The sequence below is a fragment of the Marmoricola sp. RAF53 genome (assembly GCF_052114005.1).
GTDB lineage: Bacteria > Actinomycetota > Actinomycetes > Propionibacteriales > Nocardioidaceae > Marmoricola.
In genome coordinates this window covers 1-54,879 of sequence record NZ_JBFRDX010000020.1, presented here as the reverse complement: position 1 = coordinate 54,879, position 54,879 = coordinate 1, and the positions used below count along the sequence as shown (strand labels likewise).

Annotated in this window: 62 protein-coding genes (1 of these 62 only partly in view); 28 read left to right on the top strand and 34 right to left on the bottom strand. The window is 71.0% G+C overall.

All coding sequences use genetic code 11. The annotated features are described in order from the left end of the window. Positions 1-833, top strand: the 3' end of a protein-coding gene (locus AB4Y76_RS16450) for an oxidoreductase (RefSeq protein ID WP_441927188.1). Its footprint begins 1,105 nt before the window's first position; the window shows 833 of its 1,938 coding nt (coding positions 1,106-1,938); its start codon lies beyond the left edge, outside the window; its stop codon occupies positions 831-833. Here the strand turns inward: AB4Y76_RS16450 and AB4Y76_RS16445 are convergent. The 3 genes from AB4Y76_RS16445 to modA are packed head-to-tail and all read right to left on the bottom strand — an operon-like array spanning position 830 to position 3,481. Then, a complete protein-coding gene (locus AB4Y76_RS16445; protein ID WP_441927186.1) occupies positions 830-1,900 on the bottom strand; it encodes a sulfate/molybdate ABC transporter ATP-binding protein in 1,071 nt (356 codons plus the stop codon). The two genes, AB4Y76_RS16450 and AB4Y76_RS16445, sit on opposite strands and share 4 nt — an antisense overlap. Continuing rightward, positions 1,897-2,685, bottom strand: a complete 789-nt coding sequence (locus tag AB4Y76_RS16440; RefSeq protein ID WP_441927185.1) for an ABC transporter permease — start codon at positions 2,683-2,685, stop codon at positions 1,897-1,899. The genes AB4Y76_RS16445 and AB4Y76_RS16440 overlap by 4 nt, the downstream gene beginning before the upstream one ends. Before the next feature lie 13 nt (positions 2,686-2,698). Beyond that, positions 2,699-3,481: a molybdate ABC transporter substrate-binding protein gene (gene modA, locus AB4Y76_RS16435; RefSeq protein ID WP_441927183.1), complete on the bottom strand. Its 783-nt coding sequence runs from the start codon at positions 3,479-3,481 to the stop codon at positions 2,699-2,701. A gap of 170 nt (positions 3,482-3,651) precedes the next feature. On the opposite strand from modA, the gene AB4Y76_RS16430 reads away from it, so the two are divergent. Both AB4Y76_RS16430 and AB4Y76_RS16425 read left to right on the top strand, forming a co-directional pair. Then, complete coding sequence (locus AB4Y76_RS16430; RefSeq protein WP_441927181.1) at positions 3,652-4,320, top strand: PaaI family thioesterase; 669 nt, start codon at positions 3,652-3,654, stop codon at positions 4,318-4,320. A 157-nt stretch (positions 4,321-4,477) separates the two neighbouring features. Beyond that, entirely contained in the window at positions 4,478-5,029 is a 552-nt protein-coding gene (locus AB4Y76_RS16425; RefSeq protein ID WP_441927179.1) for a hypothetical protein, read from the top strand. 24 nt (positions 5,030-5,053) lie between these two features. Here the strand turns inward: AB4Y76_RS16425 and AB4Y76_RS16420 are convergent, their stop codons facing one another. Continuing rightward, positions 5,054-5,650: a TetR/AcrR family transcriptional regulator gene (locus AB4Y76_RS16420; protein WP_441927177.1), complete on the bottom strand. Its 597-nt coding sequence runs from the start codon at positions 5,648-5,650 to the stop codon at positions 5,054-5,056. A gap of 105 nt (positions 5,651-5,755) precedes the next feature. Between AB4Y76_RS16420 and AB4Y76_RS16415 the strand changes: the two genes are divergently transcribed. Next, the gene (locus AB4Y76_RS16415; RefSeq protein WP_441927175.1) at positions 5,756-6,931 is read left to right on the top strand and encodes an oxidoreductase; all 1,176 of its coding nucleotides are present in this window, start codon (positions 5,756-5,758) and stop codon (positions 6,929-6,931) included. Here AB4Y76_RS16415 and AB4Y76_RS16410 read toward each other — a convergent pair whose 3' ends face one another. After that, positions 6,932-7,504 carry a hypothetical protein gene (locus AB4Y76_RS16410; protein WP_441927173.1) on the bottom strand — a complete coding sequence of 191 codons (573 nt, stop codon included), beginning with the start codon at positions 7,502-7,504 and terminating at the stop codon, positions 6,932-6,934. 60 nt (positions 7,505-7,564) lie between these two features. On the opposite strand from AB4Y76_RS16410, the gene AB4Y76_RS16405 reads away from it, so the two are divergent. Continuing rightward, positions 7,565-8,431, top strand: a complete 867-nt coding sequence (locus AB4Y76_RS16405; protein ID WP_441927171.1) for a thioesterase family protein — start codon at positions 7,565-7,567, stop codon at positions 8,429-8,431. A gap of 1,316 nt (positions 8,432-9,747) precedes the next feature. Here the strand turns inward: AB4Y76_RS16405 and AB4Y76_RS16400 are convergent. From AB4Y76_RS16400 to AB4Y76_RS16390, 3 genes are all read right to left on the bottom strand, one after another. Beyond that, positions 9,748-10,773, bottom strand: a complete 1,026-nt coding sequence (locus tag AB4Y76_RS16400; protein WP_441927169.1) for a hypothetical protein — start codon at positions 10,771-10,773, stop codon at positions 9,748-9,750. 7 nt (positions 10,774-10,780) lie between these two features. Then, positions 10,781-11,482, bottom strand: a complete 702-nt coding sequence (locus AB4Y76_RS16395) for a hypothetical protein (RefSeq protein WP_441927167.1) — start codon at positions 11,480-11,482, stop codon at positions 10,781-10,783. 149 nt (positions 11,483-11,631) lie between these two features. Continuing rightward, positions 11,632-12,687, bottom strand: a complete 1,056-nt coding sequence (locus tag AB4Y76_RS16390) for a hypothetical protein (RefSeq protein WP_441927165.1) — start codon at positions 12,685-12,687, stop codon at positions 11,632-11,634. 23 nt (positions 12,688-12,710) lie between these two features. Here AB4Y76_RS16390 and AB4Y76_RS16385 point away from each other — a divergent pair, with 23 nt between their 5' ends. After that, positions 12,711-13,097, top strand: coding sequence for a (deoxy)nucleoside triphosphate pyrophosphohydrolase (locus AB4Y76_RS16385; RefSeq protein ID WP_441927163.1), 387 nt, complete (start codon positions 12,711-12,713; stop codon positions 13,095-13,097). A gap of 25 nt (positions 13,098-13,122) precedes the next feature. After that, complete coding sequence (gene mshB / locus AB4Y76_RS16380; protein ID WP_441927161.1) at positions 13,123-14,043, top strand: N-acetyl-1-D-myo-inositol-2-amino-2-deoxy-alpha-D-glucopyranoside deacetylase; 921 nt, start codon at positions 13,123-13,125, stop codon at positions 14,041-14,043. Between the two features lie 46 nt (positions 14,044-14,089). Here the strand turns inward: mshB and AB4Y76_RS16375 are convergent, their stop codons facing one another. After that, the gene (locus tag AB4Y76_RS16375) at positions 14,090-14,758 is read right to left on the bottom strand and encodes a GNAT family N-acetyltransferase (RefSeq protein ID WP_441927160.1); all 669 of its coding nucleotides are present in this window, start codon (positions 14,756-14,758) and stop codon (positions 14,090-14,092) included. Between the two features lie 128 nt (positions 14,759-14,886). Here AB4Y76_RS16375 and fdxA point away from each other — a divergent pair, with 128 nt between their 5' ends. Further along, positions 14,887-15,213 carry a ferredoxin gene (gene fdxA, locus AB4Y76_RS16370; protein WP_441927158.1) on the top strand — a complete coding sequence of 109 codons (327 nt, stop codon included), beginning with the start codon at positions 14,887-14,889 and terminating at the stop codon, positions 15,211-15,213. Then, complete coding sequence (gene dapC, locus AB4Y76_RS16365) at positions 15,210-16,352, top strand: succinyldiaminopimelate transaminase (protein WP_441927225.1); 1,143 nt, start codon at positions 15,210-15,212, stop codon at positions 16,350-16,352. The genes fdxA and dapC overlap by 4 nt, the downstream gene beginning before the upstream one ends. A 14-nt stretch (positions 16,353-16,366) precedes the next feature. Here the strand turns inward: dapC and AB4Y76_RS16360 are convergent, their stop codons facing one another. Continuing rightward, entirely contained in the window at positions 16,367-17,227 is an 861-nt protein-coding gene (locus tag AB4Y76_RS16360) for a hypothetical protein (RefSeq protein WP_441927156.1), read from the bottom strand. A 3-nt stretch (positions 17,228-17,230) separates the two neighbouring features. Then, positions 17,231-18,184: a 2,3,4,5-tetrahydropyridine-2,6-dicarboxylate N-succinyltransferase gene (gene dapD / locus AB4Y76_RS16355; protein WP_441927154.1), complete on the bottom strand. Its 954-nt coding sequence runs from the start codon at positions 18,182-18,184 to the stop codon at positions 17,231-17,233. A 129-nt stretch (positions 18,185-18,313) separates the two neighbouring features. Between dapD and AB4Y76_RS16350 the strand changes: the two genes are divergently transcribed. The 7 genes from AB4Y76_RS16350 to AB4Y76_RS16320 are packed head-to-tail and all read left to right on the top strand — an operon-like array spanning position 18,314 to position 22,739. Continuing rightward, positions 18,314-18,601: a hypothetical protein gene (locus tag AB4Y76_RS16350; protein WP_441927152.1), complete on the top strand. Its 288-nt coding sequence runs from the start codon at positions 18,314-18,316 to the stop codon at positions 18,599-18,601. 60 nt (positions 18,602-18,661) lie between these two features. After that, complete coding sequence (locus AB4Y76_RS16345; RefSeq protein ID WP_441927150.1) at positions 18,662-19,381, top strand: VOC family protein; 720 nt, start codon at positions 18,662-18,664, stop codon at positions 19,379-19,381. 59 nt (positions 19,382-19,440) lie between these two features. Then, on the top strand, positions 19,441-20,532 hold the full coding sequence (gene dapE / locus AB4Y76_RS16340) for a succinyl-diaminopimelate desuccinylase (RefSeq protein WP_441927148.1): 1,092 nt from the start codon (positions 19,441-19,443) through the stop codon (positions 20,530-20,532). A 14-nt stretch (positions 20,533-20,546) separates the two neighbouring features. Next, positions 20,547-21,257 carry a TIGR00730 family Rossman fold protein gene (locus tag AB4Y76_RS16335; protein WP_441927223.1) on the top strand — a complete coding sequence of 237 codons (711 nt, stop codon included), beginning with the start codon at positions 20,547-20,549 and terminating at the stop codon, positions 21,255-21,257. Then, positions 21,254-21,565, top strand: a complete 312-nt coding sequence (locus AB4Y76_RS16330) for a DivIVA domain-containing protein (RefSeq protein ID WP_441927147.1) — start codon at positions 21,254-21,256, stop codon at positions 21,563-21,565. Before AB4Y76_RS16335 ends, AB4Y76_RS16330 begins: the two co-directional genes overlap by 4 nt. Further along, positions 21,562-21,978, top strand: a complete 417-nt coding sequence (locus AB4Y76_RS16325) for a hypothetical protein (protein WP_441927145.1) — start codon at positions 21,562-21,564, stop codon at positions 21,976-21,978. The genes AB4Y76_RS16330 and AB4Y76_RS16325 overlap by 4 nt, the downstream gene beginning before the upstream one ends. Next, a complete protein-coding gene (locus AB4Y76_RS16320) occupies positions 21,978-22,739 on the top strand; it encodes a M14 family zinc carboxypeptidase (RefSeq protein WP_441927144.1) in 762 nt (253 codons plus the stop codon). The genes AB4Y76_RS16325 and AB4Y76_RS16320 overlap by 1 nt, the downstream gene beginning before the upstream one ends. A gap of 37 nt (positions 22,740-22,776) precedes the next feature. On the opposite strand, the gene AB4Y76_RS16315 is transcribed toward AB4Y76_RS16320, so the two are convergent. Together AB4Y76_RS16315 and AB4Y76_RS16310 are read right to left on the bottom strand one after the other, a co-directional pair. Next, positions 22,777-23,568 carry an enoyl-CoA hydratase-related protein gene (locus tag AB4Y76_RS16315; protein ID WP_441927142.1) on the bottom strand — a complete coding sequence of 264 codons (792 nt, stop codon included), beginning with the start codon at positions 23,566-23,568 and terminating at the stop codon, positions 22,777-22,779. Beyond that, positions 23,565-24,386 (bottom strand): PaaX family transcriptional regulator, encoded by an 822-nt coding sequence (locus AB4Y76_RS16310; protein WP_441927140.1) that lies wholly within the window; start codon positions 24,384-24,386, stop codon positions 23,565-23,567. The genes AB4Y76_RS16315 and AB4Y76_RS16310 overlap by 4 nt, the downstream gene beginning before the upstream one ends. 128 nt (positions 24,387-24,514) lie before the next feature. Here AB4Y76_RS16310 and AB4Y76_RS16305 point away from each other — a divergent pair, with 128 nt between their 5' ends. From AB4Y76_RS16305 to AB4Y76_RS16295, 3 genes are all read left to right on the top strand, one after another. Next, positions 24,515-24,682: a DUF3117 domain-containing protein gene (locus AB4Y76_RS16305; RefSeq protein ID WP_136594384.1), complete on the top strand. Its 168-nt coding sequence runs from the start codon at positions 24,515-24,517 to the stop codon at positions 24,680-24,682. Between the two features lie 80 nt (positions 24,683-24,762). Next, entirely contained in the window at positions 24,763-26,256 is a 1,494-nt protein-coding gene (locus AB4Y76_RS16300) for a leucyl aminopeptidase family protein (RefSeq protein WP_441927138.1), read from the top strand. After that, positions 26,253-26,558, top strand: coding sequence for a hypothetical protein (locus AB4Y76_RS16295; RefSeq protein WP_441927137.1), 306 nt, complete (start codon positions 26,253-26,255; stop codon positions 26,556-26,558). Before AB4Y76_RS16300 ends, AB4Y76_RS16295 begins: the two co-directional genes overlap by 4 nt. A 6-nt stretch (positions 26,559-26,564) precedes the next feature. Here AB4Y76_RS16295 and AB4Y76_RS16290 read toward each other — a convergent pair whose 3' ends face one another. After that, positions 26,565-26,942, bottom strand: coding sequence for a DUF4190 domain-containing protein (locus tag AB4Y76_RS16290; RefSeq protein WP_441927135.1), 378 nt, complete (start codon positions 26,940-26,942; stop codon positions 26,565-26,567). Positions 26,943-27,023: 81 nt separating this feature from the next. On the opposite strand from AB4Y76_RS16290, the gene AB4Y76_RS16285 reads away from it, so the two are divergent. Then, positions 27,024-27,473 (top strand): hypothetical protein, encoded by a 450-nt coding sequence (locus AB4Y76_RS16285; RefSeq protein ID WP_441927133.1) that lies wholly within the window; start codon positions 27,024-27,026, stop codon positions 27,471-27,473. A gap of 191 nt (positions 27,474-27,664) precedes the next feature. After that, complete coding sequence (locus tag AB4Y76_RS16280) at positions 27,665-28,084, top strand: hypothetical protein (RefSeq protein WP_441927132.1); 420 nt, start codon at positions 27,665-27,667, stop codon at positions 28,082-28,084. Positions 28,085-28,107: 23 nt separating this feature from the next. On the opposite strand, the gene AB4Y76_RS16275 is transcribed toward AB4Y76_RS16280, so the two are convergent. The 15 genes from AB4Y76_RS16275 to AB4Y76_RS16205 form a co-directional block, all read right to left on the bottom strand. After that, on the bottom strand, positions 28,108-29,424 hold the full coding sequence (locus AB4Y76_RS16275) for a DUF222 domain-containing protein (protein WP_441927130.1): 1,317 nt from the start codon (positions 29,422-29,424) through the stop codon (positions 28,108-28,110). A gap of 151 nt (positions 29,425-29,575) precedes the next feature. Continuing rightward, complete coding sequence (locus AB4Y76_RS16270) at positions 29,576-29,833, bottom strand: hypothetical protein (RefSeq protein ID WP_441927128.1); 258 nt, start codon at positions 29,831-29,833, stop codon at positions 29,576-29,578. Beyond that, the gene (gene flhA, locus AB4Y76_RS16265; protein ID WP_441927127.1) at positions 29,830-31,878 is read right to left on the bottom strand and encodes a flagellar biosynthesis protein FlhA; all 2,049 of its coding nucleotides are present in this window, start codon (positions 31,876-31,878) and stop codon (positions 29,830-29,832) included. Before flhA ends, AB4Y76_RS16270 begins: the two co-directional genes overlap by 4 nt. Before the next feature lie 99 nt (positions 31,879-31,977). Then, positions 31,978-33,162, bottom strand: a complete 1,185-nt coding sequence (locus AB4Y76_RS16260) for an EscU/YscU/HrcU family type III secretion system export apparatus switch protein (RefSeq protein WP_441927125.1) — start codon at positions 33,160-33,162, stop codon at positions 31,978-31,980. A 13-nt stretch (positions 33,163-33,175) separates the two neighbouring features. Beyond that, positions 33,176-33,943 carry a flagellar biosynthetic protein FliR gene (locus tag AB4Y76_RS16255; RefSeq protein ID WP_441927123.1) on the bottom strand — a complete coding sequence of 256 codons (768 nt, stop codon included), beginning with the start codon at positions 33,941-33,943 and terminating at the stop codon, positions 33,176-33,178. Between the two features lie 7 nt (positions 33,944-33,950). Further along, complete coding sequence (gene fliQ / locus AB4Y76_RS16250) at positions 33,951-34,232, bottom strand: flagellar biosynthesis protein FliQ (protein WP_441927121.1); 282 nt, start codon at positions 34,230-34,232, stop codon at positions 33,951-33,953. Between the two features lie 10 nt (positions 34,233-34,242). Next, positions 34,243-35,127, bottom strand: a complete 885-nt coding sequence (gene fliP / locus AB4Y76_RS16245) for a flagellar type III secretion system pore protein FliP (RefSeq protein WP_441927119.1) — start codon at positions 35,125-35,127, stop codon at positions 34,243-34,245. After that, the gene (locus AB4Y76_RS16240) at positions 35,124-35,927 is read right to left on the bottom strand and encodes a flagellar biosynthetic protein FliO (protein WP_441927117.1); all 804 of its coding nucleotides are present in this window, start codon (positions 35,925-35,927) and stop codon (positions 35,124-35,126) included. Before AB4Y76_RS16240 ends, fliP begins: the two co-directional genes overlap by 4 nt. A 4-nt stretch (positions 35,928-35,931) precedes the next feature. After that, positions 35,932-36,780 carry a flagellar motor switch protein FliN gene (fliN, locus tag AB4Y76_RS16235; protein WP_441927115.1) on the bottom strand — a complete coding sequence of 283 codons (849 nt, stop codon included), beginning with the start codon at positions 36,778-36,780 and terminating at the stop codon, positions 35,932-35,934. After that, the gene (locus AB4Y76_RS16230; protein ID WP_441927113.1) at positions 36,780-37,733 is read right to left on the bottom strand and encodes a flagellar motor switch protein FliM; all 954 of its coding nucleotides are present in this window, start codon (positions 37,731-37,733) and stop codon (positions 36,780-36,782) included. The genes fliN and AB4Y76_RS16230 overlap by 1 nt, the downstream gene beginning before the upstream one ends. A 160-nt stretch (positions 37,734-37,893) precedes the next feature. After that, the gene (locus AB4Y76_RS16225; RefSeq protein WP_441927111.1) at positions 37,894-38,334 is read right to left on the bottom strand and encodes a flagellar basal body-associated FliL family protein; all 441 of its coding nucleotides are present in this window, start codon (positions 38,332-38,334) and stop codon (positions 37,894-37,896) included. Next, a complete protein-coding gene (locus tag AB4Y76_RS16220; RefSeq protein ID WP_441927109.1) occupies positions 38,331-39,224 on the bottom strand; it encodes a flagellar motor protein MotB in 894 nt (297 codons plus the stop codon). Before AB4Y76_RS16220 ends, AB4Y76_RS16225 begins: the two co-directional genes overlap by 4 nt. Beyond that, positions 39,224-39,994, bottom strand: a complete 771-nt coding sequence (locus AB4Y76_RS16215) for a motility protein A (RefSeq protein ID WP_441927107.1) — start codon at positions 39,992-39,994, stop codon at positions 39,224-39,226. The genes AB4Y76_RS16220 and AB4Y76_RS16215 overlap by 1 nt, the downstream gene beginning before the upstream one ends. Then, positions 39,994-40,311 (bottom strand): flagellar FlbD family protein, encoded by a 318-nt coding sequence (locus AB4Y76_RS16210; protein WP_441927105.1) that lies wholly within the window; start codon positions 40,309-40,311, stop codon positions 39,994-39,996. The genes AB4Y76_RS16215 and AB4Y76_RS16210 overlap by 1 nt, the downstream gene beginning before the upstream one ends. Positions 40,312-40,430: 119 nt before the next feature. Then, complete coding sequence (locus tag AB4Y76_RS16205) at positions 40,431-42,389, bottom strand: amino acid transporter (protein ID WP_441927103.1); 1,959 nt, start codon at positions 42,387-42,389, stop codon at positions 40,431-40,433. 166 nt (positions 42,390-42,555) lie between these two features. Between AB4Y76_RS16205 and AB4Y76_RS16200 the strand changes: the two genes are divergently transcribed. The 7 genes from AB4Y76_RS16200 to AB4Y76_RS16170 all read left to right on the top strand — a co-directional run bounded on the left by AB4Y76_RS16200 (position 42,556) and on the right by AB4Y76_RS16170 (position 50,703). After that, on the top strand, positions 42,556-42,927 hold the full coding sequence (locus tag AB4Y76_RS16200) for a hypothetical protein (RefSeq protein ID WP_441927101.1): 372 nt from the start codon (positions 42,556-42,558) through the stop codon (positions 42,925-42,927). Between the two features lie 72 nt (positions 42,928-42,999). Next, a complete protein-coding gene (kdpF, locus tag AB4Y76_RS16195) occupies positions 43,000-43,089 on the top strand; it encodes a K(+)-transporting ATPase subunit F (RefSeq protein ID WP_441927099.1) in 90 nt (29 codons plus the stop codon). Position 43,090: 1 nt separating this feature from the next. Further along, on the top strand, positions 43,091-44,749 hold the full coding sequence (gene kdpA / locus AB4Y76_RS16190; protein WP_441927097.1) for a potassium-transporting ATPase subunit KdpA: 1,659 nt from the start codon (positions 43,091-43,093) through the stop codon (positions 44,747-44,749). Next, entirely contained in the window at positions 44,749-46,836 is a 2,088-nt protein-coding gene (kdpB, locus tag AB4Y76_RS16185) for a potassium-transporting ATPase subunit KdpB (RefSeq protein WP_441927095.1), read from the top strand. Before kdpA ends, kdpB begins: the two co-directional genes overlap by 1 nt. A gap of 12 nt (positions 46,837-46,848) precedes the next feature. Further along, on the top strand, positions 46,849-47,445 hold the full coding sequence (gene kdpC, locus AB4Y76_RS16180) for a potassium-transporting ATPase subunit KdpC (RefSeq protein WP_441927093.1): 597 nt from the start codon (positions 46,849-46,851) through the stop codon (positions 47,443-47,445). Positions 47,446-47,449: 4 nt separating this feature from the next. Then, positions 47,450-50,032 carry a DUF4118 domain-containing protein gene (locus AB4Y76_RS16175; RefSeq protein WP_441927091.1) on the top strand — a complete coding sequence of 861 codons (2,583 nt, stop codon included), beginning with the start codon at positions 47,450-47,452 and terminating at the stop codon, positions 50,030-50,032. Continuing rightward, a complete protein-coding gene (locus AB4Y76_RS16170; RefSeq protein ID WP_441927089.1) occupies positions 50,029-50,703 on the top strand; it encodes a response regulator in 675 nt (224 codons plus the stop codon). The genes AB4Y76_RS16175 and AB4Y76_RS16170 overlap by 4 nt, the downstream gene beginning before the upstream one ends. Before the next feature lie 400 nt (positions 50,704-51,103). On the opposite strand, the gene AB4Y76_RS16165 is transcribed toward AB4Y76_RS16170, so the two are convergent. From AB4Y76_RS16165 to AB4Y76_RS16145, 5 genes are all read right to left on the bottom strand, one after another. Further along, a complete protein-coding gene (locus AB4Y76_RS16165) occupies positions 51,104-51,484 on the bottom strand; it encodes a hypothetical protein (protein WP_441927088.1) in 381 nt (126 codons plus the stop codon). 350 nt (positions 51,485-51,834) lie between these two features. Further along, positions 51,835-52,647, bottom strand: a complete 813-nt coding sequence (locus AB4Y76_RS16160) for a hypothetical protein (RefSeq protein WP_441927086.1) — start codon at positions 52,645-52,647, stop codon at positions 51,835-51,837. 286 nt (positions 52,648-52,933) lie between these two features. Continuing rightward, positions 52,934-53,788: a flagellar hook-basal body complex protein gene (locus tag AB4Y76_RS16155; protein ID WP_441927084.1), complete on the bottom strand. Its 855-nt coding sequence runs from the start codon at positions 53,786-53,788 to the stop codon at positions 52,934-52,936. Positions 53,789-53,819: 31 nt separating this feature from the next. Continuing rightward, complete coding sequence (locus AB4Y76_RS16150; protein WP_441927082.1) at positions 53,820-54,275, bottom strand: flagellar hook assembly protein FlgD; 456 nt, start codon at positions 54,273-54,275, stop codon at positions 53,820-53,822. Between the two features lie 10 nt (positions 54,276-54,285). Then, positions 54,286-54,879 (bottom strand): flagellar hook-length control protein FliK (locus AB4Y76_RS16145; protein WP_441927080.1); only part of this gene is annotated, 594 nt, incomplete at its 5' end.

Below are 54,879 nucleotides of genomic sequence, written 5' to 3'. Positions count from 1 at the left end.
GCAAGGAGACCGAGCTCGCGATCACCCCGGCACCCGTCGCCCGGCACCTGGTGGTCATCGGCGGCGGACCCGGCGGCCTGGAGGCGGCGCGGGTCGCATCCGCGCGCGGTCACCGGGTCACTCTCCTGGAGCGGGAGTCCGAGCTCGGCGGCGCGCTGCGCTGGGCCTCGGTCGTCCATCCTGCGAACGCGCCCTTCCTGGACTGGCTGCGCTCCGAGGTCGCGGACGCCGGCATCGACGTACGGCTCGGCGCGACGGCCGGGGCCGACGACGTCGCCGCCCTCACGCCGGACGCCGTCGTCGTCGCGACCGGTGCCCGGACCGCGCTGCCCGTGATACCCGGCGCCGACCTGCCGCACGTGCGGCACGGCCTGGCGGCCGCGGTCGCGGACGGCTGGTTCCCCGAAGGGCGCCGGGTCGTCCTCCTCGGCGCGACGCTCGCGGTGGCGGAGCTGGCCGAGCACCTGGCCGAACGGGGCCGGTACGTCGCGCTCGTCGACCCGGGCCCCGAGCTGGCGCCCGAGTTCGGCTGGAAGCGGAAGTCCGAGCACATGCACCGCCTCGACCGGCTCGGCGTGACCGTCCACCTGCGGTGCGAGGTCGAGCGGATCACGGCCGCCGGGGTCGTCGTCGTACCGGAGGGCGGGAGTGCGCGCACCCTCGTCGCGGACGCCGTGCTCGTGGCCGGCGTACCGGAGCCCGACCTCGCCCTGTACGACGCCCTGGTGGCCCGGCTGCCGGACGTGCCGGTCACCGCGGTCGGGGACGCGACCGGCTACGGCCTGGTCCAGAAGGCCGTCGAGGACGGCGCCCGGGCCGGCGTTCGCGTCTAGGGCCTTTCCTGGGCCACCGGGTACGCCGTCACCTCGGTCGCCTTCACCGAGAACGTGACCGGCGTTCCCGGGAGCAGTCCGAGCTCCGCGACGGCCTGCGCGGTGACGTCGGCGCTGAGGTGGCCGCTGACGTGGTCGGAGCGGAGCCGGAAGACGTCGCCGAGCGGCTCGACCTCGGTGAGCACGACCGGGAACGAGTTCCGCGGGCTGCCCGCCGGGGCGTCCCGGTAGACCGCGACCGCCCGCGGGCTGAAGGAGGCGACCACGTGGTCGCCGTCGGCCGGGCCGTCGGGAGCCATCGCGAAGACCCGGGTGCCGTCGTCGAGGACGAGGTGGTCGGCGGACCAGGTGCCGCCGAGCAGGTTCAGGCCGGCCAGGTGCGCGGCGAACCGGCTCCGTGGCCGGGCGAGCACGTCGTGGGTGCGTCCGTCCTCGACCACGTGGCCGCGCTCGAGCACGACCACCCGGTCGGCCAGCAGCAGGGCGTCCAGCACGTCGTGGGTGACGACCACCGCGGTCTTGCCGGCGAGCACCCGCTGCAGCGTCTGCCGCAGCGCGGGCCGGGCGGCGACGTCGACCGCCGCCATCGGCTCGTCGAGCAGCAGCACCTCCGGCTCGACGGCGAGCGCCCGGGCCAGCGCGACCCGCTGGGCCTGCCCGCCGGAGATCTCCGTCGGCCGGCGTCCGGCCAGGTCCTCGGCGCCGACCGCGGCGAGCCAGCGTTCCGCGGCCGCCGCGGATTCGCGGCGCCCGGCACCGCCGCTGCGCGGGCCGAACGCGACGTTGCCCCGCACGCTCATCCGCGGGAACAGGAGCGGGTCCTGGGCGAGCAGCGCCACCCGGCGGTGGTGCGGCGCCAGGTCGACGCGAAGACTGGTGTCCAGCAGGGTGCGCTCGCCGATCCGCACGTGCCCGTGGTCCGGGTGCAGCAGACCCGCGGCGACCGCGAGCACGGTGGACTTGCCGGCCCCGTTCTCCCCGAGCAGCGCCACCGTCTCCCCGGTGTGCACCGTGAAGGCGACATCGAGGTCGCGTTCCGCGACGACGGCCGAGAAGTCCAGGGTCATGCGCGCACCCGCTCGGGTCGCGCCACCGCGATCACGACCGCGGCCACGACCACCAGGAGCAGGGCGAGCGCGACGGCGGCGTCGGGGTCGGTCTCGCGCTGCAGGTAGATCTCCAGCGGCAGTGTCCGGGTGACGCCCTGGAGGCTGCCGGCGAAGGTGATCGTCGCGCCGAACTCACCGAGCGCGCGGGCGAAGGAGAGGATCGCGCCGGCGAGGAGGCCGGGCATCACCATCGGAAGCGTGATCCGCCGGAACACCGTCGTGGGCCGCGCTCCCAGGGAGGCGGCGACGGCTTCGTACCTCTGGCCGGCCGTGCGCAGCGCACCTTCCAGGCTGACGACGAGGAAGGGGAGCGCGACGAAGGTCTGCGCGAGCACGACCGCGACCGTGGAGAAGGCGATCCGGATGTTCAGCACCTCGAGGGTGTGCCCGAGCAGGCCGTTGCGGCCGAAGGTGTAGAGCAGCGCGAGTCCGCCGACGACGGGCGGCAGCACCAGCGGGAGCAGGACGAGCGCCCGGACCAGACCCTGGCCGCGGAATTCGGTCCGGGCGAGCACCAGCGCCATCGGCACGCCGATCAGCAGGCAGAGCGCGGTGCAGGCCGACGAGGTCTTGAGGCTCAGCACGAGCGCGTCCTTCGACGACTCGGAGGTGATCAGCTCGCCGAAGTGGGACCAGTCCACCTTGGCGACGATCGCGGCCAGGGGGAGCAGCACGAACGCGACGCCCAGCGCTGCCGGGAGGAACACCCACCCCGGCACGCCGAGCGCGCGCGTCCGTGTCATCGGGCCTCCGTCCTCACGGCTTCGCGAAGCCGGCGGCCGCGAGCACGGCCTGGCCCTGGTCGCTCAGCACGAGCTCGACGAAACTCTCGGCGAGGTCGTCGTTCTTCGTCTCGTCGATCGTGGTGATCGGATAGACGTTCACCGCACTCGAGGACTCGGCGAAGGGGACGCCGCGGACCGCGTCGCCGGCGGCCTTCACGTCGGTGACGTAGACCAGGCCGGCGTCGGCCTCCCCGGACGTGACCTTGGCGAGCACGTCCTTGACCGACTGCTCCTCGCTGACCGGCTTGAGGGTGACGCCGGCGGACTTCGCGACGGTCTGGGCAGCGCTGCCGCACGGGACCTCGGGTGCGCAGACGACGAGGTCGACGCCGAGCTTCGCGAGGTCGGCGAACGTCGCGATCTTCGCCGGGTCGTCCGGCGGGGTGACGATCTCCAGCGTGTTGGAGGCGAAGTTCCGCGGTTCCTCTCCCGCCAGGCCGGCCGCGGTGAGCTTGTCCATGTTCTTGGTGTCCGCGGAGGCGAACACGTCGGCCGGGGCGCCCTGCTGGATCTGCGCGACCAGGTCGGAGGAACCACCGAAGCTGAACGCCACCGTCACGCCCGGGTGGTCCTTCTCGAACTGCTTGCCGAGCTCGGTGAACGTGCCGGTCAGCGAGGCGGCGGCGTAGACGGTGAGGGGCGTCTCCTTTGCCGAGGAGTCGCTGGTGTCGTCGGAGCCGCAGCCGGCGAGGGCGGTGGCGGCGATCAGCGCGATCGGGACGGCCAAGCTACGGGCGCGGCGGGAGAGGGTCACAGGCCTATTGCACCGCATCTGAGAACGAGTCGCGACTGTTTGTCCGTAGCTGAGACTAATTCCACCGTGCGAGCCTCCGCAATTGCGATCTTTGCACCGGTGGGCGACCTGACCCGGTATCCTCGCATCCGCGAGACGCATCGTCTCGCTACGACGGGGGAGGACCTGCAGTGAGCGATGTGACCGCGTTCCGGCTCGTGGACGTGACGGACGCGGAGGTCGAGGCGATCGAGGCCAGCTACGGCCCGCTGGCGCAGGCGGTCCGCGGCCTGGTGGACGCGACCATCCGCAGCAACGCCGGGCCGGAGGTCGTCGCGGACGCGCTCCGGACGGTCGAGGAGCTCACCGCGCGGCTGCGGGAGGACCAGATCGACGGGCCCTCCGGTGTGAACTACAACGCCACCGGCAAGGCCTGGAACTGGGGCAACGCCGCGGTCGGGCTGCGCAACGGCGCCGCTCCGCCGATGACCGTGATGCACGAGCCGGACGGGACCACCTGGGCCGAGCTCGACCTCGGGGCGGCGTACGAGGGGCCGCCGGGGTGCGCGCACGGCGGAGTCAGCGCGCTGCTGCTCGACCACCTCATGGGGGTCACCGCGAGCCAGATGACCCGGGTGACGCTCACCGGAACGCTGACCCTGCGCTACCGGAACCCGCTCCCGCTCGGCCCGATCCGTCTCGACGCCCGGGTCAGCGGTGAGGAAGGGCGCAAAGTGTTCGTCGAGGCCAGCATCGCCGGCGGCCTCGGCACCGCGATCGAGGCCGAGGGCATCTTCATCATCCCGAGGTGGTCGGGAGAGTTCGAGAGCGTCGTCGCCTCCGACGCCGGCCCGGCCTGACACGAGTTCGGTAGCCGGCCTCGTTCCTGGTCGTCGAGCTGTCGAGACGGCGTGAGTCACCAGACGGCCGTCACCGCGGTCACCCGCCACCTCGAGGCCCTCGCCGCACCCAAGCCCGCTGCCCACCAGGTCAGGTGTCCGTGGTCTGATCTTCCCCGTGAACAGGCGGATCTCGATCGGAACGGCTGCCGTCGCCCTGCTGGCTGCGCTCGGCTGGGCCGGCTGGTGGTGGACCCACCCCACGCTGCTGTCGGAAGAACCTCTGGGTCTCGGCAGCGGGTCGGCAGCTCCGAAGCCACTTGCTGAAGCCGTGCACACCGTCGGCGTCGCCGGGGATCCGTGGGACGAGAGCAAGAGCCGGGAGACGATCACGTTCCACGGCTTCGAGCCCCAGTTCACGAGGGACGGCGCGCGGTTGAAGGTGACCTTGTCGGTCTGTACTGCCCGCACGCCGAACACGGTCATCGGTGTGGTGCACGCCGACGCGGACGACCTGAGCGAGGACTGCACCAAGGTCACGCCGGTGACGGAGGGCACCACGATGGAGATCGGCACCCGGGAGTACCTGGTCGCGACCCTCGCCGCGACTCAGGTCGGCAAGTCGCACCTGAGTGCGATCACCGTGGACTACTCGCGATCCGCCAAGCACCTGTGGCGGCACGGCGAGGACCGCGTCGAAGGCGGTATCACCGTCACCGCGACCGGGTAGAGGTCGCCGGCCCAGCCTGATCCGTCAGCCGCTGGCCAGGCCGCGCAGCACCATCTGTGCCATCTGGTTCGCGCCGGCGCGGGTGAGCTTCTGGTGCGAGAGCACCTGGAACACCATGCCGCCGATGATCGCGTCCACGGCGTTGCGGCGCTGAGCCGGCGTCGCCTTGATCTCGGGCGCGGCGGCCAGGCGGGCGTTCGCGTAGTCCTGCAGCGGCCCGCTGAACTTCTCGTAGAGCCGGCGCGAGGTCTCGGGGTACTCGGTGGCGGCGGCGGTGAGCATCCGCAGGGTCGCGCCGCCGCGGGGGGAGCCGATCGAGGCGGCGAGGTCGCCAGCCCACTTCCCGAGGTCCTTCACGACGTCACCGGTGTCCTTGGGAGGGACCGGGTCCAGGTCGTCGCGGTCGAGCAGCGCGTCGGCGACGAGGGTCGCGCGGGTCGGCCACCAGCGGTAGATGGTCTGCTTGCCGACACCGGCACGCGCCGCGACGGCCTCGATGCTGAACTGGTCGAGCCCGCCTTCGTGGAGCAGCTCGTTGGTGGCCTCCAGGATCGCGACCCGGGCGCGCTCGCTGCGCCGGCGCGGGCGGTTCTCGGCTGCGGGCTGGGGTGTGGCGGTCACGATCAGAAGCGTAGGGCAGCCGGTGACGCGCGTGTGCGGCGGACACGTGCTGATACGGGCACGCTTAAGCGAGACGGACCGTCTCGTTCGGGGTATCCTCGTCCCATGGTGAACGACGCGTTCGCGCCCGCCGACCTCGGTCCGGTGCGCTTGAGGAACCGGATCGTGAAGGCGGCGACCTTCGAGGGGCGTACGCCGGAGGGCCTGGTCACCGACGAGCTCATCGACTACCACCTCGCCCCGGCGCGGGGTGGGGTCGGGCTGACCACGGTGGCGTACCTGGCCGTCGCGCCCGAAGGCCGGACGCACCGGGAGGTCATCGTCGTCGACGACCGCTCGGCCGCGGGTCTGGCGCGGATGGCCGAGAAGATCCACGAGACCGGCGCGAAGATCGGCGGCCAGCTCGGTCACGCCGGCCCGGTCGCCAACGGGCGGTCCAACGGCGTGCACGCGCTCGCCGCGTCCCGGATGCCGTCCCCGCTCAGCATGCAGATGATCCGCTCGGCCACCGAGGCCGACATCGCCCGGATCACGAAGGACTACGTCCGCACCGCGCGGATCATGGTGGACGCCGGTTTCGACGTCCTCGAGATCCACATGGCGCACGGCTACCTGCTCAGCTCGTTCCTGGCGCCCGGCCAGAACCGGCGCAAGGACTCGTGGAACGGGTCGCTGGAGAACCGCGCCCGGTTCGCCCGCCAGGTCGCCCGGGCGGTCCGCGAGGAGGTCGGTGACAGCGCCGCCGTGATCGCCAAGATCGGGATGACCGAGGGCTCGCCGGTCGGCTTCTCGATGCCGGAGAGCGTCGAGTTCGCGCAGCTGCTGGAGAGCGACGGCCACCTCGACGCGCTCGAGCTGAGCGCCGGCTCGTCCCTGCTGAACCCGATGTACCTGTTCCGCGGCGGCGTCCCGCTCCAGGAGTTCGCGGCGAACATGCCCGCCGCCGTCCGGCTCGGCATGAGGACCCCGGTCGGCAAGAAGTTCTTCAAGTCCTACCCGTTCGAGGAAGCGTTCCTGCGCGAGAAGGCGCTCGCCTTCCGCGAGGCCGTCTCGATGCCGCTGATCATGCTCGGCGGCATCAACGAGCGCGCCACCGTCGACCGGGCGATGGCCGAAGGCTTCGAGTTCGTCGCGATGGCGCGGGCGCTCCTGCGCGAGCCGGACCTGCCGAACCGGATGGCCGCCGACAGCGACGCACGCGGCATCTGCATCCACTGCAACCAGTGCATGCCGACGATCTACACGCGCACCCGGTGCACGGTGATCGAGCCGCAGGCCTGACTACTCGCCGGCGAGCGCCTTCTGGCCGGGCGGGTTGACCACGACGAAGACCACGCCGTTGTCGGGGTCGCGCGCCATCGAGCCCGAGACCTTGCCGTCGAACACGAGGTCCCAGTGCACCTGCTCGTCGCCGAGCGTGTAGGTGACGTCGGTGCGCACCTTGAACCCCATCTGCGGCAGCACGCGCTTGTAGAAAGCGATCACGTCGTCCGGCTCGGTCGTGCGGATGTCGAACTGCCAGGTCTCGTCGATCGCGCCCGGGTCCTTCACCTTCGCGCCCTCGGGCACGGGGAACCCCTGGATCGTCCGCGGGGCTTCCTTCGGGGCGGCCATCTCGCTCGCGCCGGGGACGGCCGACAGGGTGGCGGTCGGCTCGATCGTGGTCCCGGCCTGCGGCTGCTGGAGCGCGGTCTGGGTGGGGACCGGGGGGGTCGGCTGCGCGCTCGGCGAGGCGCTCGCGGTCGTGCCCGAGGAGGCGGGCTCGTCGTCCCCGCGGCAGCCCGCGACGCCCAGGACGAGGCCGAGTGTGAGCAGGGCGACAGCGGCGTGCACGCCTACGCGCCGAACGGCCACGAGGGGCCCCCTTAGGGTCGGGAACAAGCAACCGCGACCGTACCCGAGGGACCCAGCCAGATGACATTCGAGTTCGACCGGGACACCCGGCTCACCGCGCGCGGTCCCGGTTCCGGTGCCGGAACCGGGACCTACGACGCCGACCTGGCCCCCGGCTGGGTCGTCGGCGGCGGGGTCAACGGCGGCTACCTGCTGGCGATCATCGGCCGGGCCGTGCAGAACGAGCTCGCCGCCACCGGCCACCGGGACCCGTTCTCGGTGAGCGCGCACTACCTGAGCGCGTCCGTCCCCGGGCCGGCGTACGTCGAGACGCGGGTGGTGCGCACCGGCGGCCGGTTCTCCACCGTCGCCGCGACCCTCTACCAGGACGTCGACGGTGTCCCGGTCGCGCGGATCGCCTCGCACGCCACGTACGGCGACCTCGACCGCGCCCACGACGAACGCAGCGACCTGGAGGCGGCGGCGCTCGGCCTCGCCCTGCCGCCGCCGGACCTGCCGCCGCTCGAGGAGTGCGTGCTCTCCAGCGACGCCCCGGCGGAGATCAAGAAGATCGCCCCGCTGCTCGACCGGTTCGGCACCCGGCTCGACCCGGCGACCGCGATGTGGGCTGTCGGCAAGCCCAGCCGTCGCGGGGTCATCCAGGGCTGGTTCAAGCTCGCCGACGACCGGCCGCTGGACCCGATCGCCCTGCTGCTCGTCGTGGACGCGCTCCCGCCGGTGACCTTCGACCTCGGCATGCCCGGCTGGGCGCCCACCCTCGAGCTCACCGCGCACGTGCGCGCCCGCCCCGCCCCCGGCTGGGCGGCAGTCCGGCACCAGACCCGCACCGTCGCCGGCGGCCTCTTCGAGGAGGACTGCGAGGTCTGGGACTCGACCGGCCGGCTGGTCGCGCAGTCCCGGCAGCTGGCACTGCAGCCGCGGGGTTGAGTCAGAGACACGAGCGCACCGGCCTCAGGCACTCCCAGCTCACCAGCACTGCTCCAGCCCGTGGAGAGATCCGTGTGCAGTCGCGACAGTCCGAAGTTCAAGAGCCGACTCCGTTCGGAACCCGTGACGGCTCAGCGCCGGTGGTACGACCTGGTCGGATCTGGTTATTGCCAGGCAGAGTTTGCGCGCTTCGACCCTGCGCTTGATCGCCGGCACGGAGTCAATGAACTGACACGGCGAGTAGAGGTCGGCGAAGAAGCCGCCGGGGGTCGGGCCTCGACTCCCCGGCATCGCTTTGCACTGTTCGGACCAGATCGCGAGCACGGCCGGGGAGACCTGAGTAGCACCAATCCGACCCAGCGTTGAATCCGAGAGGCTGCCGATCCACGTGAGGTCGTGGACTGCCGTCGCTTGAACGACCCTGCGAACGCCTCCCTTCTGCGAGCTGGGTGACCGGTACTCCATGGCCACCAGTGCTGCCGTCCTGTCGAATCCCGTGACTGGGACCGATCTGCCCGGCACCCTGGTGGAGTCGCCGGTCGCACAGAGTGGGCATCGTGCGATCAGGCGGTTGAGACCCGACTGGCGCACAGCGAGATAGCGCCGCAGGGGAGTGGCGGCGGGGAGGGGACTGACGAGGGACACCTTGTGCCACGAGCGCCGGAGATAGGACAGGCGAACACCGGCGAACGAGGCGCCGGTGAATGCCGTTGCCTTGGTGCCGAGACGGTCCTCGATCGCTCGGACCGCCCTGCCGTAGTCGACTGGATCCCAACCCCACGTGGAGGTCCGTTCGTTGAGCCCGCACGCTTCAACGACCGACTTGGCGGGACTATGCCGGACTCGGCCGAGCCGTAGCGCCTGGTACCAGGCGGATGATGCATGCGAACACCGTGACGTGGGTCGCGACGTCACCCAGGGTTCCTCAAGCATCAGCATCGCTGCGTGCGGATGGACGCGCCGCACCTGCGTGATCAAATCTGCAGGCCAGGTCGGCCCGAACAGACTGGCGCCCGGTCCTCCGCGGTCCACCAGGATCAAGGACTGCTGATGAGCGCGCGCTGGGACGTAGGCGTAGCGCACGTCGAGATCGCCGACGTGGATGGTCGAGCAGTACGGCTTGCCCTTCATGACGTCGTCGCAGGTAACGCCTCGCTTCACGGCTCCTACGCGCGGTGCCGCCGGAGATCTCCTGCTTTCCCTGACGTCGGTACTCCGCGCGGCTGTCGAGCAACCGACAAGGGTCGCGATCAAGAGTGCGCCCACGACAAGACGAGCCACCCTCCGAGCAGGGCGGCTCGACCATGGTTCGGTACTCACCAGCCTGGGTCCGTGAAGATCACGCGATCGTCGTCGGCGATCTGCGTGTCGCACGGGCCGAACTTGTTGTTCGAGAACCGCGCGTAGTTGTAGTCGCTGTACGCGGGTCGCGCCTTACGGGCGTCGGAAGCGAAGGTGATCCCGAGGTCCACGCCTTCGCTTCTGGAGTCGTGGCAGTTTCCTGCAGAAAACTCGACCTTGATCGCCTTTCCGTTCGGCGTCACCGTCGTGCTCTTGCAGTTCGAGACCGGCAGCGTCGCGCCGAATCCTGCGATCGTCACGCCGACGCTGGTCGAGCCGCAGCTGCTTGCGCCAGTGAACGGGTAGTAGCCGCGTGCCGTCAGCACTCGGTCCGAGGTCCCTTCGGTGGGACGTGAACGGATGTCGATCAGCATCGGGTACTCGTCTACGACCGCGTCGCGCTGGTGGCCCGTGGCGGTGACGTAGCGGCCGTAGTAGTAGAAGTCTCGATCGGGGTTGTAGGTGGGCTCCTTCGCGCGATACAAGCTCCAGCAACTGCTGAGGTGGTTGCCGCCGTAGGAGGCGGAAATGCATCCTCCCCACGAGGAGGCAACCCCTGAGAGGCTGGTCAGCGCGCTGCTCCCCATGACGGGGAACTCATCCGTGGCCAGGTCGTCCGCGAGCTCTGTGATCGTGCCGATCTCGGTGTCTGTCTGGTCGCTTCCCTCGGCGCTGTGCGCGACCTCGACCGTTCGCGGCTCGACGTTGCTGCTCCATGCGTACTTTCCGTCGCCGACCTGTGCCGCGTCGACATCGGCACTGTCGAGGAGAATCCCCTGAGCAGCCTGGTCAAGAATGAACTCGCGTTCGGCTTCGCGTGCGCCCGCGGTCGGACGGTCTGCGGCGGCTTGCAGTTCTTCCTGGGTGACCGTGTCCGCTGCGACAGACGTCTCCTCACGAGGGGCGCTGTCGTCGGCGCGTGCTGCGGTCGGCGCCACAAGGGTCACCCACGCCACGACGGCCGCCACGGCTCCTGCCGTCATTCTGTGCCCGGTACTCATACTTGACTCATCTCGCTTCCTGACGTGCCATCTGGACGAACCAGCCCGGCGCTTCTCCTGTGTCCACGTGTCCCAGAGCAGCCGCGATCGTGCGTCGCGCGGAGGCACTCCCGCCCTTCGCTCGTGTCTGCGCGTCCTGGACGTCGAGCGCATAGACCGTCTGCACGTCCGCGGAATCGATCACGCGAAGCACCGTCTTGCCGGGGTAAGGACACCTGGTTGCACCGATGGTTTGACCGCTCGTCGGTCTCGAGCAGACGTAGACGGTGTTGGAACCCGCCTCGCCGACAAACACGAGCTGGACCCGTTGGCCATCGGTACCCGGGTCGGCGAACTCCTCAACTCGGACCGCTGACAGCCCGGCGGGCTTGCTGCTGGGTAGCGCCAGCTGGTCGTAGTACGCCGTTCTCGGATGGCCGCTGGAGGCCGCGCTCGTCGTGTCGTTGCCGTCCGGTACGGCGTCTGCTCCGCAACCGTTGATCAAACCTAAGAGCGATCCACCGACAAGCAGCGCTGTGACCGTAGTCGCAAGTTTCATGACGCCCTCTCCCAAGCCAGCACCTGATCTCGACAAGTCCCTTCGAAAAAAGGTGACGGCTCCCGGTCCGCGCTCATTACGAACACGCATCAAGATCGCGCAAGGAATTCCGCTGGTCTCAGCAAGAACCGCGGCGGCAAGCAGATTCTCAAGCCGGTCGACGACGGCCAACCGCGCCGCGTCGCGGGCGTGAAAGAGATTTGAGAAGCAGCAGGACCCGCTTGTCCACGAGTAGTGGGGCGGGTCCGCGCGAGCGACGCTACCGAAGACGGTCGCCGCCATCAACGCCACGCCCGCAGGGCAGGATTGCAGCCGCGGGGTTAACGCAGGTTCGCCCGCGGCACCCGGAAGACGTACCGTCTCCCCGGGTACTCGCTCAGCGACCAGAAGGCGTCCTGGGCCGGCCAGTAGGCGATGTCCTCGGGTCCGTTCGGGATCGCCTGCCGGCGCTCGGTGAAGCTGCCCGGGTTGCCGACGAAGACCGAGCCGAGCTTCCAACGACCCCGGCTGCTGGTGACGTAGTGGGTGCCGTCGACGACGGTCGCGCCCTGCATGTGCCCGACCCCGCGCTCGTCGAGGTGGATCGGGCGGGAGGTGCCGTCGTCCTCGGCGCGCAGGTGGGAGGTCTCGGGGTCCAGCGGGAAGCGGACCAGGCGCTGGGTCATCCCGTCGCGGCCGTACTCACCGGCGACCAGGTGCGGGTCGTCCCCGCCGGCGCCGCGGTCCAGCGACAGGAAGGAGTAGCGCATCGCCTCGACGCCGTCCGCGCTGAGCGCGTCGTACCCGAAGCGCACGGGCAGGACGTGCGCGTAGCCGAACGTCTCCGGGCCCGGCTCGACCTCGATCAGGTCGTCGAGCCGGCAGGTGAACAGCCCGCGGCGGGTGCCGGCGACGTACAGGTAGGGCCCGCACCAGACGATGCCCCCGGCGTGCACCTCCAGCGGCGCGAGCCGCAGCCGCCCGCCGGCCACCGAGGGCACCACCAGCAGCACGTGCCGGTAGCGCAGCGTGTCCAGGTCGACGACGGTGATCCGGCTGCCGTGGTTCCGGCCGTCGACGGTCTTGGAGTAGGCGCTGGTCAGGAGCACCCGGTGCTCGCGACCGCTCGCCGCCCGGACCCGGTCGGTGCCGCCGTCGGCGTCGGCGGAGGTGGTGATCCCCTGCGGCCACCAACGCGGGCTGTTCCGGTCGTCCTCGTCCCAGGTGAAGCCGTAGTCGACGGCGAGGCCCGGGACCCGCACCTCCTCGGCCTGCCGGTCGAGGGCGTCGAGAACCCCCGCCAGGCCGAGCAGGCGCGCGGAGCGGGCCACCTCGGCGATCTCGAAGCCGTTCTCGACGGTCCGGCGCAGGTGGACCCCGGGGAGGGGAGGAGCCACGTCTCGCAACATACGCTGACCCGGTGCAGCTCGTCGTCGGCGTCGCGATCCTCCGGGACGGCCGGTACCTCGCGGCGCGACGCGCCTACCCGGCCGACGTGGCCGGGGGCTGGGAGTTCCCCGGCGGGAAGGTCGAGCAGGGCGAAGGGCCGGCCACGGCCGCCGAGCGGGAGATCGCCGAGGAGCTCGGCTGCCGGGTCCGGGTGACCGGCTGGCTCATCGCGGCCGTGCCGATCCGGCCGGGACTCCAGCTCCGAGTCGCCACCGCCGAGCTCGTCGCCGGGGAACCCGTCCCGCGGCACCGCGAGCACGACGCGGTCCGTTGGCTGGCGCCCGCGGAGCTGTGGTCGGTCGGCTGGTTGCCCGCGGACCAGCCCTTCGTCGAGGAGCTGGTCGGCGGCACCGCATAGGGCGGGACCACATAGGGTTTGGGCCATGACTGGGTCCTCCGACAACCGGCACGTCCTGCTCGTGCACGCACACCCTGACGACGAGAGCATCAACAACGGCGCCACCATGGCCAAGTACGTCGCCGAGGGCATCGGCGTCACGCTGGTGACCTGCACCGCAGGGGAGATGGGCGAGATCCTCGTCCCGGAGCTGGAGCACCTGGCCCACGACCAGGACGACGCGCTCGCCGACCAGCGCAAGATCGAGCTGACCGAGGCGATGGCGGCGCTCGGCGTCACCGACCACCGCTGGCTCGGCGGCTTCGGCACCTACCGCGACTCCGGCATGAAGTGGCACGAGGACGGGCACGCGGTCGCTGCGGACGACGTCCACGAGAACGCCTTCTGGCACGCCGACCTGACCGAGGCCGCCGACCACCTGGTCGCGGTGATCCGCGAGGTCCGGCCGCAGGTGCTCGTCACGTACGACCAGTTCGGCAACTACGGCCACCCCGACCACATCCAGGCCCACCGCGTCGCCACGTACGCCGCCGCGCTTGCGGCGGTGCCGTCGTACCGGACGGACCTGGGCGAGGCGCACGACATCGCCAAGCACTACTGGGTCGCGATGTCGGAGTCGTGGATGCGCGAGGGCCTGCGCCGGCTGCGCGACGCCGGCGACACGACCACGTTCGAGGGGATGGACCCCGACGGTCACCTGCCGCCGTTCGTGACCTCCGACGAGAACCTCGGCTGCGTCGTCGACGGCACCGCCTACAACGACCAGAAGATGGCCGCGCTGGCCGCGCACCGGACCCAGATCACCACCGACGGTCCGTTCTTCGCGCTCTCCAACAACGTCGGCTCCGAGGCCTGGGGCTACGAGTTCTACCGGATCGCCAAGGGCACCAAGGCGGCGCCGTTCAACGAGCAGGGGCTGGAGACGGACCTGTTCAACGGGCTCTGAGTCCGGGGTTCCCAGACAGGCCCCCGAGACGGGCCGCGCGCCTTCCTCAACCAGCGGCGGTGGTCGTGTGGTGGCGCTCGAAGCCGATCGCCGAGGCGAGCCCGCGGGCAGCCGGGTCGTCGGCGGGGATCTCTCCGGCCAGGACGCTGATGCCGCGCTCGGCGAGGGCGCCGGTGACGGCGGCGAGGAGCAGCCTGCGCGAGCCGCGCCGGCGGTGGTCGTCCTCGACGTCGAGGGTGCGCAGCAGCGCCCACTCGTCGTCGTGCCGCAGCGTCGCGGTGGCGACCGGCTCGCCGTCATGCAGCACCTCGACGACCAGGGTGCCGTCCCCAGCGTCGGAGCTGCGGACCTCGCCACCACCTTCGCCGAGGCTGCGGGCCAGCCGGGCGACCCCGATCAGCTGGACGTCCACCGGTGGCGGGGGAGCGGGCTCGCCGCGGAGCGCGTCGAGGCGGGCGTCGACGTCGGCGTCGGTGAGCCGGCGGAACCGCGAGGGCCGCGGCGGCACCGGCTTGCCGGAGACGATCAGCCCGGTCGGGATGCGGACCTCGTCGCCCTCCTCGGTGCGGATCAGCACCTCGCCGTCGGACCAGGACTCGCAGGTGCCGAGCACGTCGGTGAACGCGGGACCCCCGGTCGGGCCGGTCTCACCCGGCACGATCCGGCGTACGACGACGCGCTGCCCGAGCACGTGCGGACCCAGTGAATGCGTCATCGCGCGACCGCTTCTCGGGCGGTCGTGGATTTGATCACGTGTCGAAACGTGGGTCTGCCTGTAGGAGCCACGGTCGGGATACTAGGCTTGCCCCCGTCCAGACCGGACGTGACCCCAGGAGGATCCAGGTGACCTACGTCATCGCCCAGCCTTGTGTTGATGTGAAGGACCGCGCCTGCGTCGACGAGTGTCCCGTCGACTGCATCTACGAAGGCAAGCGGATGCTGTACATCCACCCGGACGAGTGCGTCGACTGCGGCGCCTGCGAGCCGGTCTGCCCCGTCGAGGCCATCTACTACGAGGACGACACGCCCTCGGAGTGGAAGGAGTACTACGACGCGAACGTGAACTTCTTCAACGACCTGGGCTCGCCGGGCGGCGCCGCCAAGATGGGCCAGATCGACGCCGACGCGCCGATGATCGCCGGCCTGCCCCCGCAGAACCAGGACCACTGAGCGCGACTGCCGGTGAGCAGGGCCGGGACCGTTCGGTCTCGGCCCGGCTCCCCGACTTCCCCTGGGACCACCTCACCCCGTACGCCGACCGGGCACGCGCCCACGCGGACGGCATCGTCGACCTGTCGGTCGGCACCCCGGTGGACCCGACGCCGGAGGTCGTCCAGGACGCCCTCCGCGCAGCCGCGGACTCTCCCGGCTACCCGCTCACGATCGGGCTCGCCGAGACCCGGCAGGCGTGCGTCGACTGGCTGTCCCGCCGCTTCGGCGTGACCGGGCCTCCCGGTTTCCTGGGGCTCGACGGCGTGCTCCCCGTGATCGGCTCGAAGGAGCTGATCGCCTCCCTGCCGCTGCACCTCGGCGTCGGACCGGGCGACCTGGTCGTCTACCCCGAGCTCGCCTACCCGACCTACGAGGTGGGCGCGGCGCTGGTGGGTGCTCGCACCCTGGCGACCGACTCGCTGACCGCGCTCGGTCCCGAGGTCCCCAAGATCCTCTGGATCAACTCGCCGTCGAACCCGACCGGCCGGGTCCTGCCCGTCGAGCACCTGCGCAAGGTCGTGGAGTGGTGCCGCGAGCGCGGCGTCCTGCTGATCTCCGACGAGTGCTACCTGGAGCTGTCCTGGGAGCCGGGCGTCGTACCGGTCTCGGTGCTGCACCCGGACGTCTGCGGCGGCTCCACCGAGGGCATCCTCGCTGTGCACTCTCTCTCCAAGCGCTCCAACCTGGCCGGCTACCGCTGTGCCTTCGTGGCCGGCGACCCGGCCGTGATCGGGGAGCTGCTCGCGGTCCGCAAGAACCTCGGCCTGCAGATGCCCGGCCCGCAGCAGCGCGCGATGGCCGTCGCGCTGGGGGACGACGCGCACGTCGACGAGCAGGCCGCCCGTTACGCCGTACGCCGCACGATGCTGCGCGACGCGCTCGAGTCGGCCGGTTTCCGGATCGACCACTCCGAGGGCTCGCTCTACCTGTGGGCGACGCGTGAGGAACCGTGCTGGGACACGGTCTCCTGGTTCGCCGAGCGGGGCATCCTGGTCGCCCCGGGCGCCTTCTACGGCGCCGCCGGTGCCCAGCACGTCCGGGTGGCGTTCACCGTCACCGACGAGCGCGCCGCCGCGGCGGTCGCCCGGCTCGGCTGATCAGCCGAGCCGGCTCAGCCGACTTCTACCGCCACCTTCTCCGAGGACGCCGTCGCGGGGACCCAGCCGTCCTCGGAGTCGCCGCCGGTGCGCCACGCCTTGCCGTCGAACCGGACCTCGGTGATCCGCAGGTCCCCGGCGTGCGCCACCAGGTAGGACGCCACCGACCAGCCGAGGCGGTTGCCCGCGGTGCCGGGATCGACCGGGATCTCGAGGTTCTGCCGGGTGGTGCGGGTCGCCCCGAGGTCGCCGTACCCGCGCTCGAGCGAGGCGAGCACCGCGGCGGCGGTGCCGTGGCCGTCCTGCTCGTGAACGACGCAGCTGAACGCGCCGTCACCGCTGTAGCCGGTGAGCGCCGAGGCCAGCGCCCGGGCGTCCGCGGCGTGGTCCTCGTAGGCCTCCGGGAAGCCGGAGCGCTGCACCTTCTGCGCCGCCTCGGTGATCCGCATCGTCTCGTAGCCGTCGATCTTCTCGAGCGCGTCGTAGAACTTGTTGATCGCGTAGCTCTCGTCGCGGATCTGCGCGACCGTGCCCCAGCCCTGCGAGGGCCRCTGCTGGAAGATGCCGATGGAGTCGCGGTCGCCGTGCGCGAGGTTGCGGATCTTGCTCTCCTGGTACGCCGTGGCGAGCGCGATCGACACCGCCCGGGCGGGGAGACCGCGCTGGACGCCGATCGCCGCGATCAGGGCGGCGTTGCGCCCCTGCTCGGGGGCGAGCACGACCTGCCGTCCGCTCACCTCCGCGGTGCAGTCCTCGGGGTCGGGTAGCGGGCCGGCGCCGCGCCAGAAGGCGAAGGCGACACCGGCCACCGCGGCCAGGACGGCCAGGAAGACGAACGACGCGCAACCCGACCGTCGTCGTTGACGGCGAGCCACGCGCTAGTTGTTGTGCAGGTCGGCGTTGAGGGCGATGCCCTCGGACTGCCACGGGACCGCCTCGACGGCACCGCTGACCGAGTTGCGGCGGAACAGGACGTGGTCGGCGCCGGACAGGTCGACGGCCTTGAGGACCTTCTCGCCGTCGGCGTCCTTCACGGTCACCTTGGTGCCCGCGGTGACGTAGCAGCCGGCCTCGACGACGCAGTCGTCGCCGAGCGAGATGCCGATGCCCGCGTTCGCGCCGAGCAGGCAGCGCCGGCCGATCGAGATGACCTGGTTGCCGCCGCCCGACAGCGTGCCCATGATCGAGGCGCCGCCACCCACGTCGGAGCCGTCGCCGACCACGACGCCGGCCGAGATCCGGCCCTCGACCATCGAGGCGCCGAGCGTGCCGGCGTTGAAGTTCACGAAGCCCTCGTGCATGACCGTGGTGCCCTCGGCCAGGTGTGCGCCCAGCCGGACGCGGTCGGCGTCGGCGATGCGGACACCGGTCGGGACGACGTAGTCGGTCATCCGCGGGAACTTGTCGATGCCGAAGACCTGGACCGGGCCCTCGGCCCGGAGGACGGCGCGGACCTCTTCGAAGCCGGCCACCGCGCACGGACCGCGGTCGGTCCAGACGACGTTGCTGAGCAGCCCGAAGAGCCCGTCCAGGCTCTGGCCGTGCGGCGCCACCAGGCGGTGGCTGAGCAGGTGCAGGCGGAGGTAGGCGTCGCTGGCGTCGGCCGGAGCGGCGGCGAGCCCGATGGAGCGGAGCACGACCTCGGTGTGCACCCGGCGCGCCTCGTCCTTGCCCTCCAGGGCGGTCAGGAACTGGGGCGCCTCGACCCCCTCGGGGGCCTGGCCGAGAGCCGGGCTCGGGTACCAGGTGTCGAGGGTCGCACCGTCCGCGGCGATCGTCGCGAGACCGAAGCCCCAGGCGTGCGTGGGGGAGGGGGAAGGAGGCGTCGACATGTCGGTCAGGCTACCCGGCGGACCTGACCCGGCCGTGCCATGGTCCGTCCGCCAGAACAGGTCTAGCGTCCGAATTGGGCACCAGCGCACCAACCTTGGTCACCCGCACACCAACCGAAGGAGGCCGTCATGGCCTACGGAGTCGTGCACCACTTCGCGGGAGGTACCCGCGAGCAGTACGAGGCGTCGATCGCCGCGGTCCACCCGACGCCGGACACGCTGCCCGAGGGGCAGCTCTTCCACGCCGCCGGGCCCTCCGGGGACGGCTGGAGCATCATGGCCGTCCACGATTCCCAGGAGAGCTGGGAGAAGTTCCGCGACGAGATCCTGATGCCGACGATGCAGGCCGGGATCGAGGGCGGTTTCGCGGCGCCCCCGGAGGAGTCGACGATCGACGTCTACAAGCTGATGCCGTAGTCGTCCGCCCTCGTCGTCCGGGCCGGGCAGCTTGTCGGCGCCCCGTGGCAGGGTGCAGGCATGAGCGCACCGACAGCCCGCTTCAAGGAGCTCTGCCTCGACAGCCACTCGGTCGACGGAGGTGATGCGAACGCGCTCAGCCGGTTCTGGGCGGCCGCCGCCGGGCTCGGGCTGAGCGATCCCGGCCCAACCGCGGACTGGGTCGACGTGGTCGGTCCCGAGGAGGGGCAGGGGATCTCGGTGAGCCCCGTCCCCGAGCCGAAGACCGTGAAGCATCGCGTGCACCCCGACGTCAGCGTCGCGGACGTCGGCGAGCTGCTGGCGCTCGGCGCGACCGTCGTGCGGGAGCCCGACGCGGAGATCCACTGGACCGTGATGGCCGATCCCGAAGGGGGCGAGTTCTGCGCGATGGTGCAGCCGCCGGAACGGCTGGCCGACTACCGGATCTTCGAGCTCGTCGTCGACTCGGTCGATCCCGAGGCGAGCGCCCGCTGGTGGGCCGGGGTCTTCGGGGTCGAGGCGCAGAACGACGGCCGGCCGTGGTGGTGGTTCACCGGGGTGCCGGGCTTCCCGAGCACTGCCGTCGCCCCGTTCTGGGCGATGGTCTTCGCGCCGGTGCCCGAGCCGAAGACCGTGAAGAACCGGTGGCACTGGGACGTCTACGGCGACGTCGATGACTTCATGGCCCGCGGAGCGACCGTGCTCTGGGAGCTGCCGCGCTGGACCACGCTCGCGGACCCGGAGGGGAACGAGTTCTGCGTGTTTCCCGGGGTTTCGTGACACGCGCAGAACGCGTTCCTCGACCTCCTCGCTTCGGTCGGACCTGACAGGATGCAGGCATGGTTCTGGACCTGACGGCGGACGTCGTCGACCTCACGGCCGCGCTCGTCGACATCGAGTCGGTGAGCCTCGACGAGAAGGCGATCACGGACGCCATCGAGGCGGCGTTGGCCGGGTGCGCGCACCTGGCCGTGACCCGGATCGGCAACTCGCTGGTCGCGCGCACCGACCTCGGGCACCCCGAGCGGGTCGTGATCGCGGGCCACGTCGACACCGTCCCGCTGAACGACAACCTGCCCTCGCGCAACGACGGCACCTACCTGCACGGCCTCGGCACCTGCGACATGAAGGGCGGCGTCGCGGTCGCCCTCAAGCTCGCCGCCGGGGTGCCCGCGCCGAACCGGGACGTCACCTACCTCTTCTACGAGGGCGAGGAGATCGCCTCGGTGCACAACGGGCTCCGGCTGATCGCCGAGCAGCGCCCCGAGCTCCTCGCGGCCGACTTCGCGATCCTGATGGAACCGTCCAACGCCGGCGTCGAGGCCGGCTGCCAGGGCACCCTCCGCGTCGAGGTCACCACCCGCGGCGAGCGCGCCCACTCGGCCCGGTCGTGGCGCGGGGTCAACGCGATCCACGGCGCCGCCGACGTGCTCAACCGGCTGGCGGCGTACGAGGCGCGCAAGCCGGTCATCGACGGCCTGGAGTACCACGAGGGCCTCAACGCGGTGCTCGTCAGCGGCGGCGTCGCCACCAACGTGATCCCCGACGAGTGCGTGCTGACGGTCAACTACCGGTTCGCGCCGGACCGTTCCGAGGACGAGGCGCTCGCCTTCGTCCAGGACTTCTTCGCCGGCTACGAAGTCGTCGTCACCGACTCCGCGCCCGGCGCGCTGCCGGGCCTGGACCGGCCGGCCGCGAAGGCGTTCGCCGACGCCGTCGGCGGCGAGATCCACCCGAAGTTCGGCTGGACCGACGTCGCACGGTTCAGCACGCTCGACATCCCGGCGGTGAACTACGGGCCGGGCGACCCGGTCTTCGCCCACAAGCAGGAGGAACACGTGCCGCTCGAACAGATCCGTCGCTGCGAGACGGCCCTCCGGTCCTGGCTCGGTGCCGACGAGGGCGTGGCCGGGGAAGGGTCGACCCGGTGAGCGGCCAGCGCCGGATCAGGCGCAAGGGACCGACGTTCCAGCGCGACCAGCAGATCGACGCCTCCACCACCGACCAGCGGCTGCTCGACACCCGCGGGGCGAGCGACTGGCTGCACACCGACCCGTGGCGGGTCCTCCGGATCCAGTCCGAGTTCGTCGAGGGCTTCGGCGCGCTCGCCGAGCTGGGTCCCGCGATCGCCGTCTTCGGATCGGCCCGGACCCCGGCCGACGACCCCTACTACGCGAAGGGCGTCGAGGTCGGCCGCCGGCTGGTCGAGGCCGGGTTCGCGGTGATCACCGGCGGTGGCCCGGGTGCGATGGAGGCGGCCAACAAGGGCGCCTCCGAGGCGGGCGGCACCAGCGTCGGCCTCGGCATCGAGCTCCCCTTCGAGCAGGGCGTCAACGACTACGTGAACCTCGGCATCAACTTCCGGTACTTCTTCGCCCGGAAGACCATGTTCGTGAAGTACGCGCAGGGCTTCATCGTCCTGCCCGGCGGCCTGGGCACCTTCGACGAGCTGTTCGAGGCGCTCACGCTCGCCCAGACCAGGAAGATCACCTCCTTCCCGGTCGTCCTCGTCGGCGTCGAGTACTGGAGCGGGCTGATCGACTGGCTGCGCGACACGGTGCTCGCGAGCGGCAAGATCGCCCAGGCCGACCTGGACGCGCTCGTCCTCACCGACGACCTCGAGGAGGCCGTGCGGATCATGGTGGCGTCGCGATGATGTGGTTCTTCGGCGTGCTGATCGTGCTGGTGATCGGCGCCGTCGTCGTGGTCGCCGTGGGCGAGGGCAAGCCGCTGGCCCGCGTGTACGACGACCGCCGGGACGTGACCGTGCCGGCCGACCGGCCGCTCGACGGCGCCGACCTGCGGGCGGTCCGGTTCACGACCGCGGTGCGCGGCTACCGCGCCAGCGAGGTCGACGCCCTGCTCGACCGGCTGGCGGCGCAGATCGACGGCCTGCCCGGGCCCGACGCCCCGCGTCCGGGGTCCGACGAAGGCGGGACGGATTCTGGCACTCTGGGCCGATGACTCCGGACCGGATCGCGTTCGTCCTGACCGCCCTGGCCGCCGTCGTGGTCGTCCTGACCCGGGTCCGGCTCGCCGCCGGTGACGAGGACGCGGCCGGCCGGTTCGCGGTCCCGCGYGGGCTCGTCAACCTGCACACCGTCGCCGGCACGCTCGCGCTGGTGCTCTGGGGCACCTTCCTGCTGGCCGACGTCCGGACCTGGATCGGCTACGCGGGCCTGCTCTGCTGGTGGGTGACGACCGCGGCGGGCCTGCTGATCCTGGTGCGCTGGCTTCCGGCGCACGGGCGGCACGCCTCCGGACCGGCGTCCGACTCCTGGGGCGACGGGCCAGGACTCTCGGTCCTCGGCCACGTCGGGCTCCTGGTCGGGTCGATCGTCTGGACCTACCTGCTGGTCTCGGGGAAACTGACGTGATGCGTCACCTCTCGGGCAGAACCATCGGTCTGGCTCTCGGACTCGTCCTCGCGACGACCCTGCTCGTCGCGCCCGCCCCGGCGCAGGCGGCCGGGTCGTCGACCAGCGCGGTCATCGGCTCCCGGATCATCGGGCACACCCTGAAGGGACGGCCGATCCGCGCGTACCGGCTCGGCGAGGCGTCCTCGCCGAACAAGGTCGTCTTCCTGGCCACGATGCACGGCAACGAGGCACAACCGGCGCAGATCCTGCGGAACCTCATGGCCGGTTCCGCGATCAAGGGCGCCGACATCTGGGTGGTGCCGAACCTGAACGCAGACGGCAACGCGCGCAACACCCGGCAGAACGCCCGGGGCGTCGACCTGAACCGGAACTACCCGGTGAGCTGGATCCGCCAGAAGGGCCGTTACAGCTCCGGCAGCCGGCCGGCCAGCGAACCGGAGACCCGGTCGCTGATGCGGTTCCTGCGCAACGTGAACCCGCGGTTCGTGGTCTCGTTCCACCAGCCCCTGTACGGCGTCGACACGTCGTACGGGAAGGCGGGGGCCCGGCAGCTCGCGCTGCGGCTCGCGTCGGACCTGCAGCTGCCGAGGAAGGTCTTCAACTGCAACAGCGGCTGCCACGGCACGATGACGCAGTGGTTCAACCGGACGATGCCGGGGGTCGCGCTCACCGTCGAGTACGGCGCCGGGGTGTCGACCCGGCAGGCCGAGCGGACCGGACCGCGGGGGCTGCTCGCCGCGGTCTTCGCGCGCCGCTGAATCTTTCTCAGCGACCTTCGCTGCGCTGAACTCTTTCTCAGCGACCTTCGAAAGTCGCCTTCTCCTTCGCCAGGAACGCCGCCACCGCGCGCCGGTGGTCGCCGCTGGCGCCGGTGAGCGTCATCTTCGAGCCCTCGAACGCCAGCGACTCGCCGAAGTCGTGCGTGGCGGAGAAGTTCACCGACTGCCGGATCGAGGCGTAGGAGAGCGTCGGGCCGGCGGCGAGCTTCGCAGCCAGGCCGGCCACCTCGTCGGCGAGGTCGGCGTCCGGGACGACCCGGGTCGCCAGGCCGAGCTCGAGCGACTCCCCGGAGGTCAGCGTGCTCGGGAAGTACAGCAGCTCCAGGGCCTTGGCCCGGCCGACCAGCCGGGGCAGGGTCCAGGAGGCGCCGGTGTCGCAGGAGAGCGCGACGCCCGGGAAGGCCAGGTTGAAGCCGGCCGACTCGCCCAGGATCCGCAGGTCGCAGGCGAACGCGAGGCTGGCCCCTGCGCCGGCCGCGACGCCGTTCACGGCCGCGATCACCGGCTTCGGCATGTCCGCGAGTGTCGAGACGATCGGGTTGTAGTGCCGCTCGACGGTGGTGAACAGCTCGTCGGTGCTGCCGCTCTCCAGCAGCGCGACGTGCTCCTTGAGGTCCTGGCCGACGCAGAAGGCGCGCCCGGAGCCGGTCAGCACGACGCACCGCACGGAGCTGTCCCCGGCCACCTGGGTGACCGCCGCCAGCAGGGCCTCCTTGGTGGCGATGTCGAGGCTGTTCATCGCCTCGGGGCGCGTGAGCGCGATCGTGGCGACGCCGTCGGTGGTGGTCAGGCTGATCGGCTCGGTCATCTGTCGGCTCCTGTCGGGGTGAGGCACTGGTCGATGAAGCGGGAGGCTGCCGGCAGCAGCCGGGCGGCGTGCTCGTCGAAGAAGGCGGCGGCGCGGTGGCCCGGCCAGTCCGCCGGGAGCAGCACGTCGGGGAGCCCGGGGTCGGAGAAGAGGAACATCCGCCAGCTGTGCAGCAGCTCCGAGCGTACGACGAAGGCGGTCCGGTCGTCCGCGTCGCCGAGCGCCGGCTCGACCTGGCGGGCGGCCTCGTCCAGCCAGGCGGCGTACGCGGCGCCGAGGGCGTCGACGTCGAACGCGGCGAGCAGCCGACCCGCGGGCTCGGCATCGGTCGTGGTCAGCGCGACCACCGCGAGCGACTCCTCGGCGACCAGGGCGTCGGCGCCGGCGGAGGGCCACGGGCTCACCCAGGTGCTGTCGCTGATCGGGGCCAGGCCGAGGAACCGGAGCTGGGTGCGCACCCGCTCGCGCCGGCTGCGCTCGGCGATCGGGGCCAGCACGCGGACGTGCCAGTGGCCGTCCCACGGCTCCGGCCTGGTGCGGTAGATGCGGGCGCCCGCCTCGTCGAGGCGGAGCCGGGCCCGGTCGGTGAGCCGGTACGCCGCCCCGCGCTGGCCGTCCTCCCGCGGCTGCGTCTCGCCGGCCCGCGGCTCGGGGGAGAGCCAGCCCTGCGCGACCATCCGGGAGATGGCGGTCCGGACCGCCGGCGCGCGGATCCCGAGCGGCTCGAGGATGCGGATCAGGGCCGCCACGGGCGCGCTGCCACCACGGCTGAGCAGGTGGTCGCCGTACAGGTCGAACAGCGCAGAACGGGCGTGCACGGGTCCGAGTGTGCCGTACCGGGGTGCCGGCGGATTGTGGGCGCCCGGGCTTGATGGGGAATAATGGTGAGAACAGCGTCACATCTGCGGTGGACGCTCGGATTCACGCTAAGGGAAGAGGTGTGCGCATGGCGGCAATGAAGCCGCGGACCGGCGACGGGCCGCTGGAGGTCACCAAGGAGGGCCGGGGCATCGTGATGAGGGTCCCGCTCGAAGGCGGTGGCCGTCTCGTGGTCGAGCTGAACGCCGAAGAGGCCGGCGCACTCGGTGAAGCCCTCAAGAACGTCGTCGGCTGAGTCCGACCCCAGCTTGCTCTCGGGAAACTGAAGGCCCCGACCCCCACTGCGGGGGTCGGGGCCTTCGGTATTGTCGCCACGTGCCGTTGCCCTCAGCAGTGCCGACGCCGAACTTCACCCTGAGTGCGGCCGCGCCGCGTCGCGAGGCCGGAGCCGTCGCTCTCGCCCTGCTCGACGACGACGGCGCCCTGGAGCTCGGCCCCGGCGCCGCCTCCCTGGCCGACGACCTCGACGCCGACCTGCTGGCGCTGCTCGACCAGGCCGGGGCGAAGGCCGCGGCCGGGTCGGTCACGGCACTCCCGTTCCCCGGGCTCACCCTGTACGCCGTCGGTGTCGGCGGCGCCGGGCCCGACGACCTGCGGAAGGCGGGCGCCGCCCTCGCCCGGGCCGCGACCGGGCACGAGACCGTCGAGTCCGCGGTCCAGGCCGTGGGCGACCAGGCCGGGCTGACCGCGTTCGTCGCGGGGGCGGTGCTGGCGTCGTTCCGGTTCACCATGCGCACCGAGGAGCAGGCCCCCCGGCTCGTGCGCCGCGTCGTACTGGCGCTCGCGGACCCGGCTGCGGACGCCGCTGTCCTCGCCCGGGCGGAGGCGATCGCGGGGGCGAGCTTCCGGGCCCGCTGGCTCGCGACCATGCCGTCCAACGTCAAGTCCCCCGAGTGGCTGGCCGAGCAGGCGCTCGTGCTCGCGGCACCGGGCCAGCTCAAGACGAAGGTGTGGGGGCAGCCGGAGCTCGAGAAGGAGGGCTTCGGCGGCATCCTCGCCGTCGGGCGCGCCTCCGCCTCGCCGCCGCGCCTCGTCCGCCTGGACTACACCCCGAAGAAGCGGCGGGCACCGCACGTCGTGCTCGTCGGCAAGGGGATCACGTTCGACACCGGCGGTCTGTCGATCAAGCCCGGTGAGTCGATGGTCAACATGAAGCGCGACATGACCGGCGCCGCGGTCGTCGCCGCCACCCTCGGCGCGCTGCACCAGGTCGGCTGCCCGGTCCGCGTGACCGGCCTGCTGCCGATCGCGGAGAACTCCATCGGCGGCGACGCGCTGCGCCCCGGCGACGTGATCACGCACTGGGGCGGCCGGACCACCGAGGTGACCAACACCGACGCCGAGGGCAGGCTCGTCCTCGCCGACGCGCTCCGGTACGCCGTCGACGAGATCAAGCCCGACCTGGTCGTCGACATCGCCACGCTGACCGGCGCCATCAAGGTCGCGCTCGGGCTGCACACCGGCGGCTACTTCGCCACCGACGACGCTGCGGCCGCCCACCTGGAACAAGCCTCCCGGGAGTCCGGCGAACGGCTGTGGCGGATGCCGCTCAGCGAGGAGTACGAGAGCTTCCTCTCCTCGAAGGTGGCCGACTCCGACAACGCCCCGGGCCGGGCGCCCGCGATCACCGCCGCGCTCTTCCTCCAGCACTTCACCGGTGGCCTTCCCTGGGTGCACCTGGACATCGCCTCCGTCGGCGACGCCCTCAAGGACAGCGACGAGTGGACGGCCGGGCCCACCGGCTTCGGCGTCCGGCTGCTGCTGCACTGGCTCGGCTCCGCGGACCCGCTGGCAGGGGTCGGCGGATGAGCCCGTCGCAGGAAGCGGAGCAGCACGAGGAGGCCGACGAGCTCGCGGTCGCGGCCGAGGTGCTCGCCGACGCCCGCGAACGGATGATCGCCGCCGACGCGGGCGTCGAGGAGGCCGGCGACGTCGAGGACCCCGTCGTACGGGCCCGGATCGAGCAGCTCCTGGACGCGAGCGCGGCCCTCTTCGTCGTGGCCGAGTCGCTGATCCTCGAGAACGCCCGCCTCCGGGAGAACCTGGAGCTGACCGGGCAGGCCGTGGTCGCGCTCAGCGGCGCGAAGCACAAGAAGCCCAAGAAGAAGTAGCGCGCGTCAGCAGGCCTCGGCGATGGTGGTGCCCGAGGTGGTCGAGCTGCACGTCGCCTCGAAGCCGCTCTGGACCACGCCGCCGAAGATGAACACCACCAGCACGATCAGCGTGGCCAGGCCGCTGAACACCGTGCTGATGATCCCCAGCACGAACCCCGCCTGCGCGCTGGAGCGCCCGCCCAGCCGGCCCTGCGAGGCGTCGATCTCCCTCTTCGCTCTGCTGCCCAGGATGATCGCCGGGATGCCCAGGACGAACCCGCACATCACGATGCTGAGGATGCCGAGCACCAGCGCGGCCGTGGCCGAGCCCGGGGTGCTCTGCGGGGCCGGCGGGTACGCCGGGTACGGGTAGCCCGGGGGCGGGGACTGCGGCTCGGTCATCGGTGCCTTCCTGATCGGTCGGCCGAGTATGGCAGTCCCGAAGGGGTGGAGCGGCGGGTACTGACCTGCCAGAGTTCGGCCGTGAAGATCTTCGTCGTTGTCGCCGCGCTCGTCCTCGTCGCCTCGGGCTGCTCGTCCGACGGCGACGGACCGGAGGCGAAGTCGCTGCCGGCGGAGTCGAGCACGGCACCGGACCCCCGGGACGGCGTGCACTGCCTCCCGGTCGCCGCCAGCACGGTCCAGCGGATTGTGGCGGGCCAGAGGAAGGGGATCCACCTGGTCCCGGGCCGAGCCGTGGCTCTCAAGTCACCCGATGTCGACGGCGTCTACTTCGTCGCCCTGCAGTTCAAGGTCGCCGGTGCCCCCGAGACCCAGCTCGGCGTCTGGGAGATCGAGTCGGCAGTGCTGGACGGCTCCGGGGCGATCCTCGCGACCGACGGCCCCGCACGGCGGTTCACGAGGTGGCCCGCCGCAAGTGTCAGCGCGAGCGACCACAACGTCGGAGAGGTGAAGGCGTGCCAGCTGGTGTGAGGGTCCTGGGCGTCTCGGCTGTCGTTCTTGTCGTGGTGATGGTCGCTGCCGGTTGCTCCAGTACGGACCGCCTGTCCCACAGCTCGGTCCCGGATCCGTCCGGCGACGTCATCGTCTCGAGCCGGTTGCCGGACCGGAACGCGTGGGCGCCGGCACCTAACGACACCACCGCTGACATCCTGCGGACCGCCGTGGAGCACCGCGCCACTGCTCTGAGGATCGAGGTCCGATTCCGACAGTTGCGCACGGGTCAGCTCATCGACGTCTCGGCCTACCTCAAGACCGACGCACACCGCACTCATCCCTGGCAGCTCACCGCGCTGGACGACCGCGGTCAGCAGAGCGTGGACCTCTACGTGTCCGGTGAGTCGCGGTGCCCCGAGGCGACGGCTCGGTTCGACTACGAGCGCAGCACGGTCACCGTCACCGTTCCCCGGGACTGCCTGAAGAACCCGGCCTGGATCCGCGCCGCGGTCATCGGCAGTGCCATGCGGCTGGAAGCTCGACCGAGCGGCCGCGATGCCGACGCGGTCTGGGAGGACGACGCGTACGCACGGGGGTATGACGGCACGCCGGGGCGGACGTGGGGTCCGAGGTTGTACCGCCCGTGACCGGGCTACAACAGGATCGGGCGTCAGTGGGGTGGGTCGACGGGTCTCGGGGTGAGTTGTCGGGTGCCGGTCTGGTCGCGGAGGTAGGTGTAGCCGGCTGGTGATCGCCAGCGGTAGGAGCCGGGTCTCTGGATTTCGTAGTGCCAGCCGGCGTGGGTTTTGAGGCGGTGGTGGTGGCGGCAGAGGGCGGCGAGGTTCGAGGTCCGGGTCTGGTCGGTGCCGCCGTCGGGGTCGTAGGGCTCGATGTGGTCGAGGTCGCAGGCTCTCGCGTTGCGGGTGCAGTAGGGGAACACGCAGGTGCGGTCTCGGAGGATGACTTGTTCGCGGAGCCGGTCGGAGGGCTGGTAGGCCGTGGTCGCGAGTTCTTCGTTGAGGTCGATCACGGGGCGGAGGGTGATGTGGGCGCCGGGTGCGTTGAGCCAGTCCTGGATCTGTTCCTGGGAGATCAGGTGGGGGCCGCGGTTCTCCAGGCGGCCGAAGGGGTCGCGGGGGTCGAGGTGGAGGTAGAGGGTGATGGGGCGGCGGGGGGCTGGTGGTGCGGTTGCTTCTTGGCTTGCGGGGTTTCGAGACGGCCGCTGCGCGGCCTCCTCAACCAGCGAGGAGGAGGGCAGCGGCAGTTCGCCGCGGGCCAGGTTCCCCAGGGCTTCGGCCCGGCGGGCATCGAGGGAGGCTTCGGAGCCCCATTCCTTGAGCTGAGCCGCGTCGGCGGAGAGGCGGGCGTCGAGGTCGAGGGCATCGACCAGGTCGAGCTCGCCGTGGATCAGGGAGGTGCCTTCGAAGGAGACCTGGTGGTGGTCCACGGTCACGTGGCGCTGGTCGGCGCGACGTTCGGCGATCTCGCGGGCGGTCTGGGGCATGAACGTCGCGATCGCTGCGTCGACCAGCCGGTCTGTCTCCGCCGCCCCGATCCGGTGGGCGAACCGCGCGACCTGCGCATCGACGTACGCTGCCGCGTCCATCGACAGGTGCAGGGTCTTGGAGGCGATCAGTCGCGCTCGCCACACCTTCAGGGTGCCGGTGGTGATGCGGTGCCAGACCCGGGGCAGCCGGTGGGCGATCTCCACGGCTTCGGCGATCAGCGCCCGACCGGAGCGGTCCGACATCCCGAGCGCGGCGCTGAACTCGGTGACACAGAAGTTCGAGACCAGCGGTGCGCCCTCGCCCGCCAGCGGGATCGGGGAGTCGCCCCAGGTCGCCGCGAAGTCCGGGTCGGAGACTGTGTGTTGTGCTGCCCAGGCGACTGCCTGCACGAGCAGGCCGACCTCGGCAGCATCAGCTTCGGCACGAAAGCGGCGTGCGGCGGTCAGCGCCGCTGCTGCGTCGAGGGTGCCGGTGGTCATGAGATGAATCTACGGACCTGGACCGACAGTCTTGGTATCGGAATTCGCCTTGTCCACAGGGAAATTCGGGGGCGGCTGCGAGGACGGGCCATGCCTGGCTCACGCCGTCTCGACAGGCCCGACGACCAGGGAGCGGCGGCTCGAGAAGCGGCTACGCGGCCTGGTCGGGGCCTACGGTCTCGGCTTCCTCGGCGGCCTCGTTCTCCAGCTGCGCGGCGGCGAGGGTCTTGGCGGAGGGGAAGGCGAACTCGACGACGATGCTGAGCAGCAGCCAGCAGACGCCGACCGCGATCAGGTAGCGGGTGAGGGCCACGTCCAGCGGCATGGTGCCGTCGACGAGGCTGGACCAGAGCGCGGGGGAGGCGACCAGGGTCGCCGCCGTGAGGACACCGCCGGACAGAGGGCTCATGCAGTCACCGCCATCATGTGACCCGAGGTGACGATGCCGACCGAGCGGACCTGGTCAGCACCGACGAGCTCGGAGTAGGACAGAACCGGAAGCTGGTGGAGCGAGGGCCGGACGAGGCGTCGTACGGCGGAGCGGAGCTGGGGCGAGCAGACCAGGACCGGGCGGACGCCGGTGTTCTCGGCCTCGGTCATCAGGTTCGCGAGCTGCATCAGCACGGACTGCCCGACCTCGGGGTCGATCGCGATGACCGTCCCCATCTCGGTCGGTCGCAGGCTCTCCAGCATCTGCTGCTCGAGCTGCGGCTCCATGCTGATGACGTTGACGGTGCTGTCGGAGGTGTACGGCGCCACGATCGCCGGGCCGAGCGCCTGGCGGGCCGACTCGACCAGGGAGTCGAGGTCCTTGGTCGCCTGCGCCCGCAGTGACAGCGCTTCGAAGATCCGGACGAGGTCGCGCACGGAGACGGCTTCGTCGAGCAGCGACTGGAGCACCCGCTGGACCTCGCCGAGGGTGAGCTGCGCCGGGGTGAGCTCCTCGACGACGACGGGGTGGGTGCGCTTGATGACCTCGGTGAGCATCTTGACGTCCTCGCGGCCGAGCAGCCGGGAGGCGTGCGAGGTGACGACCTCGGCGAGGTGGGTGGTGATCACCGAGGCCCGGTCGACGACGGTCGCGCCGCTGATCTCGGCCTGGTTGCGCAGCTCCATCGGGATCCACTTCGCCTCAAGTCCGAAGACCGGCTCGCGGGTCGGCTGCCCGGGCAGCGAGCCCAGGAAGTCGCCGATCGCGAGGACGCAGCCCTTGGGCGACTCGCCGCGGGCGACCTCGATGCCGAAGAGCTTGATGGCGTAGGTGTGCATCGGCAGGTCGAGGTTGTCGCGGGTCCGCACCGGCGGCACGACGATGCCGATGTCGCCGGCGACCTTCCGGCGCAGCGCCTTGACCCGCTCCAGCAGGTCACCGCCGGCGCTCGGGTCGACGAGGTCGATGATGTCGGCGGAGAGCTCGAGGCCGAGCGGGTCGACCTGGATCTCGCCGGCCAGGACCTCGGGGGAGTCCGGCGAGGGGAGCGCGAGCGCGGCGGACTCGCCGCCCGCGGTGGCCTCCTCGGGCCGGTTCTCCTGGATCCGGGTCGAGACGACGAGCATGATGCCGCCGGCGAAGATGAACGGGATCTTCGGCATGCCCGGGATGAGGCAGAGCGTGAGCGCGGCGAAGCCGGCGACCCGCAGCGGCAGCTGCCGGGTGGTGAGCTGGGCCAGGATGTCGGAACCCATGTCCTGGTTGCCGGTCGCCCGGGTGACGATCAGACCGGTGGCCACCGAGAGCAGCAGTGCCGGGATCTGGGAGACCAGGCCGTCGCCGATGGAGAGCAGGCTGTAGGTCTCGATGGCCTCGGAGAACGACAGGCCCTTCTGGGTCATGCCGACGATGAAGCCACCGATCAGGTTCACCAGGGTGATCACGACCGCGGCGATCGCGTCGCCCTTGACGAACTTCGAGGCACCGTCCATCGAGCCGTAGAAGTCCGCCTCGGCGTGCACCTCGGTACGGCGCCGGCGGGCCTCGTCCTCGTCGATGAGGCCGGAGTTGAGGTCGGCGTCGATCGCCATCTGCTTGCCGGGCATCGCGTCGAGGGTGAACCGGGCGCCGACCTCGGCGACCCGGCCGGCACCGTTGGTGATGACGACGAACTGGATGACCAGGAGGATCGCGAAGACGATCAGGCCGACGAGGAGCGAGCCGCCGACGACGAAGTGGCCGAAGGTGTCGATGACCTTGCCGGCGTACCCGTCAAGCAGGACGAGGCGGGTCGCGCTGACGTTGAGCGCGAGCCGGAACAGGGTCATCACGAGGATGATCGCGGGGAAGGAGCTGAAGTCCAGCGGCCGGCCGATGAACATCGCGGTCAGCAGGACGAGGAGCGCGCCGGTGATGTTCATGGCGATGAACATGTCGAGGACGATCGCGGGCAGCGGAACGACCAGCATCACCACGATGAACACGATGCCGACGGGCACACCGAGCTGCATCAGACGCTTCATGGGCGGTCGCTCCGGCTCTCGAGTTCGACCCGATGAGGGGTCGCCAGGGGCGCGCCGTCCGTGGCACAGGGGGTCGACGTCGTCCTGACGTCGTGCTCCCTATCGGCCGGTCAGGACCGGAGATGAGGGTTTTCTGCGCGGGTTCGACCGGATCTTCTTGCGGTCCTCGGACCGCCGCTTCGCGGCCGTCGGTACGACGGGAAGCGTGCTGCCCCGCCGCGGGCTGCCGTGCTCGCCGCCGCGCTGGCCGCGCCCGCGCCGGCTGATCACGAACGCGAGCACCTGGGCGACCGCGCCGAACAGCTCGGCCGGGATCTCCTGGCCGACCTTGGTGGAGGAGTAGAGCGCCCGGGCGAGCGGGACGTCGCGGACCAGCGGGACCTCGCCGGCGGTGGCGAGGGCACGGATCTTCAGGGCGACGGCACCCGCGCCGCGGGCGACCACGCGCGGGGCGCCGCGCTCGGCGTCGTACTTGAGCGCGACCGCGACGTGGGTCGGGTTGACGAGGACGACGTCGGCCTGCGGGATGTCGGCCATCATCCGGTTCCGGGCGGCGGCGAGCTGGCGGGAGCGGATCGCGCTCTTGACCATCGGGTCGCCCTCGGTCTGCTTGTACTCCTGCTTGATCTCTTCCTTCGACATCCGGGTCTGCTTGCCGACCTTGCGCCGCTGGAACGCGTAGTCGGCGCCGGCCATGACGATGCCGACGACGCCGATGTTGCGGATCAGGGTGAGCGCGGAGGCGGAGACGGTGTCGATGACGGTCGGGATCGGGACCAGGCCGCCGATCATCGGCATGGTCGCCTTCACGGCCATGTAGACGACCAGGGCGACGCAGGTGCTCTTGAGCAGCATCTTCGCGCCCTCCCAGAGGGCCTGGGGTCCGAAGATCCGCTTGACGCCCTGGATCGGGTTGAGCTTGGACCACTTGGGCTTGACGGCCTTGGTGGCGACGAAGAAGCCGCCCTGGGCGAGCGCGGCGCCGACGCCGACGAGCATCACCGCGGAGCCGAGGCCGATGAGGACGAAGAAGACGTGCTTGCCGGCGCCGGCCAGCAGGGTGAGCGCCTTCGGGACGCTGGCGTCGTCGCCCATCGCGAGGGCGGCGGCCATCAGCTCGCGCAGCGCGCCGAGCTCGTGGGCCAGCAGCGTGGGCAGGGCCAGCCCGACGAGCAGCATCGAGGCCCAGCCGCCGAGCTCCTGGGTGCGCGGGACCTGACCTTCCTTGCGCGACTCCTTGCGCTTCTTCGCTGTCGGCTTCTCTGTCTTCTCGCCTCCGCTCACTGCTCACCCCCGTTCATCGCGGCGCCCCCGAGATGGTGGCCATCGCCTCGTTGGCGAGGTCGACGAGGTGGGACATCACGTCCGGCAGGACCGGGAACGAGAGCCCGATCAGCAGCAGGGTGAGGCCGATCTTCGCCGGGAACATCACGTTGATCGCGTTCAGGGACGGCGCGACCTTGGTGAGCAGCGCCAGACCGAGGTCGGCGATGAACAGCACCGCGATCATCGGCAGCGCGATCTGGACGGCGACGGTGAAGAACATGCTCATCGCGGTGACCAGCAGGTCGGTCGGCCGGGCGATGTCCGGGCTGGTCCCCAGCGGCAGGAACTCGAAGGTGCGCAGCAGGCCGCCGATGACCAGGAGGTGGCCGCCGGTGGCGAAGAGCAGCACTGTCGCCAGCATCTGGTGGAACTTGCCGAAGACGGTGTTCATGGTCATGCCGAGCGGGTCGAAGCCCTGGGCGAGCGCGAAGCCGCCGAACATGTCGACCAGCGAGCCGGCGGTCGCGACCGCCTGGAAGAGCAGGTAGGTCACGAAGCCCATGCCCGCGCCGATCAGCACCTGGGTGAGCACGTTGACCAGCAGCGCGAAGAACTCCGTCGGGATCTCCCCGCTCATCGTCGGCGTCACCGCGAACGCCAGGCCGAGGGAGAGCACCACCTTCGCCATCGCCGGGACCGCGCGCGAGGAGAACGGCGGCACGACCGCGAGCCACGCGATGATCCGGACCGACGCGAGCAGGTAGGCGATCAGCGGCTCACCGGCGACAGAGATGGTCATGGACGGCCTACCCCAGCAGTGACGGGATGAGGTCGAAGAGGTCCTTGGTGAAGTCGACCATCGTGTGCAGCATCCAGTTCCCGCAGATCAGCAGCGCGACACCGACGCCGATCACCTTGGGCACGAAGGAGAGCGTGAACTCCTGGATCTGCGTCATCGACTGGAACAGCGAGACGGTGAAGCCGATCACCAGCGAGGTGACCAGGATCGGCGCGGACAGCTTCAGCGCCACCATCATCGTCTGGAGGGCGATCTGGATGACGTCGGTGTCGGTGATGTAGGCGTTCATGTCAGGTCACCTAGGTCCCGTAGCTCGCGACGAGGGACTTGATCACCAGTGCCCAGCCGTCGACGAGGACGAAGAGCAGCAGCTTGAACGGCAGCGACACCATCACCGGCGGCATCATCATCATGCCGAGCGCCATCAACGCCCCGGAGACGACGATGTCGATCACCAGGAACGGGATGAAGATGATGAACCCGATGATGAACGCCTGCTTGAGCTCGCTGATCACGAACGCCGGCACCAGGGTCGCCATGCTGACGTCGGCGTGGTCCTTGGGCAGCTCCCGGTGGGCGACGCTGGTGAGCAGCTCGAGCTCGCTGTCGTCGGTGTGGGCGAGCATGAACTCCTTGAGCGGCTCGACACCGTCCTTGAAGGCCTGCGTGGCGGTCTTGTCGCCGTTCATGTAGGGCTGGACGCCGGTGTCGTTCATGTCGCTGAGCACCGGCGCCATGATGAACAGGCTGAGGAAGAGCGCGAGCCCGGCGAGGACCTGGTTCGGCGGCGTCTGCTGGAGACCGAGCGCGTTGCGGGTCAGGCCGAGCACCACCAGGATCTTGGTGAAGCTGGTGCAGGTGAGCAGGATCGCCGGGAGCAGCGAGAGCAGCGTCATCGCGACGATCACGCTGACCGAGGTGCTCGGCTTCTTGGTGAGCCCGTTCAGGTCGACGGTCACCGAGGTGTCGCCGGCCTGGCCGCCCTTCGGGCCCTTCGGTCCCTGGGGTCCCTGCGGGTCCGGGACGTCGGGCATCCGCACGTCGTGGACCACGGAGGTGGTGCTGCCGGCCTCCGGGGTCGCGGCGGACGGGTTCCCGGCCGCCAGCGCGGTGCTGGGCAGCAGGAAGAGCATCGCGACCGCGGTCGCGACCGCGCCCAGGACGAGGCGCGCGGCCCGGCTCACGAGGCCTTCTTGTTCGACCCGCGCGTAGCGGCCGCGAAGGCCTGCTTCCAGGTCTGCGGCGAGAGCACCGAGCCGGCCAGCGGGCCGTTGCCCGGGACGACGGCGGTGCGGGTCCGGGTGCGCGAGGTCAGCGGGGTGACCGCCTTGACCGCCTGGGCGACCGCCTGGGCGTCCTCGGCCTCGATCAGGGCGAGGGCGGCGGCGAAGTCGGCGGCGGGCTGGGTGGCCTCCTCGACCGGCTCGACCGGGGCGTTCTCCTCGGCGAGGAGGGCCAGGGCGGCCGGGACCTCGACGGGCGCCTCGGGACGGGCGGCGGGACGGGCGGCGGGGCGGGCTGCCGGACGGGCTGCGGGACGGGCTGCGGGACGGGCGGTGCTGCCGGTGATCGTCTGCACCAGCGGCTGCTCGACGGGCGGCCGTGGGGCGACCCGGGCCGGCGAGCGGTACGTGCTCGCGTTCGCAGCAGCGGCCGGAGCCTCCACGGTCGCGGTGACGGCCGGGGCGGCGTCCAGGGCGTTCAGGTCGAGGGTGTCCAGCTCGAGCTCGCCGGCGTCGAGCTCGAGCGGGTCGAGCTCGGTGAGCACGCTGACGTGCGACTCGGTGGTGCCGAGCACCAGGACACGCGAGCCGACCGCCACGACGGCGACCGCCGTGGTCCGGCTCAGCGGCTGACGGTGCACCACCTGGACGAGCGCGTCGGACCCGCCCTTGAACCGTCGCGCGCCGAAGCGTGCGATCAGCAGGAGGAGACCGACGACGACCGCCAGGGAGACGATCAGCCGGAGGGTGAGCTCGAGCATCGGGTCAGCCGACCGCGCTGTCGTCGATGATCTCGGTGAGGCGCAGGCCGAAGTCCTCGTCCACGACGACGACCTCGCCGCGGGCGATCAGGCGGCCGTTGACCAGCAGGTCGGCAGGGCTGCCCGCGGCGCGGTCCAGCTCGAGGACGGCGCCCGGGGTCAGCGCGAGCAGGTCGCGGACCGTCATCCGGGTCCGGCCGAGCTCGACGGTCACCTCCATGTCGACGCCGTGCAGCATCTCGATGCCGCGGCGCGGGAAGGCGGTGACGTTGCCGGCCGGCGCGGCGGCCTGGGCGAACGGCGAGGCCTGCTCGGCCGGGGCGGCGGCGGCCGGGGCCGCGGGGGCCTCCGGGGCGGCGACGTCGGCGGTCAGCGGGGACTCCACGTAGGACTCCTCGGGGCTCTGCTCCGCCGCGGCGGGCTCGAGCAGGTGGTCCTGGACCAGGACCGAGGCGGCGATGCCGGCGCCGATCAGCGGGACCACGGTGAACGGCTCGCCCAGGTCGGAGACGACCAGGCTCAGGTCGGTGGTGCGGGCGGCCCGGGCGCTGCCGCCCAGGACGGCGGCGGCCGCGTCCAGCGCGGGCTGCGTCGCGGCACCCAGGTCGAGGCCGTCGATCGGGCTGGAGGCCAGCGCCGAGGTGAGCTCCTCGCCGACCAGGATCGCGATCCGGCCCGGCCGCGGGCCGTCGATCTCGGCGACCACCGCACCGCTGAACGCGGCGGTGACGTGCTCGTTGCCCGGCTGCGCGCCGGCGGCGATCAGCGGGTCGACCGACGGCAGCACCTCGGCGGCGGCAGCAGCCGCGGCCAGCGCGAGGTCGGGACCGGTGGGGGTGGACGAGGGGGTCATCAGTTCTCCTTCCGGGTGCCGATGATCAGCGCGGCGAGGCGCTGACCCTGGGCTCCGGCAGTCGCGTGGGCAAACGTGGTGTCGTCGACGACGACGTCGAGCGGTGCTGCTGCGGGGTGGCTGAGCCGGACGACGTCACCGGGGACGAGCGCGCTGAGCGCGTCCGGGCCGAGGCGGGTCGGGCGGAACCGGACCGCCACCTCCAGCGGGACCGTCTCGAAACGGTCGTGGAGCTGCTGCGCGGCCTGGGCGCGCTTGGCGCGCTCGCGGTCCGAGGCGGCCGCCGGGGCGGCGGCGGAGGCCAGGTGCGGGTGCAGGCCGCTGAACGGCAGGCAGATGGTCATCCGGTAGCTGCGCTCGTCGACGCGGAGGTCGAAGGTGGAGACGACCATGACGTCGGCCGCGCCGGCGACCTGGGCGAACTGCGGGCTGTACTCGACGCCGCTGATGGTCGGCTCGAGGGGCACGATCGCGGCCAGCGAGTAGCGCATCTCGCCGAGCAGGCGCTCGATCAGGCCGCTGATCACGCCGCTCTCGATCTCGGTGAGCGGGCGCTGCGGCTGCTCCTCGTTGCCGGGACCGCCGAGCATGTGGTCGACACAGGCCATCGTGGCGCCGAGCGGGATCTCCAGGACGCCGAGGCCCGGCATCGGGTCGGCGGCGAAGAGGGTCAGGTACGTCGAGGCGTCGAGCGAGTCGACGTACTCGGCGTAGCTGCGCTGCTCGATCGAGGTCAGGTTCACCTGGCAGACCGTGCGCAGCGACGACGTGAACACCGTCGTCGCCTGGCGCGCGAAGCCGTCGAACCCGAGCTGCAGGATCCGCGAGTGCTCGCGGGACAGCTGGATGGGGCGCCGGAAGTCGTAGGCGACCGGGGTGACCCCGGTACGCCGACGTGCGCGGGCGCTCGAGGACCCGGGGCGGGGGGTGGATCCGGACGACAGGAGGCTCACGGGTGGAGGTATCGGCCCCCGTGGGCGTGACCTGAGCGTTTCCGCCCCCGGGACGGAAATCCCGGGTTTTCCCATCCGGACGGCCCCGTGAGGGGGTCCGGACGGACTAGGTGGGGGTAGTCAGGGTCGTTCCCGGGCCGTTCCCGGGTCACCCGTCGGTCTACTGCGTGACGAACTCCGTCAGGTAGACGTCCATCACCTCGTGCTCGTAGAGCTCGCCGAGCTTCTTCACCAGGGCCTTGCGGTACTCCTCGCGGTGCTTCCCGTCGTTGACGTCGCTCATCTGCAGACCGGAGAAGATCGCGATCGTGGAGTCCAGCGCCTTGCTGCCGTCGGCCTCCTTGGCCCCCTCGACGAGCTGGAGCGCGATCCCGACCCGCAGGTAGTGGCCCGCGGCCAGGTTGACCTGGATCGGGTCCAGCTTCACGACCTCGCCCGCCTTCGGCGGCCCCTTCGGAGCCGGCTTCGTGAACCAGTACGCGCCGCCCGCGAGGGCGAGCACCGTGACCAGCACGATGATCAGCTTCTTCTTGCTCTTCTTCGGTTCCGCCGTCGCCGCCTCGTCGGTGGCGGTCGGCTGCGGCATCGCAGTCACAGTCATGAGAGCCCTCCCTCGGCTCGGCGTTCGCGGATGACGTCGTTGATCAGTGCACGGGTCTCGTCGGGCAGCGACGACAGGATGACGATGTCGACGCGCTTGTTCACCCTCTGCGAGCCGGGCTTCGCCGGGTCGATCAGCGGCTTGGTGTGCCCGAACGCCGAGGCGGTCAGGCGGCGTGCCGGGACGGCGTCCTGCTCGTTCAGCCGGCGCAGCACGGTGACCGCGCGGGCCGAGGACAGGTCCCAGTCGCTCGGGTAGTACTTCGGCTTCACCTTCACCTGGTTGGTGTGGCCGTCGATCTGCAGCGGGTCCGGGATGTCGCGCAGGACCGGCGCGAGCGTGTCCACGATCAGGGCGCCGCGCGTCGTCAGGCTGGCCAGGTTCGGCTCGAAGACCACGTGCCGCGAGACCAGGCTGACCACCAGGCCGCGCTCGTCGATCGTGGTCTGGACGTCGTCCTCGAGGTGGTGCTTGCGCAGGGCGGCGTACAGGCGGCGGATCAGGTCGTCGAGCCGTCTCACCTCGGCGACGGCGTCCGCGCGCTGCACCGAGGCTTTGGCCTGCTCGTGCTCCGCGATCGCCTTCGAGGTCGCCGGCGTCTCCATGCTCTTGCCGACGACGTCGACCGTGGACGGCACGATCGACTGCACCGCCGTGGTGCCGGTCTGCTCCAGGATCGAGGCGTTGCCGCTCTTGATCGACGGCGACTGTCCGAACCCGGCGGCGAGGCCGTCGCGGAGGGCGTCGTACTTCTTCTGGTCGACCTGGCTCATCGCGAACATGACGATGAAGAGCACCATCAGCAGGGTCACCATGTCGGCGTAGGTGACCAGCCAGCGTTCGTGGTTCTCGTGCTCCTCGTGCTGCTCGTGGCGCTTCCGGCGGGGCATTACGCGGCCTCCGCCTCGGCCTGCTGGCCCGAGGGCAGCAGGGAGCGCAGCTTCTGCGCGATGATCCGCGGGTTCGAGCCCGCCTGGATCGCCGCGACACCCTCGATGGCGAGCTCCATCCGGGCGCACTCGAGCTCGGTGAGGCGCTTGAGCCGGCTGCTCAGCGGCAGCCAGATCACGTTCGCCGACGCGACGCCCCACAGCGTCGCCACGAAGGCGCCGGCGATCAGGTGGCCCAGCTCGGCGGGCGCGGCCAGGTTCTCGAGCACGTGCACGAGACCCATGACGGTGCCGATGATGCCGATCGTCGGGGCGTAGGCGCCGGCGTCGGCGAAGAACTTCGCGGCCTGCTTGTCCTCGGCCCGCTTCGCGTAGACCTCGGCCTCCAGGATGTCGCGCAGCTCCTCGGGGTCGGTGCCGTCGATCGCCATCGTGACGCCCTTGACCAGGAACTCGTCGTCGATGGTGGTCAGCGACTCCTCCAGCGAGAGCAGGCCCTCGCGGCGGGCGCGCTCGGCGAGCGAGACCACCTCGGGGATCATCGCCCCGGCCGGCTCGACCTTGCCGGTGAAGGCGCGCTTGAGCGAGGGGACGATGTTCTTCGCGTCCATCATCGTGCCGCCGGCGACGCAGACCAGGATGGTCGTGCCGAAGACGAGCAGCAGCGGCGGGCCGAGGAGCAGGCTCATCGGGTTGCCGCCCTCGAGGACGTTGGCGGCGATGACGACGGCGAATCCGCCGCCGATCCCGATCGCGGGTGCCGGATCCATCAGGCCTCCCCGTGCCCGGTCGAGGGCAGCTGGGCGACCGTGGCGAGCGGGCGGTCGGCCGCGACCTGGGCCGCGGACGGACGCAGGTCGTCGTCGTGGTGGAGACCGGGCACCGGGTCCGCGATCAGCGAGCTGACGGCGATGACGTGCGCGCGGTAGGTCCGGACCGCGTCGATGATCTCCGCCAGGGTCTCGGTGACGACGTACTTCTTGCCGTCGACCAGCGTGACCACCGTGTCGGGGGTGCTGTCGATGCGCTCGATCAGGTCGGAGTTCAGGACGAACGCCGACCCCGAGAGTCGCGTGAGCGTGATCATGGCGCACCTTCCTTGTGCGTGGTTCCCGGGCCGTCCGTGGCCCTTCGCAGGTGTTCATCGGCCGTCGCCGAGCCGACCTGAGCGGGACGAGGGTCCCAGTTCCGGCTGATCCGTTCGGGTCAGCCCGCGTGCACGTGCGGGCGCCGCCGCCGGTCGGGCTCGGCCCGGCGGAGCACCTCCCGGGTCACCGGTGCCACCTCGCCGACCCCGAAGAGCAGGAACCGGAGCAGGTTCGGGATCGGGCTGCCCTCGGTCCACTCGAAGTAGACGTGCGGGCGGACCCCGGTGAGGTCGCGGACGTGCAGGAGCATCGCGGCCAGCGCGTTCGGCACCGTCGGGGACTCCAGGGTCAGCACCCGGTACTTGCCGTGCATCACCTCGCCGCGGACCTCGATCACCGACTCGAAGTCGGACGGGTCGGTCAGGGTGACCTCGACGAAGACGACGTCCTGGGAGTCCGGGAGGTCGTTGTCGTCGAGGATCTGCTCGACCTTGCGCCGGTACTCCTCCCGGTCGCGGTCGTCGGGCTCGTTCGCGACGAACCGGATCGTCCGGCGGGCGCAGTCGCGCACGAACAGCTCGGCCGTCGGGTCGAGGCGGACCTCGGTGGTCCGCAGCTCGAAGGCGCGCAGCAGCCGCGAGGCGATCGAGACCGCGATGATCGCGGCGATGAACAGCGCGCCGATCTTGAGGCCGTCGGGACGCTCCAGGACGTTGTCGATCGTGGTGTAGACGAAGATCAGCGCGATCACCGCGAACGCGACCGCGAGCTTCCGCTGCCCGGCCCGCCGCGCCGCCAGGGTCACCGCCACGGCCGCCGAGGTGATCAGCACCAGCACACCGGTGGCGTAGGCCCCGCCCTGGGCGTTGACGTCGGCCTCGAAGATCCAGGTGATGACGAACGCGATCGTGATGAGCACGAGCACCAGCGGGCGCACCGCCGCCGACCACTCCGGCGCCATCCCGTACCGCGGCAGGTAGCGGGGGACCAGGTTGAGCAGGCCGGCCATCGCCGACGCGCCGGCGAACCAGAGGATCGCGATCGTGGAGACGTCGTACACGGTGCCGAAGGCGTCGCCGAGGTACTCGTGGGCCAGGTAGGCGAGTGCGCGCCCGGACGCAGCGCCGCCGTCCTCGAACGCCGCCGGCGGGATCAGCCAGGTCGTCACCAGGCTGCTCGCGATCAGGTACGCGCTCATGATCGCGGCCGCGGCCAGCAGCAGCTTCTTGGTGTTCCGGATCCGCCCGGTCGGCTGCTCCTCGGTGTCGGTCGGGTCGCCCTCGACGTGGCTCATCACCGCGACCCCGGTCTCGAAGCCGGACAGGCCCAGGGCGAGCTTCGGGAAGACCAGCAGGGCCACCCCGATGACGGCCAGGGCGCTGCCGTGGTCGGTCTGGAGCAGGTTCATCCAGTCGCCGACGACGTGCGGGTGCTCGAAGACGTGGACGAAGGACACCCCGATCACCACGAAGTTCAGCGCCAGGTAGATCACCACCAGCACGACGGCGACGCCGATGGCCTCCTTGAAGCCGCGGAGGAAGACGACGCCGAGGAGGGCGAGCAGTCCGAGCGTGATCGCGACCTCGTGGCCGTTCACGAAGTCCGGCACGTGCGGGTTCTCGGTCACGTGCGCGCTCGCGTCGGCCGCGGACAGCGTCATCGTGATCATGAAGTCGGTGGCGGCGAACCCGAGCAGGACCAGCACGAACAGCTTGCCGCGCCAGAACGGCAGCAACCGCTCCAGCATCGAGATCGAGCCCTGGCCGTGCGGGCTCTCCTCCGCCACCCGGCGGTAGACCGGCAGGGCGCCGAAGAGCGTGAGCAGGACCAGGACGACGGTGGCGATCGGGGCGACCGCGCCGGCGGCCAGTGCCGCGATCCCGGGCTGGTAGCCCAGGGTGGAGAAGTAGTCGACACCGGTCAGGCACATCACCTTCCACCAGGGGTGGCGGCGCTCGGTCTCCTGCTCCGCGGCGTACGGGCCGAGGTGCTCGTCGGGGGCGGTGGTGGTGTCGGCGAAGAGCCAGGTCTTGAGGCGGCCGGGGGTCACCTCGGGGTCCGCAACGGGGACGGTCACCCTGCCATGGAAGCATCCGCGCAAGTGTCCTAACGGGCTCCTAACAGGTCCCTAACGCCCGGACGGTCCACCGGCGCCGGGGGAAAGGTGTCAGGATCCGCGGCCTTTCGGTTAGGGGCCCGTTAGGGGCCGTGCCCGGCGGCTCCGCCGGGGCTTTCCTGGAGCCATGGCAACTCAGCTCCGACCCGCGATGGTCGACGAACCCGGAGTCTGGTTCGGGATCGCGACCGGTCTCCTGGTCATCACGTTCCTCGTCAGCTCCGCCACCGGCCTGGACGCGATCGACACGGCCTGCGCCGCGATCATCGTCGCCGGACTCGCCGCGGCTCGCGTCCCCGGCCTGCCGGCGGCCGCGCTCGGCCTGGTCGGCTGGGCCTTCTACACCGGCTTCACCGAGAACACGCTCGGTCGGCTCACCCTCGCCGGTGCCGACCTGGCCCGCCTCGGCGGCTTCGTCGCGGCCACCGTCGTGATCGCGTACGCCGTCCACCAGGCGGTTGCCGGCACGCCCTTCGCCGTGGAGCGCCGCCGTGGGTGACCTGCTCTACGTGGCGCTCACCCTCGGCTTCTTCGTCGTGGCGCTCCTGGTCCTCAAGGCGGTGGACCGCCTGTGAGTACCGAGAACCTGATCGGTCTGGTCCTCAGCGTCCTGATCCTCGGCTACCTGCTGGTGGCCCTCCTCTTCCCGGAGCGTTTCTGACATGTCCGACACCACGGCCGGCCTGCTCCAGGCCGGCGCACTGATCGCTGCCCTGGCGCTGTGCTACCGCCCGCTCGGCGGCTACCTCGCCCGGGTCCTCACCACCGAGAAGGACCTCCGTGTCGAGCGGGGGCTGTACCGGGTCTTCGGCGTGGACGCCCGGGCCGACCAGCGCTGGTCGGTCTACGCGATCTCGCTGCTCGCGTTCTCCGTGGTCAGCCTGCTGGCGCTCTACCTGCTGCAGCGACTGCAGCCCGAACTGCCCTGGTCGCTGGGGTTCGGCAGGGTCGACCCCGCGCTCGCGTTCAACACCGCCGCGTCGTTCGTGACCAACACCAACTGGCAGGCCTACTCCGGGGAGTCCACGATGGGCCACCTGGTGCAGATGGGCGGCCTGGCGGTGCAGAACTTCGTCTCCGCCGCCGTCGGCATCTGCGTCGCCGTCGCCCTGATCCGGGGCTTCGTGCGCTCCCGCACCGACCGGCTCGGCAACTTCTGGGTCGACCTGACCCGGATCCTGGTCCGGGTGCTGCTCCCGCTCGCCGTCGTCGGTGCCGTGGCGCTCATCCTGATGGGCGCGATCCAGAACCTGCACGGCGCGACCGACGTGCACACCCTGGCCGGGGCGCACCAGTCGCTCCCGGGCGGCCCGGTGGCCTCCCAGGAGGCCATCAAGGAGCTCGGGACCAACGGTGGTGGGTTCTTCAACGCCAACTCCTCGCACCCGTTCGAGAATCCCAACGCGCTCAGCAACCTGCTCGAGAACTTCCTGCTCCTGCTGATCCCGGTCGCCCTCACCCGCACCTTCGGCCTGATGGTCGGCGACAAGCGCCAGGGGTACGCCGTGCTCGCGACGATGGCTTTCATCTGGATCGCCCTGGTCGTCGCCGTGACCGCCCTCGAGGTGCATCACCCGGGCTCGGCCCTCCAGGCGGCCGGTGCCTCGATGGAAGGCAAGGAGACCCGGTTCGGCGAATGGGCGTCCTCGCTGTTCGCGGTCTCGACGACCGGGACCTCGACCGGTGCGGTGAACTCGTTCCACTCCTCCTTCACCGGGGTCGGCGGCGGCTTGCTGATCTTCAACATGGGGCTCGGTGAGGTCGCACCCGGCGGTGTCGGCTCGGGCCTCTACGGGATGCTGGTGCTGGCGATCATGACCGTCTTCGTCGGTGGTCTGATGGTCGGCCGCACGCCGGAGTACCTGCGCAAGAAGATCACCGCGCGGGAGATCAAGCTGGTCTCGCTGTACCTCCTCACGATGCCGCTGCTGGTGCTGATCGGCACCGGGGTCGCGATGTCCTTCGCCGGCCCACGGTCCTCGATGCTCAGCGCGGGACCGCACGGGCTTTCCGAGGTGCTCTACGCGTTCACGTCGGCGGCCAACAACAACGGCTCGGCGTTCGCCGGACTCTCGGCGAACACGCCGTTCTACAACGTCGCGCTGGGGCTCGCGATGCTGCTCGGCCGGTTCCTGCCGATCATCCTCGTCCTGGCCCTGGCGGGCTCGCTGGCGCGGCAGCAGGAGGTCCCGGAGACCTCCGGGACGTTGCCCACCCACGGTCCGCTCTTCGTGGGGATGCTCGTCGGCGTCACGGTGATCGTCGCCGGCCTGACCTTCTTCCCCGTCCTCGCTCTCGGTCCCCTCGCGGAAGGCCTCTGATGACCACTGTTCCCGTCACGGCTCCGTCCCCGGCTCCCGGCCGGATCGGCGGCGGCCTGCTCGACCCGAAGATGCTGCTCACGTCCTTGCCGGACGCGTTGCGCAAGCTCGACCCCCGGGTGATGGTGCGCAACCCGGTCATGTTCGTGGTCGAGGTCGGCGCGGTCTTCTCGACCGTGAGTGCGTTCAGCCACAGCGGCGCGTTCGCCTGGTGGATCGTGGTCTGGCTCTGGCTGACGGTGATCTTCGCGAACCTGGCCGAAGCCGTCGCCGAGGGGCGCGGCAAGGCGCAGGCGGCGACGCTGCGCCGGGCCAAGACCGACACGGTCGCGAGCCGGCTGCTCCCCGACGGGAGCCTCGAGCCGGTGCCGGCCCCGCAGCTGCGGCTCGGCGACCGGGTGGTCGTCGAGGCCGGCGAGATCATCCCGGGCGACGGCGACGTCGTCCAGGGCGTCGCGAGCGTGGACGAGTCGGCCATCACCGGCGAGTCCGCGCCGGTGATCCGCGAGTCCGGCGGTGACCGGAGCTCGGTCACCGGCGGGACCCGGGTGCTGTCCGACCGGATCGTCGTGGAGATCACCGCGAAGCCGGGGGAGAGCTTCATCGACCGGATGATCGCCCTCGTCGAGGGAGCGAGCCGGCAGAAGACGCCGAACGAGATCGCGCTGAACATCCTGCTGGCGAGCCTGACGATCGTGTTCGTCGCCGCGACCGTGAGCCTGCAGCCGTTCGCGGTCTTCTCCGGTGCCGAGCAGACCGTCTTCGTCCTGGTCGCGTTGCTCGTCTGCCTGATCCCGACGACGATCGGCGCGCTCCTCTCCGCGATCGGCATCGCCGGCATGGACCGGCTGGTCCAGCACAACGTGCTGGCGATGTCGGGGCGGGCCGTGGAGGCCGCCGGTGACGTCAACACGCTGCTGCTCGACAAGACCGGCACGATCACCCTCGGCAACCGGCAGGCGGTCGAGCTCATCCCGGTGGCCGAGGTCGGCGGAGCCGAGCTGGCCGATGCGGCACAGCTGTCCAGCCTGGCCGACGAGACCCCCGAGGGGCGCTCGGTCGTCGTACTGGTGAAGCGGAGCTTCGGCTTGCGCGAGCGCGACACCGGTGAGCTGCCCAGCGCCACCTTCGTCCCCTTCACGGCGCAGACCCGGATGTCCGGTGTCGACCTCGCCGAGAACGGGACCAGCCGGGAGATCCGCAAGGGTGCCGCCGCCGCGGTGCTCTCCTGGGTGCGCGCGAACGGCGGGCACACCGGCGGGGAGATCAGCGCGACAGTGGACGCGATCGCGGCGAGCGGCGGTACGCCGCTGGTCGTCGCCGAGCGGCGCGCCGGCGGCCCCGCCCGCGCGCTGGGGGTGATCCACCTCAAGGACGTCGTCAAGGAGGGCATGCGGGAGCGCTTCGACGAGATGCGCCGGATGGGGATCCGCACCGTGATGATCACCGGGGACAACCCGCTCACCGCGCGCGCGATCGCGGAGGAGGCCGGGGTCGACGACTTCCTGGCCGAGGCCACGCCCGAGGACAAGATGGCGCTGATCAAGAAGGAGCAGGAGGGCGGCCGGCTGGTCGCGATGACCGGCGACGGCACCAACGACGCGCCGGCGCTGGCCCAGGCCGACGTCGGGGTCGCCATGAACAGCGGCACCTCGTCGGCCAAGGAGGCCGGCAACATGGTCGACCTCGACTCCAACCCGACCAAGCTCATCGAGATCGTCGAGATCGGCAAGCAGCTGCTCATCACCCGTGGAGCGCTGACCACGTTCTCCATCGCCAACGACGTCGCGAAGTACTTCGCGATCATCCCGGCGATGTTCGCCGGGGTGTACCCGGCGCTGGACCGGCTCAACGTGATGGGGCTGGACAGCCCCGAGTCGGCGATCCTCTCGGCGGTGGTCTTCAACGCGCTGGTCATCGTCGCGCTCATCCCGCTGGCCCTGCGCGGGGTCCGGTACACGCCGTCCTCGGCCGCCGCCATGCTCCGCCGCAACCTGGCGATCTACGGCATCGGCGGCATCATCGCGCCCTTCATCGGTATCAAGCTGCTCGACCTGGTGATCTCGCGGATCCCCGGGATCGGCTGAAAGGCATCGACCATGTTCACCCTCTTCCTGCGCCAGCTCGGACCGGCCGTGCGCGCGGTGGTCACGCTGACCGTCCTCCTCGGGCTGGCCTACCCCCTGGCCCTCACCGGCTTCGCCCAGGCGGTGGTGCCGGGGCGTGCCGACGGCTCGCTCCTGCACCGCGACGGCACGGTGGTCGGCTCGTCGCTGATCGGCCAGTCCTTCGACGGCGAGAACGGCTACTTCCAGAGCCGGCCGTCCGCGGCCGGCGACGGCTACGACGGGCGGGCGAGCGGCGCGTCGAACCTCGGCCCGGAGAGCCCGGACCTGCTCCGGGCGGTCGCGGACCGCCGGGCCGCAGTCGCCGAGCTCGAGGGCACGGACCCGGCGAAGGTCCCCGCCGACGCGCTGCAGGCGAGCGCCTCCGGACTGGACCCGGACATCAGCCCGGCGTACGCCGCCTTGCAGGTGCCGCGGGTCGCCCGGGAACGCGGCCTCACCGAGTCCGCCGTCCGGACACTGGTCGCGCAGGCCACCTCCGAGCGGGTCCTCGGCTTCCTCGGCGAGCCGCACGTCGACGTCGTCGAGCTCAACCTGGCCCTCGACCGTGCCGCCGACGCGGCAGACTAGGCCCATGGGAAACCGCGGGCGGTTGCGCGTCTACCTCGGCGCCGCGCCGGGCGTGGGCAAGACCTACGCCATGCTCGGCGAGGGGCACCGCCGGCGCGACCGCGGGACCGACGTGGTGGTGGCGTTCGTGGAGACCCACGGGCGCCACTTCACCGAGCAGATGGTCGAGGGGCTCGAGGTGGTGCCGCGCCGGACCCTGGTGCACCGCGGCGCCGAGTTCACCGAGATGGACGTCGACGCGGTGCTGAGCCGGCACCCGAAGGTCGCGCTGGTCGACGAGCTGGCGCACACCAACGTCCCGGGCTCCCGCAACGAGAAACGCTGGCAGGACGTCGAGGAGCTGCTCGCCGCCGGCGTCGACGTCATCACCACGGTCAACATCCAGCACCTGGAGTCGGTCAACGACGTCGTCGAGAAGATCACCGGCGTCCCGCAGCAGGAGACGGTGCCGGACGCGGTCGTCCGGGCCGCGGACCAGATCGAGCTCGAGGACATGTCCGCCGAGGCGCTGCGCCGCCGGCTCGCCCACGGGAACGTCTACGCGCCCGAGAAGATCGACGCGGCGCTCTCCAACTACTTCCGCCCCGGCAACCTCAACGCGCTCCGCGAGCTCGCGCTGCTGTGGACCGCGGACCGGGTCGACGACGCGTTGCAGCACTACCGCGAGCAGCACGAGATCACCGGCACCTGGGAGGCGCGGGAGCGGGTGGTGGTCGCGCTCACCGGCGGCCCGGAGGGCGAGACCCTGATCCGGCGGGCCGCCCGGATCGCCGCGCGGTCCTCCCGCGGTGACCTGCTGGCCGTGCACGTCGCCCGCTCCGACGGCATCGCCGGCGCCAGTGCAGGTGCGCTCGCCGAGCAGCGGCTGCTCGTCGAGTCGCTCGGCGGGAGCTACCACCAGGTCCTCGGCGAGGACGTCGCGCAGTCGCTGCTCACCTTCGCCGAGGCCGAGAACGCCACCCAGCTGGTCCTCGGTGACAGCCGCCGCCCGGCGTGGAAGCGGCTCTTCCAGCCGGGCGAGGCGAGCGAGGTGATCCGCTCCTCCGGGGACATCGACGTGCACGTGGTCACCCACAAGGAGGTCGGTCGCGGGCTCCGCCTGCCGGCACGCGGGGGGAGCCTGAGCCGGCGCCGCCGGATCCGCGGCTTCGTCCTCGGCGTGCTCCTCCCGGTCCTGCTCACGGTCTGCCTGATCCCGGTCCGCGACGACCTGAACCTAGTCAGCGACATGCTGCTGTTCCTGCTCGCCACGGTCGTGGTCGCGCTCGTCGGCGGACTCGCGCCGGCGCTCATCGCGGCGGTCCTCGGCTCGGCCATGATCAACTACTTCTTCACCCCGCCGCTGCACACCCTCACGATCAGCGACACCAACAACGCGCTCGCGCTCTTCGTGTTCATCCTGGTGGCGATGCTGGTCTCCTCGGCGGTCGACCTGGCGGCGCGTCGTACCCGTCAGGCGGCGCGCGCCGCGGCCGAGTCCCGCACCTTGGCGACGATCGTGGGGAGCGCACTGGCGGACCGGGACGCGCTCGGTGAGGTCCTCGAACGCCTGCGGGAGGCGTTCGCGCTCACCTCGGTGACGCTGCTCGAACGGACCGACGAGACCTGGGGCGTGCGGGCCACGGCCGGACCCGCGTGCACCGCGCCCGGGGAGGCGGAGAACGAGGTCCCGGCGGGCCCGCGGCTCCTGCTCGCGCTGCGGGGACGGATCCTGGAGGCGGACGACCAGCGCCTGGTCTCGGCATCCGCCGCCCAGGTCGCCGGGCTGGTCGAGCAGGCGCGCCTGGCCGAGGAGGCGGCCTCGGCGACGACGCTCGCGGAGGCGAACAAGATGCGGACGGCCCTGCTCGCCGCGGTCGGGCACGACCTGCGCACCCCGCTCGCCGCGGCCAAGGCGTCGGTGTCGAGCCTGCGCAGCGCCGGCATCGTGCTCAGCGACGACGACCGCCGGGAGCTGCTCGCCGCCGCCGACGAGTCGCTCGACCGCCTCACCGCTCTGATCGACAACCTGCTGGACATGAGCCGGCTCCAGGCCGGGGCGCTCGAGCTCGACCTCGGCCCGACGGCGGTCGAGGAGGTCGTCGCACGCAGCCTGGACGACCTCGGTGTCGCGGGTCGGATCGTGAGCATCGAGCACGCCGCGGACCTGCCGCTGGTACGCGCCGACGCCGGGCTGCTCGAGCGTGTGGTCGCGAACCTGCTCGCCAACGCCGTCCGGTTCTCCCCTCCCGGGGCGCCGCCGGTGGTGACCACGAGCCGGCTCGGCGACGAGGTCCAGGTGCGGGTCGTCGACCGGGGAGCGGGCATCCCGCCGGAGGAGTGGGCGAGCGTGTTCCTGCCCTTCCAGCGGATGGGCGACACGGACAACACCACCGGGATCGGACTCGGCCTGGCGCTCGCGCGCGGCCTGACCGAAGCGATGGGTGGTCGCCTGGAGCCGGAGGAGACGCCGGGCGGCGGCATGACGATGGTGGTCACGCTGATGGCGGCGGACCTCGGGTCCGGCACGGGGGCGACCGCGCCGGGTCACCGCGAACGGGCCGAGGCGGCCCGGGGGAGCCATGACGACGAGGAGGTGGAGGCGTGACCCGGGTCCTGGTCGTCGACGACGAGCCGCAGCTGCTGCGCGCGCTCGGCATCAACCTGCGGGCGAGCCGCTACGAGGTGCACACCGCAGCGACCGGGGCCGACGCGCTCCGGGCCGCCGCGGCGCACCCGCCCGACATCGTGGTCCTCGACCTCGGGCTCCCGGACATGGAGGGCACCGACGTGGTGGCCGGGCTGCGTGGATGGACCCAGGTCCCGATCCTGGTTCTCTCCGGTCGGACCGACAGCGCCGACAAGGTGGACGCCCTGGACGCCGGCGCGGACGACTACGTCACCAAGCCCTTCGGGATGGACGAGCTGCTCGCCCGGCTGCGCGCGATGCTGCGTCGCGCCGGCGAGCGCGAGGAGCAGCCCGTCGTCGAGTTCGGCGACGTGGTCGTCGACCTCGGCGCCCGGCGGCTGATCCGCGACGGCGAGGACATCCGGCTGACGCCGACCGAGTGGCACCTGCTGGAGGTGCTGGTCCGCAACCCCGGCCGGCTGCTCAGCCAGAAGCAGCTGCTGCTGGAGGTGTGGGGGCCGGGATACGAGACGGCGCGCGGCAACCTGCGGCTGTACATGGGCCAGCTCCGCAAGAAGATCGAGGTCGATCCGGCGCGGCCGGCGTACCTGCTCAACGAGCCGGGGATGGGGTACCGCTTCCAGCCCTGACCCGCGCAGCTTGACCGAAGCTCACGCTAATTGTCTCCCTCGTGCTGGCGCGATGCCTGCCTTCTTGGAGGTGGACGAGCCGAGTTAGCGCAAAGGCCCGCTGGCGAAGCGAGTCCCACTCATGGATCAGGGGCCGATCCTGTCGTTATGCACCCCGTCGACGTCGCTCACGGTGCCGACGTACTTGGTACTCCACGCAGCCGATTGCACCGATCGACCACGCAGCAAGGGTCGGGAAGCCTCCAACGTCTGCGATGAGACACAGAACGAACCCGATGCCCCCGACGGCAGCCACGATTGTGAATACCTTGTCGGCTCTCGACATTGCCTTGCTCTCTTTCGCGAACCATCGCAGCTGCTGAATCACGGGTTGAGCGGTCGGCCAGTTGTCCGCGGCTCGTCAAGAGACGAAGTCAAACAACGAAGCGGCTACCAGACCGACGAAAGCCAGCACAGTCAGGACACTCAGACCCAGGCTGTAGACCAGGCCGAAACTCAGCCATTTGCCCTCCAGGAAGAACCGGTAGAAGGACGGGCGCAGGATCGCGGACAGATCGCCAGGGCGCGATCCGGTGGTTTGGCCGTACCGCGCAAGCAAGGGATTGAGCCCGTGGTAGGCGGCTCCAGCGCCGATGGCGAAGGGAACTCCACGGACTAAGTGGCCGGCTCCGTTGGTCACGACGAGCATCGACACCAGCATGAGTAGAAATGTTCCAGGAAGCCATGCTGCCCGCCGTTGACGGACCGCCTCGCCGTCGCCGTGGTCAGGGGTGGCCACCATCAGTGCCTCCTCGGGTGGTCGTGCTTTGAAGCAAATCTCAGTGCCCGCTGTCCTCTGGCTGGTCTGGTTGATCCCAGGATCAAACTCGTCGCGAACCCAGAGGGAGGCAACGCGACACGCTGAAAGTGGGACGGAATCCAGAACAGCCAGAGGTCAGCTCGAAGGCAGTGAAGAGTTGCTCACCCTCAGCGCTTGATGAGTTCGGCAAACAAGGGGGATGAGGGTGGCTATTTGAGGGATCCTTGATCTGAGTGCTCGCTGGGGTGCTCGAGCGCCGGCCGAGAGCGCAATCTGGACGGACCAGCCCACAACTTCAGCAGGCCCGTACCTCTCCACTCGCGGCTTCCCCGCTACTTCGCGGGCCTCCGACTCAGGTGCGTCCGCGCCTCATCGGCCAGCACGTTCCAACCCAGTCCGGTCCATCCCGACGCTTCGCTGTCGTCCGCGCGGGACGTGACGGTGCCGACGAGAACGAACCCGGCGCTCTGCCAGTCCTGTCCCTTGGCCCAGTGAACGGTGTACGTCGCTGGATGCCTTAGGAACTCGTCGGGAAGGTCCTCATCGGGGGACGGAGGAAGGGCCAACGTATTGTGGCTCCGCACGGCCAGCCGCTCTAGTTCGCTCGGGGAGGGCGTCTCTTCGCCGTCCCAGGCCAGCCACCCGAGCACCGGCACGTCCTCCGTACGAGAGTCCATCACGTGCAGCACGCGCCACAGAGCGAGCCGCGGGAGCCCGGTGACGGTGTGGCTGTAGGACAGCACCATTCCGGCCTCAAGATCGGTTGGTCGCTTCCGGGGTTTGCGCATCGACTTGCGCGGCCTGGGGGGACCGGTCAGCTGGTCCCGGAGCTTGGCAAGCGCGTTCTTCCGGCTTCTGAGTGCGCTCCCGCCCGCCTCGGCCCACCAGCCCAGCGCTTCGCCGGAGTCGATGAAAGCAAGCGCCCGGTCACGAACGGAGTCGTCGAGGCGCCCGAACTTGTACTGGGCGGCAGCCAGCGCCAGCCACGCCTCGTACACCTCGTCGTCCTCGCCGTTGCACCACTCCTCCAACATGCGGGCGGTGGCCTCGGCGTCCGGTACCTGGTCCTCGAGGAGGTCGCGGTACGTGTCGAGGACATCGGCGCCGCGGTCGCACGCGAACACCCCGGTGCCCCAGGTACTCACAGCAGCACCCGCAACGGCTCAGGAACGAAAGCTGGACCGGGGCGCTGGCACCGAATCCCTGCTACCTCCGCCTGCTCCGGATCGCCGTTCTTTACGTGACTCACTGTGCTGCATCCTTCCGCGTCTGCACCGCTCCTCGACACGCCGAATGGCAGGTGACGCTCATCTTGAGCATCACCTGCCACTCTGGTCGCGCTGCGCGCTATCTGCCCCACGGGGAGATCGCGGGATCTACGCGCATCGGAGCGTGGCAATTAGCCACCATTGTCCCCACGATTTGCCGAACTCAGCGCTTGATGTTGACCAGGTCCTCGAGCACCTGGTCGGAGGTGGTGATCACCCGCGAGCTGGCCTGGAAGCCGCGCTGGGCGAGGATCAGGTTGGTGAACTCGGCGGCGAGGTCGACGTTCGACATCTCCAGGGCGCCGGCCTGGATGGTGCCGCGGCGGCCCTGGCCGGAGACGCCGAGCTGGGCGACGCCGGAGTTGGCGGACTCGCGGAACGACGTGTCGCCGACCTTCTCGAGGCCCTGGACGTTGGTGAAGTCCGCGATGGCGATCTGCGCCATGTCGCGCTGGATGCCGTCGTCGAAGATGCCGCGGAGCTTGCCGTCGCTGCCGATCGTGTACGACGTCAGCTGGACGCCCGGCGGCACGGGCGGGGTCAGACCGGCGGTGCTGAGGGTGACGTCGACGAGACCGCCGGTCGGCAGCCCGGCGGCGTCGAGGGCGTAGCCCTGGACCCGGTTGCCGGTCGGTGCGACCAGGGTGCCGTTGTTGTCGAAGGAGAACGCGCCGGCGCGGGTGTAGAGCTGCTCGTTGCCCTTCATCACCACGAACATGCCGTCGCCGGAGAGCATCAGGTCGGTCGGGCGACCGGTGGTCTGGGTCGAGCCCTGGGTGAAGTTGCCGTTGGTGGCGGCGAGCTGGACGCCGAGGCCGATCTGGATCGGGTTGGTGCCGCCGCGGGTCGCGTTGGCGGCCGACGCGCCGGTGAGCATCTGGCTCAGGGTGTCGGAGAAGACCGTCGAGCTGGACTTGTAGCCGGTGGTGTTCGCGTTGGCGATGTTGTTGCCGGTGACGTCGAGCATGGCCTGGTTGACGCGGAGGCCGGAGATGCCGGCGAAGAGCGAGCGAAGCATGGTGGATCCCTTCTGATGGGTTGCGCGGGTCTTACGCGGAGGTGGTCGAGGAGCCGGACGGGCTGCTGCCGTCGCCGACGGTGAGGACGGAGGCGATCGGCAGGGTGGTCCCGTTGCCGACGTCGAGGACGGGGCCGTCGGCGCCGAAGTTGACGCCGTGGACCGTGCCGCTCTGGGTGGCGCCCTTGTCGTCCACCCAGGTGACCGAGCGGCCGATCAGGCCGCTGGCCCCGAAGGAGACCTGCGCCGAGAAGAGCTGGGCCGTCTTGTCGGCGACGTCCTGCATCTTCTCCAGGGCGGTGAACTGGGCCGACTGCGCCAGGAACTGGCTGGAGTCGGTCGGGTTCATCGGGTCCTGGTACTTCATCTGGGCGACCAGCAGCTGCAGGAACATGTCCTTGTCCGTGCTGGACGTCTTCGAGCCGGCCTTCGCGTCCGGGGTCGAGAACATGCCCGACGTGACGCCCTCGGTTGCCGAAACCGACATGGCTTCCTCCTCACATGGTCACGTCGAGGCCGGAGACCCGGCTCGACGTGACCGACTCGTTCGACCGGTTTCCGGTCTGGCCCGCGGCGAACCGTCGCGGGTCGTGGGTGCCGTCCGTGGCGACTTGCTCCGCACGCGTCCCTGCGTGCTCGTTCGGGGACCGGCCCGAGGCGCGGCCCTCGCCGGCGCCGGGGTCGGTGGTGCTGGAGCCCGAGGCCCAGCCGTTGGACGTGCCCTGGCCGAGGTCGCCGGCCGAGCTCCGTCCGCTCTCGCGGACCGTGATCCGCGCGTCGGTGGCACCCGCGGCCTCCAGCAGCCGGTTCAGCTCCGCGGAGCCCTCGACCAGCGACTGGTGCGCCTGGTGCTCGCTGGCGGCGAGCCGGACGTGCACGGCTCCGTCGCGGACCGTCATGACGATCCGGACCTCGCCGAGCTGCTCGGGGTTGAGCTTCATCGTGACCCGGTGGGTGCCGGTGCCGCGGTCGACCATGCTGGTGATCCGGTCGACGACCTGGGTGGTGACCGGGTCGAGCGCCGGCGCGGCCGGGGCGGGGGCCGGGGCGCTAAGCGGGGCGGTGGCGGTGGCGGCCGGGGCGGCCGAGGG

Coding starts and splice junctions, on each gene's coding strand:
- AB4Y76_RS16415 (WP_441927175.1), top strand. CDS start 5,756: ATGGTGAACGACGCGTTCGCGCCCGCCGACCTCGGTCCGGTGCGCTTG.
- AB4Y76_RS16440 (WP_441927185.1), bottom strand. CDS start 2,685: ATGACACGGACGCGCGCGCTCGGCGTGCCGGGGTGGGTGTTCCTCCCG.
- AB4Y76_RS16175 (WP_441927091.1), top strand. CDS start 47,450: ATGGGAAACCGCGGGCGGTTGCGCGTCTACCTCGGCGCCGCGCCGGGC.
- AB4Y76_RS16165 (WP_441927088.1), bottom strand. CDS start 51,484: ATGGTGGCCACCCCTGACCACGGCGACGGCGAGGCGGTCCGTCAACGG.
- AB4Y76_RS16225 (WP_441927111.1), bottom strand. CDS start 38,334: ATGACTGTGACTGCGATGCCGCAGCCGACCGCCACCGACGAGGCGGCG.
- dapD (WP_441927154.1), bottom strand. CDS start 18,184: ATGTCGACGCCTCCTTCCCCCTCCCCCACGCACGCCTGGGGCTTCGGT.
- AB4Y76_RS16150 (WP_441927082.1), bottom strand. CDS start 54,275: ATGTCGGTTTCGGCAACCGAGGGCGTCACGTCGGGCATGTTCTCGACC.
- AB4Y76_RS16315 (WP_441927142.1), bottom strand. CDS start 23,568: ATGACCGAGCCGATCAGCCTGACCACCACCGACGGCGTCGCCACGATC.
- AB4Y76_RS16405 (WP_441927171.1), top strand. CDS start 7,565: ATGACATTCGAGTTCGACCGGGACACCCGGCTCACCGCGCGCGGTCCC.
- fliN (WP_441927115.1), bottom strand. CDS start 36,780: ATGACCCCCTCGTCCACCCCCACCGGTCCCGACCTCGCGCTGGCCGCG.
- AB4Y76_RS16320 (WP_441927144.1), top strand. CDS start 21,978: ATGCGTCACCTCTCGGGCAGAACCATCGGTCTGGCTCTCGGACTCGTC.
- AB4Y76_RS16445 (WP_441927186.1), bottom strand. CDS start 1,900: ATGACCCTGGACTTCTCGGCCGTCGTCGCGGAACGCGACCTCGATGTC.
- flhA (WP_441927127.1), bottom strand. CDS start 31,878: ATGAAGCGTCTGATGCAGCTCGGTGTGCCCGTCGGCATCGTGTTCATC.
- AB4Y76_RS16210 (WP_441927105.1), bottom strand. CDS start 40,311: ATGATCACGCTCACGCGACTCTCGGGGTCGGCGTTCGTCCTGAACTCC.
- AB4Y76_RS16305 (WP_136594384.1), top strand. CDS start 24,515: ATGGCGGCAATGAAGCCGCGGACCGGCGACGGGCCGCTGGAGGTCACC.
- AB4Y76_RS16155 (WP_441927084.1), bottom strand. CDS start 53,788: ATGCTTCGCTCGCTCTTCGCCGGCATCTCCGGCCTCCGCGTCAACCAG.
- AB4Y76_RS16215 (WP_441927107.1), bottom strand. CDS start 39,994: ATGGATCCGGCACCCGCGATCGGGATCGGCGGCGGATTCGCCGTCGTC.
- AB4Y76_RS16240 (WP_441927117.1), bottom strand. CDS start 35,927: ATGCTCGAGCTCACCCTCCGGCTGATCGTCTCCCTGGCGGTCGTCGTC.
- AB4Y76_RS16270 (WP_441927128.1), bottom strand. CDS start 29,833: ATGAGCCCTCTGTCCGGCGGTGTCCTCACGGCGGCGACCCTGGTCGCC.
- kdpB (WP_441927095.1), top strand. CDS start 44,749: ATGACCACTGTTCCCGTCACGGCTCCGTCCCCGGCTCCCGGCCGGATC.
- AB4Y76_RS16290 (WP_441927135.1), bottom strand. CDS start 26,942: ATGACCGAGCCGCAGTCCCCGCCCCCGGGCTACCCGTACCCGGCGTAC.
- kdpC (WP_441927093.1), top strand. CDS start 46,849: ATGTTCACCCTCTTCCTGCGCCAGCTCGGACCGGCCGTGCGCGCGGTG.
- AB4Y76_RS16400 (WP_441927169.1), bottom strand. CDS start 10,773: ATGAGTACCGGGCACAGAATGACGGCAGGAGCCGTGGCGGCCGTCGTG.
- mshB (WP_441927161.1), top strand. CDS start 13,123: ATGACTGGGTCCTCCGACAACCGGCACGTCCTGCTCGTGCACGCACAC.
- AB4Y76_RS16200 (WP_441927101.1), top strand. CDS start 42,556: ATGGCAACTCAGCTCCGACCCGCGATGGTCGACGAACCCGGAGTCTGG.
- AB4Y76_RS16330 (WP_441927147.1), top strand. CDS start 21,254: ATGATGTGGTTCTTCGGCGTGCTGATCGTGCTGGTGATCGGCGCCGTC.
- dapE (WP_441927148.1), top strand. CDS start 19,441: ATGGTTCTGGACCTGACGGCGGACGTCGTCGACCTCACGGCCGCGCTC.
- AB4Y76_RS16275 (WP_441927130.1), bottom strand. CDS start 29,424: ATGACCACCGGCACCCTCGACGCAGCAGCGGCGCTGACCGCCGCACGC.
- fliQ (WP_441927121.1), bottom strand. CDS start 34,232: ATGAACGCCTACATCACCGACACCGACGTCATCCAGATCGCCCTCCAG.
- AB4Y76_RS16220 (WP_441927109.1), bottom strand. CDS start 39,224: ATGCCCCGCCGGAAGCGCCACGAGCAGCACGAGGAGCACGAGAACCAC.
- AB4Y76_RS16345 (WP_441927150.1), top strand. CDS start 18,662: ATGAGCGCACCGACAGCCCGCTTCAAGGAGCTCTGCCTCGACAGCCAC.
- AB4Y76_RS16295 (WP_441927137.1), top strand. CDS start 26,253: ATGAGCCCGTCGCAGGAAGCGGAGCAGCACGAGGAGGCCGACGAGCTC.
- AB4Y76_RS16375 (WP_441927160.1), bottom strand. CDS start 14,758: ATGACGCATTCACTGGGTCCGCACGTGCTCGGGCAGCGCGTCGTCGTA.
- kdpA (WP_441927097.1), top strand. CDS start 43,091: ATGTCCGACACCACGGCCGGCCTGCTCCAGGCCGGCGCACTGATCGCT.
- AB4Y76_RS16350 (WP_441927152.1), top strand. CDS start 18,314: ATGGCCTACGGAGTCGTGCACCACTTCGCGGGAGGTACCCGCGAGCAG.
- AB4Y76_RS16255 (WP_441927123.1), bottom strand. CDS start 33,943: ATGACCATCTCTGTCGCCGGTGAGCCGCTGATCGCCTACCTGCTCGCG.